At 64.2% G+C, this 56,800-nt stretch carries 57 protein-coding genes and 2 pseudogenes; 33 read left to right on the top strand and 26 right to left on the bottom strand.

All coding sequences use genetic code 11. The features are described 5' to 3' along the window. The first annotated feature begins 7 nt into the window (after positions 1-7). From ACNQR1_RS20960 to ACNQR1_RS20940, 5 genes are all read left to right on the top strand, one after another. A complete protein-coding gene (locus ACNQR1_RS20960; RefSeq protein ID WP_064914151.1) occupies positions 8-1,369 on the top strand; it encodes an LLM class flavin-dependent oxidoreductase in 1,362 nt (453 codons plus the stop codon). Further along, positions 1,366-2,436 (top strand): ABC transporter substrate-binding protein, encoded by a 1,071-nt coding sequence (locus ACNQR1_RS20955; RefSeq protein ID WP_074330961.1) that lies wholly within the window; start codon positions 1,366-1,368, stop codon positions 2,434-2,436. The genes ACNQR1_RS20960 and ACNQR1_RS20955 overlap by 4 nt, the downstream gene beginning before the upstream one ends. Next, a complete protein-coding gene (locus tag ACNQR1_RS20950; RefSeq protein WP_071289705.1) occupies positions 2,433-3,680 on the top strand; it encodes an acyl-CoA dehydrogenase family protein in 1,248 nt (415 codons plus the stop codon). The genes ACNQR1_RS20955 and ACNQR1_RS20950 overlap by 4 nt, the downstream gene beginning before the upstream one ends. Positions 3,681-3,953: 273 nt before the next feature. Beyond that, positions 3,954-4,547, top strand: a complete 594-nt coding sequence (locus tag ACNQR1_RS20945) for a TetR/AcrR family transcriptional regulator (protein ID WP_071289706.1) — start codon at positions 3,954-3,956, stop codon at positions 4,545-4,547. Positions 4,548-4,670: 123 nt separating this feature from the next. Next, complete coding sequence (locus ACNQR1_RS20940) at positions 4,671-5,969, top strand: IS256 family transposase (protein WP_071289707.1); 1,299 nt, start codon at positions 4,671-4,673, stop codon at positions 5,967-5,969. A 49-nt stretch (positions 5,970-6,018) separates the two neighbouring features. Here ACNQR1_RS20940 and ACNQR1_RS20935 read toward each other — a convergent pair whose 3' ends face one another. The 3 genes from ACNQR1_RS20935 to ACNQR1_RS20925 are packed head-to-tail and all read right to left on the bottom strand — an operon-like array spanning position 6,019 to position 8,933. Next, complete coding sequence (locus tag ACNQR1_RS20935; RefSeq protein ID WP_071289708.1) at positions 6,019-7,476, bottom strand: Fis family transcriptional regulator; 1,458 nt, start codon at positions 7,474-7,476, stop codon at positions 6,019-6,021. Then, positions 7,454-7,816 (bottom strand): helix-turn-helix domain-containing protein, encoded by a 363-nt coding sequence (locus ACNQR1_RS20930; RefSeq protein WP_071289709.1) that lies wholly within the window; start codon positions 7,814-7,816, stop codon positions 7,454-7,456. The genes ACNQR1_RS20935 and ACNQR1_RS20930 overlap by 23 nt, the downstream gene beginning before the upstream one ends. Beyond that, positions 7,809-8,933 (bottom strand): tyrosine-type recombinase/integrase, encoded by a 1,125-nt coding sequence (locus tag ACNQR1_RS20925; RefSeq protein WP_071289710.1) that lies wholly within the window; start codon positions 8,931-8,933, stop codon positions 7,809-7,811. The genes ACNQR1_RS20930 and ACNQR1_RS20925 overlap by 8 nt, the downstream gene beginning before the upstream one ends. Before the next feature lie 657 nt (positions 8,934-9,590). On the opposite strand from ACNQR1_RS20925, the gene ACNQR1_RS20920 reads away from it, so the two are divergent. The 3 genes and pseudogenes from ACNQR1_RS20920 to ACNQR1_RS20910 all read left to right on the top strand — a co-directional run. After that, positions 9,591-10,694 (top strand): tyrosine-type recombinase/integrase, encoded by a 1,104-nt coding sequence (locus ACNQR1_RS20920; RefSeq protein ID WP_232004317.1) that lies wholly within the window; start codon positions 9,591-9,593, stop codon positions 10,692-10,694. Continuing rightward, a complete protein-coding gene (locus ACNQR1_RS20915) occupies positions 10,691-11,044 on the top strand; it encodes a helix-turn-helix domain-containing protein (protein WP_043988411.1) in 354 nt (117 codons plus the stop codon). Before ACNQR1_RS20920 ends, ACNQR1_RS20915 begins: the two co-directional genes overlap by 4 nt. Positions 11,045-11,186: 142 nt before the next feature. Beyond that, positions 11,187-12,521, top strand: a pseudogene (locus ACNQR1_RS20910) (hypothetical protein); the annotation flags it as partial. Positions 12,522-13,152: 631 nt separating this feature from the next. Here ACNQR1_RS20910 and ACNQR1_RS20905 read toward each other — a convergent pair. The 4 genes from ACNQR1_RS20905 to ACNQR1_RS20890 all read right to left on the bottom strand — a co-directional run bounded on the left by ACNQR1_RS20905 (position 13,153) and on the right by ACNQR1_RS20890 (position 16,344). Beyond that, positions 13,153-14,373: an MFS transporter gene (locus ACNQR1_RS20905; RefSeq protein ID WP_043988410.1), complete on the bottom strand. Its 1,221-nt coding sequence runs from the start codon at positions 14,371-14,373 to the stop codon at positions 13,153-13,155. A gap of 183 nt (positions 14,374-14,556) precedes the next feature. Then, the gene (locus ACNQR1_RS20900) at positions 14,557-15,219 is read right to left on the bottom strand and encodes a uridine kinase (RefSeq protein ID WP_043988409.1); all 663 of its coding nucleotides are present in this window, start codon (positions 15,217-15,219) and stop codon (positions 14,557-14,559) included. Continuing rightward, a complete protein-coding gene (locus ACNQR1_RS20895) occupies positions 15,219-15,746 on the bottom strand; it encodes a GNAT family N-acetyltransferase (RefSeq protein ID WP_225330065.1) in 528 nt (175 codons plus the stop codon). Before ACNQR1_RS20895 ends, ACNQR1_RS20900 begins: the two co-directional genes overlap by 1 nt. A 121-nt stretch (positions 15,747-15,867) precedes the next feature. Further along, positions 15,868-16,344 (bottom strand): GNAT family N-acetyltransferase, encoded by a 477-nt coding sequence (locus ACNQR1_RS20890; protein ID WP_157835606.1) that lies wholly within the window; start codon positions 16,342-16,344, stop codon positions 15,868-15,870. Positions 16,345-16,691: 347 nt separating this feature from the next. On the opposite strand from ACNQR1_RS20890, the gene ACNQR1_RS20885 reads away from it, so the two are divergent. Further along, on the top strand, positions 16,692-17,606 hold the full coding sequence (locus ACNQR1_RS20885) for a decaprenyl-phosphate phosphoribosyltransferase (protein ID WP_418047738.1): 915 nt from the start codon (positions 16,692-16,694) through the stop codon (positions 17,604-17,606). 19 nt (positions 17,607-17,625) lie between these two features. On the opposite strand, the gene ACNQR1_RS20880 is transcribed toward ACNQR1_RS20885, so the two are convergent. Continuing rightward, positions 17,626-18,429, bottom strand: coding sequence for a ParA family protein (locus tag ACNQR1_RS20880; RefSeq protein ID WP_418047737.1), 804 nt, complete (start codon positions 18,427-18,429; stop codon positions 17,626-17,628). A gap of 239 nt (positions 18,430-18,668) precedes the next feature. Here ACNQR1_RS20880 and ACNQR1_RS20875 point away from each other — a divergent pair, with 239 nt between their 5' ends. Continuing rightward, the gene (locus tag ACNQR1_RS20875) at positions 18,669-19,220 is read left to right on the top strand and encodes a YaeQ family protein (protein ID WP_418047736.1); all 552 of its coding nucleotides are present in this window, start codon (positions 18,669-18,671) and stop codon (positions 19,218-19,220) included. A gap of 66 nt (positions 19,221-19,286) precedes the next feature. Continuing rightward, complete coding sequence (locus ACNQR1_RS20870; protein WP_418047735.1) at positions 19,287-20,336, top strand: FAD-dependent monooxygenase; 1,050 nt, start codon at positions 19,287-19,289, stop codon at positions 20,334-20,336. 80 nt (positions 20,337-20,416) lie between these two features. On the opposite strand, the gene allB is transcribed toward ACNQR1_RS20870, so the two are convergent. Then, positions 20,417-21,784 carry an allantoinase AllB gene (gene allB / locus ACNQR1_RS20865; protein ID WP_418047734.1) on the bottom strand — a complete coding sequence of 456 codons (1,368 nt, stop codon included), beginning with the start codon at positions 21,782-21,784 and terminating at the stop codon, positions 20,417-20,419. 224 nt (positions 21,785-22,008) lie between these two features. On the opposite strand from allB, the gene ACNQR1_RS20860 reads away from it, so the two are divergent. Next, positions 22,009-23,514: an NCS1 family nucleobase:cation symporter-1 gene (locus tag ACNQR1_RS20860; RefSeq protein ID WP_418047733.1), complete on the top strand. Its 1,506-nt coding sequence runs from the start codon at positions 22,009-22,011 to the stop codon at positions 23,512-23,514. Positions 23,515-23,526: 12 nt separating this feature from the next. Next, a complete protein-coding gene (locus ACNQR1_RS20855; RefSeq protein ID WP_418047732.1) occupies positions 23,527-24,249 on the top strand; it encodes an aspartate/glutamate racemase family protein in 723 nt (240 codons plus the stop codon). A gap of 55 nt (positions 24,250-24,304) precedes the next feature. Here ACNQR1_RS20855 and ACNQR1_RS20850 read toward each other — a convergent pair whose 3' ends face one another. Together ACNQR1_RS20850 and ACNQR1_RS20845 are read right to left on the bottom strand one after the other, a co-directional pair. Continuing rightward, on the bottom strand, positions 24,305-25,120 hold the full coding sequence (locus tag ACNQR1_RS20850) for a bifunctional allantoicase/(S)-ureidoglycine aminohydrolase (protein ID WP_418047731.1): 816 nt from the start codon (positions 25,118-25,120) through the stop codon (positions 24,305-24,307). Further along, complete coding sequence (locus ACNQR1_RS20845; RefSeq protein WP_418047730.1) at positions 25,117-26,394, bottom strand: DUF6986 family protein; 1,278 nt, start codon at positions 26,392-26,394, stop codon at positions 25,117-25,119. The genes ACNQR1_RS20850 and ACNQR1_RS20845 overlap by 4 nt, the downstream gene beginning before the upstream one ends. 176 nt (positions 26,395-26,570) lie before the next feature. Between ACNQR1_RS20845 and ACNQR1_RS20840 the strand changes: the two genes are divergently transcribed. Then, the gene (locus ACNQR1_RS20840; protein ID WP_418050437.1) at positions 26,571-27,332 is read left to right on the top strand and encodes an IclR family transcriptional regulator; all 762 of its coding nucleotides are present in this window, start codon (positions 26,571-26,573) and stop codon (positions 27,330-27,332) included. Positions 27,333-27,370: 38 nt separating this feature from the next. Here the strand turns inward: ACNQR1_RS20840 and ACNQR1_RS20835 are convergent, their stop codons facing one another. Beyond that, positions 27,371-28,495: an FAD-dependent oxidoreductase gene (locus tag ACNQR1_RS20835; RefSeq protein ID WP_418047729.1), complete on the bottom strand. Its 1,125-nt coding sequence runs from the start codon at positions 28,493-28,495 to the stop codon at positions 27,371-27,373. Positions 28,496-28,859: 364 nt separating this feature from the next. Between ACNQR1_RS20835 and ACNQR1_RS20830 the strand changes: the two genes are divergently transcribed. The 8 genes from ACNQR1_RS20830 (at position 28,860) to ACNQR1_RS20795 (ending at position 37,766) form a co-directional block, all read left to right on the top strand. Further along, positions 28,860-29,399, top strand: a complete 540-nt coding sequence (locus ACNQR1_RS20830; RefSeq protein WP_418047728.1) for a helix-turn-helix domain-containing protein — start codon at positions 28,860-28,862, stop codon at positions 29,397-29,399. Between the two features lie 109 nt (positions 29,400-29,508). Beyond that, complete coding sequence (locus ACNQR1_RS20825) at positions 29,509-30,051, top strand: VOC family protein (RefSeq protein WP_418047727.1); 543 nt, start codon at positions 29,509-29,511, stop codon at positions 30,049-30,051. 23 nt (positions 30,052-30,074) lie between these two features. Then, positions 30,075-30,557, top strand: coding sequence for a nitroreductase/quinone reductase family protein (locus tag ACNQR1_RS20820; protein ID WP_418047726.1), 483 nt, complete (start codon positions 30,075-30,077; stop codon positions 30,555-30,557). Positions 30,558-30,693: 136 nt separating this feature from the next. After that, the gene (locus tag ACNQR1_RS20815) at positions 30,694-31,851 is read left to right on the top strand and encodes a serine hydrolase domain-containing protein (RefSeq protein ID WP_418047725.1); all 1,158 of its coding nucleotides are present in this window, start codon (positions 30,694-30,696) and stop codon (positions 31,849-31,851) included. Between the two features lie 51 nt (positions 31,852-31,902). Next, positions 31,903-32,289 (top strand): hypothetical protein, encoded by a 387-nt coding sequence (locus tag ACNQR1_RS20810; protein ID WP_418047724.1) that lies wholly within the window; start codon positions 31,903-31,905, stop codon positions 32,287-32,289. Positions 32,290-32,394: 105 nt separating this feature from the next. Further along, a complete protein-coding gene (locus tag ACNQR1_RS20805) occupies positions 32,395-33,204 on the top strand; it encodes an LLM class F420-dependent oxidoreductase (RefSeq protein WP_418047723.1) in 810 nt (269 codons plus the stop codon). 141 nt (positions 33,205-33,345) lie between these two features. Then, on the top strand, positions 33,346-35,031 hold the full coding sequence (locus ACNQR1_RS20800) for a GMC family oxidoreductase (RefSeq protein ID WP_418047722.1): 1,686 nt from the start codon (positions 33,346-33,348) through the stop codon (positions 35,029-35,031). 125 nt (positions 35,032-35,156) lie between these two features. Next, on the top strand, positions 35,157-37,766 hold the full coding sequence (locus ACNQR1_RS20795; RefSeq protein WP_418047721.1) for an excinuclease ABC subunit A: 2,610 nt from the start codon (positions 35,157-35,159) through the stop codon (positions 37,764-37,766). Positions 37,767-37,834: 68 nt separating this feature from the next. On the opposite strand, the gene ACNQR1_RS20790 is transcribed toward ACNQR1_RS20795, so the two are convergent. Next, a complete protein-coding gene (locus tag ACNQR1_RS20790; protein ID WP_418047720.1) occupies positions 37,835-38,440 on the bottom strand; it encodes an LGFP repeat-containing protein in 606 nt (201 codons plus the stop codon). Between the two features lie 175 nt (positions 38,441-38,615). Then, positions 38,616-39,044: a cellulose-binding domain-containing protein gene (locus tag ACNQR1_RS20785; protein ID WP_418047719.1), complete on the bottom strand. Its 429-nt coding sequence runs from the start codon at positions 39,042-39,044 to the stop codon at positions 38,616-38,618. A gap of 182 nt (positions 39,045-39,226) precedes the next feature. On the opposite strand from ACNQR1_RS20785, the gene ACNQR1_RS20780 reads away from it, so the two are divergent. Both ACNQR1_RS20780 and ACNQR1_RS20775 read left to right on the top strand, forming a co-directional pair. Beyond that, complete coding sequence (locus ACNQR1_RS20780; RefSeq protein WP_418047718.1) at positions 39,227-39,376, top strand: hypothetical protein; 150 nt, start codon at positions 39,227-39,229, stop codon at positions 39,374-39,376. After that, on the top strand, positions 39,373-39,876 hold the full coding sequence (locus ACNQR1_RS20775) for a hypothetical protein (protein WP_418047717.1): 504 nt from the start codon (positions 39,373-39,375) through the stop codon (positions 39,874-39,876). Before ACNQR1_RS20780 ends, ACNQR1_RS20775 begins: the two co-directional genes overlap by 4 nt. Positions 39,877-39,901: 25 nt before the next feature. Here ACNQR1_RS20775 and ACNQR1_RS20770 read toward each other — a convergent pair whose 3' ends face one another. The 3 genes from ACNQR1_RS20770 to arr all read right to left on the bottom strand — a co-directional run bounded on the left by ACNQR1_RS20770 (position 39,902) and on the right by arr (position 42,457). Further along, the gene (locus tag ACNQR1_RS20770) at positions 39,902-40,807 is read right to left on the bottom strand and encodes a redoxin domain-containing protein (protein WP_418047716.1); all 906 of its coding nucleotides are present in this window, start codon (positions 40,805-40,807) and stop codon (positions 39,902-39,904) included. Between the two features lie 111 nt (positions 40,808-40,918). Next, the gene (locus ACNQR1_RS20765; RefSeq protein ID WP_418047715.1) at positions 40,919-41,599 is read right to left on the bottom strand and encodes a hypothetical protein; all 681 of its coding nucleotides are present in this window, start codon (positions 41,597-41,599) and stop codon (positions 40,919-40,921) included. 444 nt (positions 41,600-42,043) lie between these two features. Continuing rightward, a complete protein-coding gene (gene arr / locus ACNQR1_RS20760; RefSeq protein WP_418047714.1) occupies positions 42,044-42,457 on the bottom strand; it encodes an NAD(+)--rifampin ADP-ribosyltransferase in 414 nt (137 codons plus the stop codon). Positions 42,458-42,637: 180 nt separating this feature from the next. Here arr and ACNQR1_RS20755 point away from each other — a divergent pair, with 180 nt between their 5' ends. Next, complete coding sequence (locus ACNQR1_RS20755) at positions 42,638-43,093, top strand: DUF1942 domain-containing protein (RefSeq protein WP_418047713.1); 456 nt, start codon at positions 42,638-42,640, stop codon at positions 43,091-43,093. Between the two features lie 18 nt (positions 43,094-43,111). Here the strand turns inward: ACNQR1_RS20755 and ACNQR1_RS20750 are convergent, their stop codons facing one another. The 8 genes from ACNQR1_RS20750 to ACNQR1_RS20715 all read right to left on the bottom strand — a co-directional run bounded on the left by ACNQR1_RS20750 (position 43,112) and on the right by ACNQR1_RS20715 (position 50,305). Further along, positions 43,112-43,699, bottom strand: coding sequence for a DUF664 domain-containing protein (locus ACNQR1_RS20750; RefSeq protein ID WP_418047712.1), 588 nt, complete (start codon positions 43,697-43,699; stop codon positions 43,112-43,114). Positions 43,700-43,805: 106 nt separating this feature from the next. Next, positions 43,806-45,257: an amidase gene (locus ACNQR1_RS20745; protein ID WP_418047711.1), complete on the bottom strand. Its 1,452-nt coding sequence runs from the start codon at positions 45,255-45,257 to the stop codon at positions 43,806-43,808. Positions 45,258-45,351: 94 nt separating this feature from the next. After that, the gene (locus ACNQR1_RS20740; RefSeq protein ID WP_418047710.1) at positions 45,352-46,041 is read right to left on the bottom strand and encodes a cupin domain-containing protein; all 690 of its coding nucleotides are present in this window, start codon (positions 46,039-46,041) and stop codon (positions 45,352-45,354) included. Positions 46,042-46,106: 65 nt separating this feature from the next. Further along, complete coding sequence (locus tag ACNQR1_RS20735; protein WP_418047709.1) at positions 46,107-46,904, bottom strand: ABC transporter permease; 798 nt, start codon at positions 46,902-46,904, stop codon at positions 46,107-46,109. Further along, positions 46,901-48,067 (bottom strand): ABC transporter substrate-binding protein, encoded by a 1,167-nt coding sequence (locus ACNQR1_RS20730; RefSeq protein ID WP_418047708.1) that lies wholly within the window; start codon positions 48,065-48,067, stop codon positions 46,901-46,903. The genes ACNQR1_RS20735 and ACNQR1_RS20730 overlap by 4 nt, the downstream gene beginning before the upstream one ends. Next, the gene (locus tag ACNQR1_RS20725) at positions 48,064-48,780 is read right to left on the bottom strand and encodes an ABC transporter ATP-binding protein (RefSeq protein ID WP_418047707.1); all 717 of its coding nucleotides are present in this window, start codon (positions 48,778-48,780) and stop codon (positions 48,064-48,066) included. The genes ACNQR1_RS20730 and ACNQR1_RS20725 overlap by 4 nt, the downstream gene beginning before the upstream one ends. Beyond that, a complete protein-coding gene (locus tag ACNQR1_RS20720) occupies positions 48,756-49,778 on the bottom strand; it encodes an acyl-CoA dehydrogenase (protein ID WP_418047706.1) in 1,023 nt (340 codons plus the stop codon). Before ACNQR1_RS20720 ends, ACNQR1_RS20725 begins: the two co-directional genes overlap by 25 nt. After that, positions 49,775-50,305, bottom strand: coding sequence for a DUF4242 domain-containing protein (locus tag ACNQR1_RS20715; protein ID WP_418047705.1), 531 nt, complete (start codon positions 50,303-50,305; stop codon positions 49,775-49,777). Before ACNQR1_RS20715 ends, ACNQR1_RS20720 begins: the two co-directional genes overlap by 4 nt. Positions 50,306-50,399: 94 nt before the next feature. On the opposite strand from ACNQR1_RS20715, the gene ACNQR1_RS20710 reads away from it, so the two are divergent. The 7 genes from ACNQR1_RS20710 (at position 50,400) to ACNQR1_RS20680 (ending at position 55,154) form a co-directional block, all read left to right on the top strand. Continuing rightward, positions 50,400-50,999 carry a TetR/AcrR family transcriptional regulator gene (locus tag ACNQR1_RS20710; protein ID WP_418047704.1) on the top strand — a complete coding sequence of 200 codons (600 nt, stop codon included), beginning with the start codon at positions 50,400-50,402 and terminating at the stop codon, positions 50,997-50,999. 129 nt (positions 51,000-51,128) lie between these two features. After that, positions 51,129-51,470 carry an ArsR/SmtB family transcription factor gene (locus ACNQR1_RS20705; RefSeq protein WP_418047703.1) on the top strand — a complete coding sequence of 114 codons (342 nt, stop codon included), beginning with the start codon at positions 51,129-51,131 and terminating at the stop codon, positions 51,468-51,470. Next, on the top strand, positions 51,467-51,937 hold the full coding sequence (locus ACNQR1_RS20700; protein WP_418047702.1) for an SRPBCC domain-containing protein: 471 nt from the start codon (positions 51,467-51,469) through the stop codon (positions 51,935-51,937). Before ACNQR1_RS20705 ends, ACNQR1_RS20700 begins: the two co-directional genes overlap by 4 nt. Positions 51,938-51,960: 23 nt before the next feature. Beyond that, positions 51,961-52,935: a prolyl aminopeptidase gene (pip, locus tag ACNQR1_RS20695; protein ID WP_418047701.1), complete on the top strand. Its 975-nt coding sequence runs from the start codon at positions 51,961-51,963 to the stop codon at positions 52,933-52,935. A gap of 188 nt (positions 52,936-53,123) precedes the next feature. Beyond that, positions 53,124-53,885: an alpha/beta hydrolase gene (locus ACNQR1_RS20690; protein WP_418047700.1), complete on the top strand. Its 762-nt coding sequence runs from the start codon at positions 53,124-53,126 to the stop codon at positions 53,883-53,885. 297 nt (positions 53,886-54,182) lie between these two features. Continuing rightward, on the top strand, positions 54,183-54,689 hold the full coding sequence (locus ACNQR1_RS20685; protein WP_418047699.1) for a DinB family protein: 507 nt from the start codon (positions 54,183-54,185) through the stop codon (positions 54,687-54,689). 33 nt (positions 54,690-54,722) lie between these two features. Next, positions 54,723-55,154 carry a DUF4440 domain-containing protein gene (locus ACNQR1_RS20680; RefSeq protein ID WP_418047698.1) on the top strand — a complete coding sequence of 144 codons (432 nt, stop codon included), beginning with the start codon at positions 54,723-54,725 and terminating at the stop codon, positions 55,152-55,154. Between the two features lie 11 nt (positions 55,155-55,165). Here ACNQR1_RS20680 and ACNQR1_RS20675 read toward each other — a convergent pair. Beyond that, a pseudogene (locus ACNQR1_RS20675) lies at positions 55,166-55,600 on the bottom strand (VOC family protein). A 208-nt stretch (positions 55,601-55,808) separates the two neighbouring features. Here ACNQR1_RS20675 and ACNQR1_RS20670 point away from each other — a divergent pair. Next, positions 55,809-56,720, top strand: coding sequence for an MBL fold metallo-hydrolase (locus ACNQR1_RS20670; protein ID WP_418047697.1), 912 nt, complete (start codon positions 55,809-55,811; stop codon positions 56,718-56,720). Positions 56,721-56,800 lie beyond the last annotated feature (80 nt).

Raw genomic sequence — 56,800 nt, 5'->3', positions numbered from 1 at the left:
GCTGATTATGGCTGAACAACGCCAACTACATTTAGCCGGGTTTTTCTCGGCCGGCAACGTCACTCATGCGCATGGCGCGTGGCGCCATGTCGGTGCGACGAACGGTTTTCTGACTGGCGAGTTCTACAAGCAGATTGCGCGGACCCTGGAGCGGGGCAAGTTTGATCTGTTGTTTCTTCCCGATGGCCTGGCCATCGAAGATAGCTATGGCGATAATTTGGAGACGGGGGTCGGTCTGGGTGGCCAGGGCGCGGTGGCGCTGGAGCCGACCAGCGTGATAGCGACGATGGCTGCGGTGACCCAGCGATTAGGTCTGGGCGCTACGGTTTCGACGACCTACTACCCGCCCTATCATGTGGCTCGGGTGTTTGCCACGCTCGACAATCTGTCTGATGGCCGGATCTCGTGGAATGTGGTCACGTCGCTGAACGACTCCGAGGCACGCAACTTCGGTGTGGATGAGCACCTTGAGCATGACATCCGATACGACCGGGCTGACGAATTCTTGGAGGCCGTCAAGAAGCTATGGAGTTCTTGGTCCGAGGATGCCTTGTTGTTGGACAAGGTTGGCGGTCGGTTCGCTGATCCCAAGAAGGTTCAATACGTCAATCATCGCGGCCGCTGGTTGTCGGTCCGTGGCCCGTTGCAGGTTCCACGGTCCCGTCAGGGTGAACCGGTCATCTTGCAGGCCGGCTTGTCGCCGCGGGGGCGTCGCTTCGCGGGGCGCTGGGCTGAAGCGGTATTCAGCGTCTCGCCCAACCTCGACATCATGCGCGCGGTCTATCAGGACATCAAAGCTCACGTTGCGGCCGCGGGGCGTGACCCGGAGCAAACAAAGGTATTCACCGCGGTGATGCCGGTGCTCGGTGAGACAGAGCAGGTGGCCCGGGAACGTCTGGAATATCTCAATTCGCTGGTGCATCCCGAAGTGGGTTTGTCGACGCTATCCAGCCACAGCGGCTTGAATCTCTCCAAGTATCCGCTGGATACGAAGTTTTCCGACATCGTCGCCGATCTCGGGGATCGTCACGTGCCGACCATGTTGCAGATGTTTTCCGCCGTGGCCGGTGGCGGTGCGGACCTGACGCTGGCCGAACTGGGCCGCCGATACGGCACCAACGTCGGGTTTGTGCCGCAGTGGGCCGGAACTGCCGAACAGATCGCTGATCAATTGATTAGTCACTTTGAGGCCGGGGCCGCTGACGGATTCATCATTTCGCCGGCGTATCTGCCGGGTATTTACGAGGAGTTCGTCGACCAGGTGGTTCCGCTGCTGCAGCAACGTGGTGTGTTCCGTACCGAGTACGAAGGGACAACGCTGCGTGAGCACCTTGGGTTGGCTCACCCTGAAGTCGGGAGCATCCGATGACCACCACCGATGTTGATCATGACGTTCTTGCCTACAGCAACTGCCCGGTTCCCAATGCACTACTGACAGCGCTGGAGTCAAACCTGTTGGCCGGCAACGGGATTTCGCTGAATGTGCTCAGCGGCGCGCAAGCAGGGTTGCATTTCACCTACGATCATCCCGCTTACACCCGCTTTGGTGGCGAAATTCCACCTCTTATCAGTGAGGGCCTGCGGGCGCCGGGACGCACCCGCCTGCTAGGCATCACCCCTCTGGCCGGTCGGCAAGGGATCTATGTCCGTGTTGACAGCCCGGTGACATCACCGGAGCAGCTGCGGGGCCGGCGGGTGGGTGTGTCGGGTGCAGCGATCCGCATCCTCACCGGCGAGTTGGGCGATTATCGGCACTTGGACCCGTGGCGGCAAACACTGATCGCGCTGGGTACCTGGGAGGCGCGGGGACTTTTGCAGACCCTGCACATCGGGGGGATAGGGGTCGACGACGTCGAGTTGGTGCGTATCGAAAGCCCTGGCGTCGACGTGCCCGAAGAGCGGCTGGAAGCAGCGGCCAGTGTCAAAGGCGCTGACCTGTTTCCCGACGTGGCCGGCCACCAGAGGGACATCCTGGATAGCGGCAACGTTGATGCGCTGTTCACCTGGTTGCCCTGGGCGGCGGAGTTAGAAGATCTCAGCGGAGCGCGGGTGCTCGCCGATCTCGGCGATGACCAACGAAGCCGGTATGCCAGTGTCTGGACGGTCAGCGCTCAGCTGGTTGACGAGCGACCCGACCTGGTGCAACGACTCGTCGACGCGGCGGTCCAAGCCAGCCGTTGGGCACAGGCCCATCCCGAGGAAACCGTTGGCATCCATGCCGCCAACCTCGGGGTCGCGCCCTCGGCGATCGGACGCGGTTTCGGCGCTGATTTCGCCCAACATCTGATCCCACGGCTTGACGACTCGGCACTGGCCGTTGTCGACCAAACTCAACAGTTCCTCCTCGACCACAATCTCCTCGACCATCCGGTGGACCTCACGCAGTGGGCGGCACCGCAATTCCTCACTCAATCCACGACTGGAGACCAGCAATGACCCTGACCGATGACACCGCCACGGCACAGAACAATAGGAATGGCGACCCCATCGAGGTGGCGCGCGAGCTGACGCGAAAGTGGCAAGCTACCGTCGTCGAGCGCGACAAGGCTGGTGGTTCGGCGACAGAAGAGCGTGAGGATCTACGCGCCAGTGGGCTGCTCTCGGTGACCGTTCCCCGGCACCTGGGCGGTTGGGGAGCCGACTGGCCTACCGCTCTGGAAGTGGTGCGTGAGATCGCCAAGGTCGATGGATCGCTGGGCCACTTGTTCGGATACCACCTCAGCACCCCAGCCGTTATTGATCTGTGGGGTTCACCCGAGCAAAGTGAACGCCTACTTCGTCAACTGGCCGAAAACAACTGGTGGACCGGGAACGCCTCCAGCGAGAACAACAGCCACATCCTCGAATGGAAGGTAACTGCCACCCCGACCGACGACGGCGGGTACCTTCTCAACGGTATCAAGCACTTCAGCAGTGGAGCCAAGGGCTCAGATCTGCTCTTGGTGTTCGGCGTGATACCGGAGGGTTCCCCACAGCAAGGCGCCATCGTTGCCGCGGCCATTCCCACCACCAGAGAAGGCGTTCAAACAAACGACGACTGGCAGGCGCTAGGGATGCGGCGCACCGACAGCGGCACCACCGAATTCCACAACGTCGTAGTCCGTCCCGACGAGGTGCTGGGCAAACCCAATGCCGTTGTCGAGGCGTTCCTGGCGTCCGGGCGCGGCAGCCTATTCGGCCCGATCGTGCAGTTGGTGTTCGCAACGGTGTATCTGGGGATCGCGCGTGGTGCGCTCGAAACAGCGCGCGAGTACACCCGAACGCAGGCACGCCCCTGGACGCCGGCTGGGGTTACTCAAGCCGTCGAGGATCCGTACACCATTCGCAGCTACGGCGAATTCGGTATCGAACTACAGGCTGGCGATGCTGCAGCACGTGAGGCTGCGCAGCTGCTACAGACCGCGTGGGACAAAGGTGACGCATTAACTCCACAAGAACGCGGCGAACTCACGGTACAGGTAGCCGGAGTCAAAGCCATAGCCACCAAAGCGGGCCTGGACGTGACCAGCCGAATTTTCGAGGTCATCGGTGCCCGGGGAACCCACCCAAACTATGGATTCGACCGGTTCTGGCGCAACATCCGCACCCACACGCTGCACGATCCCGTCTCTTACAAGATCGCTGAAGTCGGAAACTACGTCCTTAACCAGCGCTACCCGATACCCGGTTTCACTTCCTGACTCCAGGACCGCGCTGCCGGGCACGCGTTAATGCCTGAGAACGGTGGGTCCGTCTGACACAATGGTGGCCGACGGACCCACCCGTTCTCAGGGCAACACTGCCATGTTGGGTGAGTACAGGACAACGCGAGTACTGCAAACCTCCAGATGACAATGATCGTCCAAGTCCGGCGCCGTCTCGTCTCTAGCGACCGTTTTCGAAGAATGGGAGCGCGATTTGGTAGGGGGAACGGGGATCCGATCTCACCGAGAAGCGCGCGCACTCGACAACCGATGACCGCGACAACCGACCCGGACGCAGAACCCGCGTGGTCGCCCCGCGAGAGCGAGCTACTGGGGGTGGCATTGGGTGTCCTGCAGGAGCATGGGTACCACGGCTTAACAGTGGAGGCCGTGGCGGTCGCCGCTCATGCCAGTAAAGCTACCGTCTATCGACGCTGGCCCTCGAAATCTGAGCTGATACTGGCGGCCGTCAGCGAAGGCACCCGTCAGAACGCTGTTGCACCCAACACCGGCACCCTGCGCGGCGACTTGTTGTGTCTTGGCCAGATTATCTGCGAACAGGGCCGAGAACATGCCGGAACCATCCGAGCGGTGCTCGTCGAGATGTCCTGCAATCCCGCGCTCAACAACGTTATGCAAGACCGGTTCCTTCATGAACACAGAGCTCTGGTCTGGCACGTCCTGCAGCAGGCGATCCGTCGCGGCGAGATCGGCGCGGCGGCGGTCAACGACGAGCTTTACGATCTGTTGCCGGGCTACCTGATCTTCCGGTGCATCTTTTCCGACCGACCCCCGACCCCTCCCACCATCGAAGCTCTGGTCGACAAAGCGCTGCTCCCGAGACTCATCTCAGCAACTGAATAACTCCCCTCGACATCGGGGTCACGGTCAGGGACTGGGACCGTCAAGTTTTCTGGGTCTGTCCGGGGGACTGTAAATTTTCCGGTGTAACTCCTGAGTAAGAAGGAGACCACTGTGACCGATGTGATGAATGATGAGCAGCCCGTCGAGCTCGATGCGGTGCCGCTGGAGCCGGCGGCGTTGCGGGAGGCGACCAACGACGAGCTGGTGGCGCAGCTGGCCGCGCGGGCCCGCGCGGAGGGGTTGCAGCTGACCGGTGAGGGCGGGTTGCTCTCCCAGTTGACCAAAAGGGTGGTGGAGTCCGCGCTCGAAGGTGAGCTCGATGATCACCTGGGCTACGGCAAGCATGACGCCACCGGGCGTGACGGCGGCAATTCCCGCAACGGCCGTCGCGGCAAGACCGTGTTGACCGAAGCAGGACCCGTCGCGCTGGAGGTGCCTCGCGACCGGGATGGTTCCTTCGAGCCACAGCTGGTCAAGAAGCGTCAGCGGCGCCTGACCGGGCTCGATGATCTGGTGATCTCGTTGTCGGCCCGAGGATTAACCCACGGCGAGATCTGCGCGCACCTGGGCGAGGTGTACGGGGCGAGCGTGTCCAAGCAGACCATCTCGACGATCACCGACCGGGTGATCGAGGGCATGGCGGAATGGCAGTCCCGTCCCTTGGATGCCGTGTACCCGGTGATCTTCATTGACGCTGTGAACGTCAAGATTCGCGACGGCAACGTCGCGAACCGGCCGATCTACCTGGCGCTGGCGGTGACCGTGGAGGGCACCCGCGACATCCTGGGGTTGTGGGCTGGTGAGCACGGCGACGGGGAGGGGGCGAAGTTCTGGGCCCGGGTCTTGTCCGAGATCAAGAATAGGGGTACCCAGGACGTCTGCATGGTGGTCTGCGATGGACTCAAGGGCCTGCCCGCAGCGATCGAAACCGTGTGGCCGCAGGCGATCACCCAAACGTGCGTCGTGCATCTGCTGCGCAATAGCTTCAGCTACGCCTCCAAGCGGCACTGGCCGGCGATCGCCAAGGACCTCAAACCGATCTACACCGCGCCGAGTGAATCGGCCGCGTTGGAGGCGTTCGTGGCGTTCACCGACACTTGGGGTGATCGGTACCCGGCGATCACCAAGCTGTGGGATGGCGCGTGGGCCGAATTCGTGCCGTTCCTGCAGTTCGACAACAGTATTCGCAGCGTGGTCTGCACGACCAATGCCATTGAAAGCATAAATGCCCGGATCCGTAGAGCGGTCAACGCGCGGGGCCACTTTCCCACCGAGGCCGCCGCGCTGAAGTGCGTGTACCTGGCGGTCATGAGCCTCGACCCCACCGGACGTGGCCGCAAACGGTGGACCAACCGCTGGAAAGAAGCGTTGAATGCCTTCGACATCACCTTCGACGGACGCCTGTCCGCCGGACGAAAGTAGAACCACCACAACCAGTTACACCGTTAAGTTGACAGACCCCTGTCCGGTGTCAGTCGAGTCGTGTCGCAATGTATCGGGCGTATGTTGATGCCGATGCTCTCGCGTGGGCTTCGAGTGTCTGCGGGCTGTAGCCGAGTGTTTCGGCCAGGATCGCGATTGGCGTGGTCTGGGTGAGTTCATTGAGTGTGCCAAGGCGTGCTTCGAGGGCAGCGAGAACAGGTCGCAGATGGTTACGAAGGTGCGTCGGAGTGACGTGAGTTCCGGGTCCATACCCGCGAAATACCCAGGGCGAGTTGGGATGTGCAGCAGTTTGACCGTTGTAGTTGACTGCCGCGAGTAGTCGGATGGGCTCATCGAGCGGCGGCGGGATATCGATGGGCATGCCAGCCAGGTTGACGCTCACGGAGTCCGCTGTGATGGTCACCTGCTCCCAGGTCAGGGCAGCGATATCCTCGACGCGCTGAGCGAAAACGATGATCAAGATCGCGGCGAACCGGTCACGGGGATGCAGGGTCTGTTGATGTACGACGTGCTCGATAACGGCGTTCTGCTCGGTGATCGGTAGCCGTGGTGCGGTACCGCGCCGGTGCGGGGTCACCTCGAGATCCGCGGGGATCAGTTTGGTTTTGATGGCCCAACGGACGAATCGCAGAATGTGCTCCCGGGTAGTTGGTCCGGTGGACTGCCACAGGTCAATGTGCGCCTGGGTGACGTTCTCGACATAGGTGTCGTGTTCGGTGGTGAGCCAGTTGCAGAACTCGATCGTCACGGTCGTGGTCTGCTTGGCGCGCAGAAATGCTGAGTCGGTGACGGCGTCCATCGAGCGGAGCCGTCTTTCCAAGCCCCAGCGGATAAAACGGGCAATCACCTTGCGGTGCTCGTCCGTCAGGATGCGCTGTTGCGCGGTCGCCGCCCAGCCCAGGAACCGCGCTAACCGTTCGTCGCGCGCCGGCAGCGACTGATGAGCCACGAGGAGGCCGCGAACATAATTGGTTGTCCGGCCCGCCGGAAGCAGGTCAACAAGCTCATGGGTGAGCGTCGGATGGCACGCAAGTTCGCGCAGGACGCGTTCGACATGGCGTTGGCGGATCCAGGTCAGGCCGCTATTGGGGCGTTGCATTCCGGTGAGCGCATCAATGATGACCTGCAACTGCGAGGCGACCACGCCGGTGTCGGGGTTGGTCAGGAAGCGAGTAGCAGTCTCGCCGAGGACGCAGCGTTGACATTTGCCGCCGCTATAGAGTTCGGCCTCGTCCCCGCAGGCAACGCAGTCGACGTTGAGCGTGATCCCGGTGCATCGGCGGCACGCGGGCCGAGCATCAATGATCCCGGGGAGAACGCCCTGGTGGCCGCAAGCGCAGATCCCGGTGACACGTTTGGCGGCCTGGTAGCAATACCCGCAGACCGATTCGCCCGGCCAGTTCGCGACCACCATGTAGTGCCCGCCGCACCGGTCGCAGGGCACCGGCCACCGCTCGGGGTCGTCAGGTTTGCGCGGGCGGGCCATCGTCGTCCTGGACGATCCGAATCCGTTTGGCGACGGGGTTTCCCGGTTTCAGGCCGAGGTCACTGGGCCGTGGTGCGTTGGCAGTTTTCGCGGCTTGCATCTCGACGTACGGCTCGAACAGGTCGTTGGGCGTGCAGTCGAAGATGTCGCACAGGGCAGCGAACGTCCTTGACGGAATGCGTTGGGGTTCACCGGTAACCAGGCGATAGACCTGGGCGTCGGAGAGGTTGATTCCGCGCGATTTGAGCAGCGGTCGCAGCTCGGTGGACTTCCACAGGTTGTGGGCGGCCATCATCCGGCGCAGATGCCAGTGGAAGCCGATGCGGCGCTGTTCAGCCATCGGGCTGATCTTCCTCCATTCGGATGCGTCGAGCGATCATCTGTTGGATCGTCTTTTGTTTGAAGTCTGACGACACCGAGGTGTACAGCGAGGTGGTCGATGCAAATGAGTGCCCGAGCTGTTCCTGCACGAACAGTGGGTCGTAGCCAGCCTCCAGAAGGTGGGTGGTGAAGGAGTGCCGCAGTGCGTGCAGACTCAATTCTGGTGGCAGCCCGGCTCGTTTGCGAAATGCGGTGAAGGAGCGGCCCAGCGCACCGAGCGTCAATCTGGAACCACGCTCGCTGGGCCACAGCGCGGGGGAGCGGTCCGCGGTGGCGAACAGCTGGCGTCCCTCGCTGCACCAATATTCCAAAAGCTCGACAACCCAAGAGAATTCAGGCGATGTGAGCACCGTCCGCCGACGTGGCCCGGACCCTTTCGTGCCTTTGGCCCAGCGCACGGTCAGCGCGCCGTAGTTTCCAAAGCGGGGTACGTGTGGGTTGGGCCCGAAGTCCGTCAGGTCCAGCATGACCAGTTCGCGGCGGCGCAGCCCATAGGCGTAGCCGACCTTGAATGCGATCGAATCCCGCAGGGCCGTCACCCACCGCTTGGACGCTGTGCGGTGCGCTTCGTCGACAAAATCATCTACGACGTCAAATAGGTGCTGCAACTCGGCCTTGGTGAACGCTCGGCGGCCCGGTGGAACAGCATCATCGGTTGTGTGTTGCGGAGTGTTCCACTCGAAGCATATCTGCGACGGAACATCGCCAAACTGCTTCTCGCAGAATGCAACCCAGCCGTATCTACTGTCGCAGACGTACGAGCAAAACATCGAAATCGTATTGCTGTAGGTCCGCAACGTAGATAGCGCAATCGGTCTTTCCTGCGATCGGAATTCGGCCAGGAATTGGTCCACGTCAATTGGGCGCCACCGCCACGGATACTCGTTGGTGAACTCAACGAACCGGGCAATCAGTCGACCGCGCGTCATGATCGTGTCGACGGCCAAGCCTCGGGCCAGCATCTGCGCCCGCCAGCCATCGACCATCGCATTGAACACGGTCTCATCGGCACGCAGGAGCGAAACATCGTCGGCACGCAGGATGTGGGGAATGAACCCGGGCAGTTCCTCAGCCATGACGATGGTCGAACGATCTCGGCAACCGGCTTGGCGACGACTTGAGTTGCGATCCGAATAGTCTTGCCCTCGAACGCAATTCGTCACTGTGACGCAATAACCCCGGTCCACGCAGTGGCGGGGGCGGTGCCGCAAAACAACTCACACCGACCGGATGCCAGTGGTCGCTCGTTGAAGCTCGCAACGTCGTCACCTAACATCCGAATCAATCATTAAGTGATTGAAACTTACGTCGAGCTGGCCCGTTGCGCAAGACCCAAGGTCGATCAGGGGCGCTGCAGCGGCGACCGACACCCGTCACAACCAGGACAATCGAGCCAGTCGTCCAGGGGTGCAAGTTCTTTCACTAAATGAAACTCGCATGCCTTTTGTACCGATAAGCTACATTATGTCAGGTCAATCACTGCATTTTCATCCGATGAATCACGCAGCAATCGTGTGACTCTCGCCTACCGACCCGGTACCCATGGATGAAACAGCCTGGACACCAGGGGTTTTCGGTGGATGCGAACGAGTATGCATGACCCCCTCTCCGGCTGGCCGCCGCGACACGCATCGGCGAACGTTCGTTTTGCGATGGACCTACCTGCGGCGATGTGGTAATGATTCATTAGATGATTCAATGATGCATCAGATGAGACGTCCTGGGAGGCTGAATTGCCCGTCGACAAGAGCGGTCGCGTGGTTCTGGTCGGGTCAGTTCCGCTGCTGCATCCGGAGGCCCAAACCGTCGAGGACATGCTCGACGGCTGGCGCAACCAGCAACTGTGCCGCAACCTCGACCACGAGACCATCAGCAAGCGCATCGCCCTGGTGCGCCGCTTCATCGACCACTGCAACGAGTACCCCTGGGCCTGGACACCGGCGATGGTTGAAGAGTTCTTCGCCGATCTGCGCGGCATCAAAGGCCGGGCGCAATCGACCGTGCGCGGCTACCAGAACGGCCTACGGTTGTTCTGCTCGTACATCGCTGATCCGGACTACGGCTGGGATCGGGTATGCGAGCAGCGCTTCGGCACTCACCCTGCGCAAGTGTTCTTCGAGTGGAACACCGCTGCCCACGTCCAAGACAACGAGCAGAATCCGCTCAAGCGGCCCTTCACCAAAAAGGAGCTGCAGGACTTCTTCGATCATGCCGACGAGCAAGTGTCCCTGATTGCCAATGCCCGTAAGAAGGGCTGGCTGCCGGCTTACCGCGACTCGGTGATGTTCAAGGTGGCCTACTCCTACGGGCTGCGCTTCAATGAACTGCGACACCTGCAGACCGTCGACTTCTCGCGCAATCCGCACGCCGCCGAATTCGGGCGCTATGGCGCGGTTCTGATCCGGTACGGCAAGGCCAAAAAAGGCTCACCGCCGAAGCGGCGCACCGTGTTCACGGTGTTCGACTGGACACCCGAAGTCATCGCCGACTGGCTCACCCACGGCCAACCGTATATCGACGACAGCATTGACCTGTTCCCCAGCGAGCGCGGCAGCCTGATCGCTGAGACCACCCTGCTGCGCCGCTTCCGGCGCTACTGCGACGAACTGGATCTGCCGGCCGGACTGGATCTGCATTCGTTTCGCCGCTCGCACATCACCCACCTCATAGAGGACGGCTGGGACGCCAAATTCGTCCAAGACCAGGCCGGCCACGATGTCGCCAGCACCACATCCCTCTACACCGGTGTATCCAGCGACTACCGCACCCGCACACTGCGCCGCATGCTCGATCAGACCGTCAAAGATGCGCTCTCCTTCGGGGAAGAATCATCATGAAACGCGAAGTCGACTACACCTGGCGCCTCGCCGAGCTCATGGCCGCGCATGGCATGCACAACAGCACTGACCTGATCCCCCGCCTGGCCGAACGTGGCATTCAGCTCTCCCGACCCCAGGTCTACCGTGTTGTCCACCAACGGCCCGAACGTGTTTCGCTGCAACTGATGGCCGCGCTATGCGACATCCTCGGCTGTGGCGTGGAGGACCTGGTGACCGTCACTGCCACCGACGTCCGACGCCGGAAGACCGCATCCGGGGCAGCCGCTACCCCGCCGCCGAACGTGGTCGAACTCAACAAGTCGGTCCGGCCACGGCGGGCGCGGGTCATCACCGATGGCCCCGATTAATCCCAAGCCACGATCCAGGCGCCGCGGACGCCCACCCGTCACCACCGGTCACTACGAATGCAGCCGCTGCCATCGCAAGGCCAACACACTGCGCGTCTACTGGCCCGGCGATCAGCTGTGCCACAGCTGCTTCTACACTGCGATGCGCACCCACGGCATCTGCCCCAACTGCGGGCACGACGGCGTCCTTCCCGGCCGCCTCAACCGCACCGACCCACGGCCGGTCTGCCTGACCTGCGCCGCCATCCCCGGCGATTACGCCTGCCGCACCTGCGGCCACGAAGGCGAAATCCACCGCCGCGGCGAATGCGCACGATGCGCTCTACGCGACGACCTGTGCAAAATCCTGCTGCACCATCCCGCCGACCCGGCCGCCATGGAAACCCTCCTCGAAGTGCTCTGCGGCGTCGACCGGCCCGAAAGCATCCTCACCTGGAAGCGCAACATCCAGGTACTGCAGCTCCTCGGCGGAATCACCTCCGGCGCAATACCCCTCACCCACGACGGCCTCGACACCGCCGGCCCGGGCCGACACATCGAACACCTACGCAGCATGCTGGTGCACCACCACCTCCTCCCACCACGCGACGAACACCTCGCACGATTCGAACGCTGGCTCGCCACCAAACTCGACGCCATCGACTCCCCGACAGTGCGAGGACCCGTGGAGCAGTTCGCCACCTGGCACCACCTGCGCCGCCTGCGCAGCGAGTCCAAGCCCGGCCAAGGAACCGACGGACCCAAACGCGCAGCACAACAAGAGATCACCGAAACCATCAAATTCCTGACCTGGCTCGAGCAGACCCACGACCGCACCGCTTCAACCTGCAGCCAGCAGGACGTCGATGAATACCTGGCCTCAGGTCCGACCACCCGCCATTCGATCCGGACGTTCTTCGTCTGGGCCAAACGCAGCAAGATCAACACCTCAATCACCATCGAGCACCGACAAGCCAGAACATCCCCGACCATCACCCAAGACCAGCGCCTCGCGTGGCTCAAAGAACTCCTCACCGGCGACTCCGAGAGTCTTCCCTACCGGATCGCTGGAATCCTGCTGCTGCTCTACGCGCAGCCGTTGACGAAGATCGCCGGCCTGCAGACCACCGCTGTCATCCGGGTAGGCGCCGAGACCCGTATCGCGCTGGGCAAAGAACCCACCCCGGTGCCCGAGCCGTTCGCCTCCCAGCTGCACCATCACCTCTACAACCGGCCCAATCAACGCACCACCGGCGGAGCCATCGCCACGCCCTGGCTGTTTCCCAGCAGCCGGGCTGGCCGTCACCTCGACCCGCAATCAATCATGCATCGGCTTCGATGGCTCGGCATCGAGTTGCTGGGCTCACGCAACAGAGCCCTTCGCGAACTCGTATCGCAAATACCGCCACCGGTCGTCGCCGAAATGCTCGGCTACAGCGACCAAGTCACCCAAAAACACGCCGCCGAAGCCGGCAACACCTGGGCGCAGTACGCATCCGCCACCGATCGGAAGCACACTCCGACAACACCACCTGGACGAACCATGACGACCGACTCTCCGCAGGTTTGCCCCACCGACGACAAAGACGAACCGGACACGGATACCTCCGAGCCCACGTTGTTCGACCTCGATCCCCCGGTTCGGCCCTACGACGTCCACATTGAGTCACTAGGAGCCGCGGCGGCCGCATTCGACGACGCCCGCGGCGCGGTCCAGGTGGCCACGAACGCCCTCGGTCAGGCGCGCGCGACAGCTAAAGCAGCCAAAACGCAGCTCACCGACGTAGTGCTCCAGGCGCATCTGGCCGGCGTATCTTGGGCGAAAATAGGTGAGGCCCTGGGTATCTCGCAGCAATCGGCCTATCAACGCTGGGCTCGACGTTTACGCGAGGACGATAACGCGACAATTCACGATGTCGAGGACGGCGATGAATCCGAAATCCCGATCTCCTAGCTGACACCGTAAACGACCTCAAGCCGCACCCAAGCCGCCGATACCCATCGATGACTCCACGAGCCTTCCACGACCCCATCTCTGAGCGCCGATCCAGCAGACAGACCGATCGCACCGAATACAGCGGAATCACCCCACCGAGGCGCGACTTGCATTGGTGTGAGACGTATTCCACCTAGCTGCCGTGTCTTCGAAGCGCTGATGACGCGGCAATGGCCGCTGCGACCGCGAAACCAGCGACAGCGGTAGCGAGCGTGAATTGCTCACCGAAGGCGCCGATGCACAAGCCGCCCAGGACCGCTCCCAAAGCGCCCATCGTCTGATTAATGGAGCGCCTCGTGGCGTTCACGCGCCCGAGCAGCCGGTCCGGTGTAAGCGTCTGCCAGTAGCCCATCTCGTTGGCATTCTCGATGCCGGCTGCGATCCCTTGGAATCCCAACGCAACGAAAATCACTGCATCGCCCAAACTGGATTCAGGGGCGCAGGCCACGAGCAGCCACGTGATCGGGTATGCGGTGCGCGCCAGAATGATCACCCGTCCCACCCCTATTCGGTCACCGGTCGACGGTGCCAACGAGGCCCCGATCAGACTCGCGACACCGAAGACCGTCAATAGCATTCCGAATGCGTAGGGGGTGAACCCCATGGAGCGCAGGGCCAGCAGGGAAAGCGCTGTCATCGCTGCCCCGTTGGCGAGGAACCATATGTGTGTCGACACTGCCAGCGGACCGAGAGTCCGGTGGCGGTAAGTCCATTTCAGGCCTTCGCCGATCTCGTGACGGAGGTGGCGCGAGCGTGGTTCTGGTTGGGGTTCGGGGGCATGGACGCTCGCAATCAGCACAGCCTCGACGAGGTAACTGATCGCGTCGACGACGATGGCCGCGGGAGCGCCCAAGAGGCCCACGAGTCCACCGCCCATCGCCGGGCCGAGGGTTTGGGCGGCAGCGTCGGCCTGATCGAGACGCGCGTTCGCCGCAACCAATTGTCCCGTCGGTACCAGTCGGGGAAGCAATGATTGCGTGGCGGCGAACCCGAATACCGAGAACGCCCCGAACGCCAGCAACGCGACGACCAGCATCCACATCTGCAGACTGCCGGCCAACCACAGAACTGGAACCAGCCCCAGGCTCAGAGCACGCCCCACGCTGGCCCACACCAGCACAGGTTTGCGGCGCCAGTGGTCGACATACACCCCGGCGACAAGTCCAAGGGCCGCGTACGGAACAAACTGTGCGGCGTTGACCACGCCAACCTCGAATGGGCTGGCACCGAGCAACTGGACGACCAAGACGGGCATCGCGACCGCAGAGATCGCCGACCCGATGGAACTGAGTGCCGCAGCCACCCAAAAACGAACAAAAGCCGAGCGAGTACCTTCACCCGCACTATCCCCCACGACACCACTGTCTCACGGCGAACAGGCAGCTCGAGACCAGTCTAAAATACCTTTCGATCGGTAGGACTCGATATCTGGTCGAGAGCCGACACTGCTAACACCTTGCCCGTTCTGTGGACAAGCCACTGGGCCCCGATCACCTCTGAAGGCAGCGGGGGGTGCGCGTGCTCGCAGTTCGTTTGGTTACCCGCGGAGTACTACTGGCGATTCGTGGTTGCTGTTTGCGATCAGGATCGTCGCTCGATCCTGAGGCTTGCATTCTCGGAAGTAGCGGCGCTGCGCTTCAACATAGCGCCGCATGGTGGGATGGTCCGGGTCTGGGTTACTTCCATCTCGCAAGGCCATCCTTCGTGCGGTTTCGATGAAGGGAACATCGAGGAACACGGATAGGTCCCAGCTAGTGGCAAGCTCGTTGCGGTGCAGGAAGATTCCGTCCACCACGAGCACTGTGCCCGGGGCGGCCAGCTGCGGCTCCGGCATGAGAATCGTGTCAGTGGTGACGTCATGGCAGGCGGTGCGGTATCGCCGAGATCCGCCGGGCCGAAACGGGACAAGGACATCGGTATAGAACTGGCGATAGTTGTAGGAGTCTGACCAGAACCCCTCAGGCGAACTACGGCCCAGCCGGTACCGAACCTCGCGGGTGTTGTGAAAGTCGTCGAGTGATACTCGGACGACTGGTCGTTGTCGGTCTCGTAGAAGTTCGGCTAGTGCGTCCGCGAAATGGGTCTTGCCGGCACCGTCGGGCCCGTCGATCGCGATCCTCGGGCAACGCTGACCGTCGAAGACAGGAATCCGCGCCGCGACGAAGTCCAACGCATCCACTCGACCGAAAGCAGCGCTCATCACCGGCGGTCCTGCGTATCACCGGCCAGAAGCGCATGCACGTGCATGTCGTGCCAGCCGTCAGCGTGCAACGCAGCACTCCGCCGGATGCCCTCCACGCGAAACCCGGCCTTCTCCGCAACCCGACAAGAGGCGAGGTTGGCGACCGAATGCTCCAACCCAATCCGCTGGAAACCGACTTCACGGAATGCCCACTGACACAAAGTAGTAAGGGCTTGAGAACAGAGTCCTCGTCCACGCCACGCTGGCGCCATCCAGTACGCCGCTTCAGCTGAACCATCGTGCAAATCCACGCATTTGAGCGAAATACGGCCGGTCAATGAATCGCTGGTGCGGTCAACCAGCGCCCAATTCAACTGAGCCTCTGCAGTCCACCCGTCACGCCACTCGCTAATCCACTGGCGCGCTTCGTCCTCAGAATCGGCGCGCCGCACATGCCAGCGTTGGATCTCGGGGTCATTGAAGGCGTCCACGACCGCGCGAGCGTCAGACAGTCGCCACGGTCGGAGCAACGCAATAGAGCCCACCGACAACGACGGATGAGGAGACAGCGGATATCGCCGGCGGGATCAAAGTCGGCACACATGGCATCATCGCGCAAAATCCGAACCTAGACCAACGAGAACGCGGCATCCACGCGTAGGCCCTTCATCGCAAATCTTTGATCATAGCGATGCCGAGGGGTCCATTGCCTTGGCCCACCACGCGAAATCCCTTGCGCTCGTACAGATGTTTGGCCGGATTGCGAACATGGACATTAGTGCACATTGCTTCTGCATGTGGCGAAAGCTCGGCGAACAGTGCATCCAGAAGCAAGCCGCCGATGCCGGCTCCCCGCGAGCCTGGTGCGACAGCGATGCAGAGTTCCGGCAATGGCGACCCGGCCGCATCAGTGCGCAATGGCGGATTGCTATGGTACGTCCACACCGCACCGATAGCGATCGCGCTGTGATCCTCGGCAAGGATCGGCACGATGCCAACAGGTGGGAGCAATTCGAGCACTTCGCCGTCACCGGGGTCAGGAAGTGGCCAGTCTTCGATAATGCAGGCATGGCGGGCCATCTCGACGACGAAAGCGTGATCGTCAGCGGTCGCCGAGCGGAGTCGCACTCTGGACTGTGCCATCGGCAGATTGTGGCAGAAGTTCCCTGCTGCACGCATATCGATTTTTGACGAGATGGGATGTACGGGCGCGGCGCGAAACAGTCGCCAGCAAACATTCCGTGGACGGTTAACCAAGAGCCCAAAGGGCTTGCCAAGTGTGAGTCCATCACAGCTGCTGCCAGCCGCCCATCCCGAAACTGCCGACCCTATCGATATCAACAATCACCGGATTACGGCTGAATCGAATACTGAGGGTTACCAGTAGGGTCGCCGTTCTCATCCGATGAATCAGCCCTGGCCCAGCCCGCTCCGATCGTCAGGCGCGTCGTAGGACGTGCGCTGGAAGCCCGCGGCAATAATCACCACTTGTGACCGAACAAGCACCGACCCAAGTCGGCCCGCCTCCTAACGTGGCCGTCGGCATCATCAAAGCATTAAGACCTCGGCAATGGATCAAGAACGTCCTGGTGGTGGCTGCACCTCTGGCGACTCTCGGTGGCAACGTCCACTACGACTACGGTGATCTCTTCTTCAAGGTAGGTGTCGCGTTTGTAGCGTTCAGTTTGGCTGCATCCTCGATCTATCTCGTCAATGACGCCCGTGATGTGGAGGCCGACCGCCAGCATCCGACCAAGCGCTTCCGGCCTATCGCCGCCGGGGTGATCTCCCCCTCCCTCGCTTACGGCTTGGCAATCGCGCTCGCCTCGACCACGCTGGCGATCTCGGCGGCGATTGCGCCATCCCTCGCGCTCGTGATCGGCGTCTATCTGGCGATCCAGCTCGGCTACTGCTTCGGCCTCAAACATCAAGCCGTGCTTGATATCTGCATCGTCTCCTCAGCTTACCTGATGAGAGCGATTGCTGGTGGTGCGGCTACCGGAATCCCGCTGTCGCAGTGGTTCTTGTTGGTGATGGCGTTCGCATCGCTGTTCATGGTCGCAGGCAAACGCTATGCCGAGCTGCAGCTCGCTGAACGAACCGGTGCGAAGATCCGCAAATCGTTGGAGGGCTATACCGATACGTACCTGCGGTTTGTGTGGACGATGTCCGCCACCGCAGTCGTCGTGTGCTACGGGCTGTGGGCATTCGAGCGCGATGGGTATTCCGGGTCATGGTTTGCCGTCTCGATGGTCCCGATCACCATCGCAGTCCTGCGCTACGCAGTCGACGTCGACGGTGGCGTTGCCGGCGAGCCCGAGGACATCGTTCTGCAGGACCGCGTATTGCAGGTACTGGGCGTAGCGTGGATCGCGATCATCTGCGTTGCAATCGTTTTGGCTTGATTCGACCGGAGGGCTAACGTCACCGGTCGTTCGGGTTTCGACCCAGCAGGTCGCGTTCCAGGAAGTCTCGGAAGGTTCTCGCGAGATTCGACGCGGTTGGGTCAGGGTAATCACCGAGTCGGTTTCCGAGTTGAAAGGCCTCATTGACAACGGCCCGCCGTGGCACTTCAGCACGGACCTCGTCGCCGAATTCCTTCTCTACCCGTTCCCTGATCGACTGGTCGATGCCGTTTCTGCGGTCGAAACCGGATAAAACCACACCACACCACCTGAGCGGATGTGTTCGTTGGATACGCTCAACTCTGTCACGCGCCTCCCGGGCTTTGCGTACCGCATCAAGGGTCGGGGTGATCGGCGCGTACGCAACATCACCTACATGCATTGCCAGGGCTTCCAGAGAGCCAGTGCGGCCACCGGTGTCGATCAGGACAACCTCATAACGGTCGAAGATGCCGGCAGCCTCAAAGATGGCCCGCAACAATCCGGTGTCCGGTACGCCGAAGCCCGCAACACGGCCTAAGGAAGCACCTGCAGGCAACAAGTCGACGCCGGGCCACCTAGTTTCAATGATCTCCTCATCGATTCGCTTCGCGCCCTTGTCGGGATTCCCCCAGAAACTGATATCGGCATCCTCAAGCACTGACCCCAAGCCGGTCGAATGCTGCGACACTCCAAAGTGGTTGGACAGATTTCGCTCTGGGTCGGCGTCGACCAACAACGTGCAGATCCCGGCCCGCGAGGCCTCCCCCGCCAGCATCATCTGCCATAGCGTTTTCGCTGTACCGCCCTTGCCCGAAAGCACCAGCGCCGACACAGCTACCATTGCGAGCCTCTATGCAATGCCTGACTCACCTCGCTGTATTCCTCCGTCGTGTTCGCGCTGTGGCCCGACACACCGGAGGGGCCTCGTGTCCCTGACACTGCGCCTGCCGATACCGTGATCAACTGACCTTAGCCATCGCCGATGACGACATCGACGCTACGCGCCGACGGCCCGCGCGGCGTGACCACTCAAAGCGGCCCGACTGCTCGGCGAGCACCCACCTGGGTGCACACTATGACGTGGCCCTTTCCGCAACAGTCTTCAAAGTAGAACTTGGCGTCTCCGATGTCGATCACGGCTACTACGCCGATCACACGCTGACCGTGGCCCGTCATCCCAGTGAGACCGATGAGCGGATGGTGGTGCGGTTGTTGGCTTTTGGGCTGCGCGCACACCGACTCAACGACGTCGATGGTGAGTTGGCGTTCGGAGCGGGCCTGTCCACCCCTGGCGTGCCAGACTTGCGGCTCGCCGACTACACCGGCCGGATCCTGGAGTGGATCAACGTCGGCCAGCCCGACGAACGCGTCTTGGGCAAGGCGGCCGGCCAGGCCGACCAGGTGCTGCTGTTCCCGTTTGCCGCCGGCGTGGCCACCTGGTGGCGCGCCGTCGGCCCAAAAGTCGCGGGGCTGCCGAACCTGTCGGTGGTGCAGATACCGCACACACCGGTGCAGCAACTGGCCCACACTGTCGATCGACGAGTCTCGGCGCAGGTGATGGTGATCGAGGGTCAGGTGACGATGACCGTAGGCGGAGTCGACGTCACCTTCACGCCCGAGCCATTGAAGTGAATCGAAGCATCTGCTGCGTCGACCCTCGACATCTACTACACGAGGTCGTAGCTTGAGGTGGTGAGGGTGGGGATCATCGGCGGTGGTTTCGCGGGATTGGCGGCGGCGATTGCATTTCGGCAGGACGGCCACGACGTCTCGGTTTTCGAGAAATCCCCCGGACCGTCCGTTGCGGGTGGCGCCATCTCCCTCGCCCCGAATGCGCTCACGTGTTTGGCGATCCTCGGTGTTCGAAAGCGTGTCGTGACCGACCCGTGGTCGCGCATGCCGGCCACCGTGCGCACTTCGGATGGCGGTGTGCTCATCCGACGGACGCTTGCGCAGCTCACCGGTGGAGATCAGTACGCCGCAGTGGCGCGTAGTCAGCTACTCAGCTGGCTGACCGAAAGGCTTCCCCCGGACTGTCTGCATTACTCCAGCATCGTGACCGGGGTGCGCACGGACGGTGTCGTGGCTGTCGGCGGGAGGGAACGCCGTTTTGATCTGGTCATCGGCGCGGACGGCACACGGGGCATTGTCAGAAAGTCGCTATGGCCGGATGCCCCTCCACCGCGCTCCACCGGCAGCACGGGATGGGCTTGGATCGTCGACCGGCAACTAGGCGCTGGTTTCGGGTCAATCTGGGGTCGTACAACAGATTTCGGGATCTTGCCCCTCTCCGATGGCCGTACCTACATCTATGGCGGAACCCGGGAACACGGAACCGAGCTCCGCGCGTACTGCCGTTGGCCGGCACCACTCCCAACCCTTATCGACGCCGCGGATCCCGACCGCATGATCGCTGTGGAAATTTTCGAAGCCCGGCCACCCCGCCAACTCGTCCGCGGCAAGGTCGCACTCATCGGCGATGCCGCCCACACGATGCGCCCGACGTTCGGTCAAGGTGCAGCACTCGCCATGGAAGACGCCATCACCCTCGCCAACGGTGGCCCTGAAGGCCTGGCCAAACGCCGGGCACGAATACTCACGCTGTACACCGCCTCGAAGGCCGGATCGTATTTCGCAACTCCGGGCCTTCACGCTGCGGAGAAGGCTCGCAATCTGGCTTTACGGCTCACACCCAACGGTCTGTTCGGTCTCATGGCAGGGGCGGTCAGCCACTGGCGACCAGCATGATGGGCATCGACACAACGGGACTCACGGAACACGAGCGTTGAAGGCACTCGTCGCCCAGGGCCTCGCTCCCCTGGGCCGTGCTACACGCCGCCGCGGCGCAGCATCCGACCCTGCGCGGTCTTGAAGTCAATCTTCTTGCCGCGCAACCAGGTACTCGTCACGACGCCGGCGAGTGCGCGTCCGTCGTACGGGCTGATCGGGTTCTTGTGGTGCAGCTTGTGCACGTCGACGACCTGCGCGGACTCGGGCTCGAAGATCGCGAAGTCGGCGTCGTAGCCCAGCGCGATCTTGCCCTTGTTGTTCAGTCCGGCGAGCGCGGCGGGTTTGGCTGCCATCCACTCGAGCACCTGCGTGAGCTTGATCCCGCGACGCTTGGCCTCGGTCCAGATCAACGACAGGCCGAGCTGCAGCGACGCGACCCCGCCCCAGGCAACACCGAAGTCTCCGTTCTCGACGTCCTTCAGGTCGACCGTCGACGGTGAGTGGTCAGAGACGATGCAGTCGATCGTGCCGTCGAGCAGGCCCTGCCACAGAAGTTCGCGATTCGACGCCTCACGGATCGGCGGACAGCACTTGAATGCCGTTGCGCCGTTGGGGATCTCCTCGGCGAGAAGCGTCAGGTAGTGCGGGCACGTCTCGACAGAGATCTTGACGCCGTCGCGCTTCGCGGTGGCGAGCATCGGCAGTGCGTCCGACGACGACAGATGCAGAATATGCGCGCGGGCACCGGTCCACCGCGCGCGCTCGATGACCTCGGCGATCGCCACGTTCTCGGCGCCGCGCGGCCGCGACGCCAGGAAGCGTTCGTACCGGTCCCCCTCGGCCGTCGGGGCATGGTCGATGGCGCGGGAGTCCTCGGCGTGCACGATCATCATGGAGTCGAAGTCGGCCAACACGGCCATGTCCTTCTCCATCTCATCCGCGTCGAGATGCGGGAACTCGTCGACGCCGGAGTGCAGCAGGAAGCACTTGAAGCCGAACACGCCTTCGTCGTGCAGACCGCGCAGATCGTCGGTGTTGCCGGGGATCGCGCCGCCCCAGAAACCGACGTCGATGTGTGTCTTACCCGATGCCGCCGCACGCTTGGCGTTGAGCGCTTCGACGTTGACCGTCGGCGGAATCGAGTTGAGCGGCATGTCGATCAACGTGGTCACACCGCCGGCCGCCGCCGCGCGGGTAGCGGAGTCGAACCCCTCCCACTCGGTGCGCCCCGGCTCGTTGACGTGCACGTGCGTATCGACCAAGCCGGGGATCATGACCTGCTCGTCGGTGAGTTCGACGATCTCCGCGCCGGTGAGTCCACTCCCCAGCGGCTCGATCGCGACGACGCGACCGTCGCGGATACCGATCTCGCGGGCGACGATTCCCGCCGTCGTCAGCGTGCGTTCGCCGCGGACCACCAGGTCGAATTCGGGGTGGTTCAACGTCTCGGGCGCGTCGGCGGTCATCGGCAGCTCTCCATGACTAGCAGCATAATTCCTCATCGTGGAAGTAACACTCCACCCTATGGGCAACTGTAAATGTGAGCGTTGCCACAGTCAATCGGGCCGGGAGGCTTGACAGCCGGTGTCTGCATGCGACTTACTTACTAAACTCGTGGAATATTACTTCCACATAATGGAATACTGCGCCGGCGTCGAGCGCCGTCGCACCGACCGTGACAGGCGCATCCATGAGCACAGAGTCCACCGGGCTCATCGGCGACACCAGTCGTAACGATGCGGCCCCGTTCGCCGACGTCAGCCCGCATCTGTACAACGCCGATCTCGCTCCCACCAAGCGCGAAGGTCGGCGGTGGGGCGCGTACAACATCTTCACCTTGTGGGCGAACGACGTACACAGCCTGGGGAACTATTCGTTCGCCATCGGCCTGTTCGCCCTCGGCCTCGGTGGGTGGCAGATCCTGCTGGTGCTCGGACTCGGCGGCGCCTTCCTCTTCCTGCTGCTGAGCCTGTCGGGGTTCATGGGTGAGAAGACCGGCGTCCCGTTCCCGGTGATGAGCCGCATCTCGTTCGGCACCCGCGGCGCGCAGATCCCGGCCGTCATCCGTGGCGCGGTCGCGATCGCATGGTTCGGCATCCAGACCTACCTCGCGTCGGTGGTGCTGCGCATCTTGATAGTCGCGCTCGCACCGTCGGCGGCGACCCTGGACTCGAACAGCTTCCTGGGGTTGTCGACGCTCGGCTGGATCTCGTTCGTCGGGCTGTGGGTGATCCAGGTGGTCATCGTCAGCTACGGCATGGAGATGATCCGCAAGTACGAGGCGGTCGCGGGTCCGGTCATCCTGATCACGATGGTCGCGCTCGCGATCTGGATGCTCAGCAGCGCCGACTGGTCCATCGCGTGGACCACGCCCGATTCGCTGACCGGCGTCGACATGTGGCTGAAGATCGTTGGCGGCGCCAGCCTGTGGGTCGCGATCTACGGCACGTTCGTCCTCAACTTCTGCGACTTCACCAGGAACGCCACGTCGAAGCGGGCCATCGTGAAAGGCAACTTCTGGGGCATCCCGCTCAACATGCTGGTGTTCGGCAGCATCGTCATCACTCTGGCCGGTGCTCAGTTCCGCATCGACGGGCGCATCATCGAATCGCCCGCCGACATCGTCAAGGAAGTGCCGAACACCCTGCTGCTGGTGCTCGCCGGGCTCGCGCTGCTGATCCTGACCATCGCGGTGAACCTGATGGCGAACTTCGTCGCGCCGATCTATGCGCTCAACAACCTGTTCCCGAAGCACCTCAACTTCCGTCGCGCAGCACTCATCTCGGCCGTCATCGGCCTGGTGATCCTGCCGTGGAACCTGTACAACTCCCCTGCCGTCATCAACTACTTCCTCGGCGGCCTCGGCGCCATTCTCGGGCCGCTGTTCGGCATCATCATGGCCGACTACTGGCTGGTGCGTCGTTCCAAGATCAACGTTCCCGCCCTGTTCTCGATCGATGCGCTCGGTGAATACCACTACGCGAAGGGCGTCAACGTGCGTGCCGTGATCGCCCTCGTCATCACTGCGGTGGTGGCACTCCTGCTCGCGTTCGTTCCGGCGTTCAGAGTCGTCTCGGAGTTCTCCTGGTTCATCGGCGCAGGACTCGGTGCGATCGTGTACTTGGCGGTCGCAGACCGCCGAGGCCCGTTCAACGATGTCTCCGGCGAGCCCATCGCCGTGGCGAGCACGCACTAGACAGGGACCGCCATGAGAATCCTCATCGCCAACGTCAACACGACGGTCTCGATGACCGATGCGATCGCCGAGTCCGCGCGCGGTGTCGCGTCTCCGGGCACCGAGATCGTCGGCATCACACCGCGCTTCGGCGCGGACTCGTGTGAAGGAAACTTCGAGAGCTATCTCGCGGCCATCGCGGTCATGGACGCGATCACGTCGTACCCCGAGCCGTTCGACGCGGTGATTCAGGCCGGCTATGGCGAGCACGGTCGGGAAGGTCTGCAGGAGTTGCTCGACGTCCCGGTGGTCGACATCACCGAGGCGGCCGCGTCGACGGCGATGTATCTGGGACACAAGTACTCGGTCGTCACCACGCTCGACCGCACCGTCCCGCTGATCGAAGACCGTCTCAAGCTCGCGGGACTGGATGCACGATGCGCGTCGGTGCGGGCGTCCGGCCTCGGGGTGCTCGAACTCGAATCAGATCCGGATCGGGCGGTCGAGGCGATCGTCCGCCAATCGCGAGAGGCGGTCGAGAACGATCACGCCGAAGTGATCTGTCTGGGCTGCGGCGGTATGGCCGAACTCGAGGCAAAGGTGAGGGCCGCGACCGGCGTCCCGATCGTCGACGGAGTTCGCTCGGCGGTCACCATCGCCGAAGGGCTGGTCCGGATGGGCCTGTCCACGTCGAAGGTGCGTACTTACGCGACTCCGCGCGAGAAGAAGGTCATCGGCTGGCCATTCCAGTTGTAGGCCAACGACATAGAAGTGACCGGGCGCCTCGGAAGAGGCGCCCGGTTCTTCGCGATCAGAGCATGATCTGGCGGTTGACGTCCTTGTACAGCAGGTAACGGAAGTTGGACGGTCCGCCCGCGTAGCACGCCTGCGGGCAGAAGGCACGCAGCGACAGGAAGTCGCCTTCCTGGACTTCCACCCAGTCTCCGTTGAGGTGATAGACGGCCTTGCCCTCGAGCATCAGGAGGCCGTGTTCCATCACGTGGGTCTCGGCGAACGGAATGGTCGCGCCCGGCTCGAAGGTGACGATGTTGACGTGCATGTCGTAGGCGAGGTCCTGCGGGTCGAGCATGCGTGTCGTGCGCCATTTGCCGTCGGTTCCGGGCATCGCTGACGGTTCGATGTCCTGCTCGTTGCCGAACTTCACCGACACCGTGTGGCCCTCGATGGCCTCGTAGCGCTTGCGGATCCACACGAACGTCGCGTCGACGTCGCCGTTGTTGTGTGCCGACCAGTCGGTGCCCGCCGGAAGGTACGCGAAGCCGCCCTCGGTGAGTGTCTGCGACTGGCCTGCCGCATCCACAGTGAGCGCACCGGACGTGACGAACAGGAAGCTCTGCACCTCGGGTTGCGGCTCGGGTCGCTGCGCCCCGCCGCCCGGCTTGAGCTCGACGATCGCCTGGTAATACGTCGTCGCACCACCGGCGACCGGCCGGTTGATGATCCATGCGCGCGTATCGGTCCACTCCGGGAACACCGAGGTGACGATGTCCGAGAGCACTCCGCGCGGGATCACCGTGTAGGCCTCGGTGACGATGGCGCGATCGGTCAGCAGATCGGTCTGCGGGGGCAGGCCGCCGCGGGGCGTGTAGTAGGACGCAGTGGTCACTGATTGCTCCTGGTTGTGCGGCCGAGCGCGATGTCGCGCACGGTGGACATGGACAGATCGGTGGCTGTCTCGATCTCGTCGACGGTCAGGGCGCCACACACGCTGCCGCGATGGATCACGTTGGCGAGCGCGCGGGCGGTGGCCGGCTCGTCCATGACGGTCGAGTCGAGCCGGTGGACATAGTTGCGCAGGCGGGTCGCGGCCGGCGCGAAGGCGCCACGGTAGAACGCGTAGGTCGCCAGGTATCGGGTGACCAGTTGCGCGGGGTGCATGTCCCAGCCCTGGTAGATGCCACGTTCCAGGTGGCGCCGGACGAGGCGCGCGTGCAGCTTCCACGCCATGGCGACGTTGTCGGGGTCACCGACCGGGAGGACGTTGGTCGAGCCGTCGGACATGTGGACGCCGGTGCCTGCGACGGCGAGCTGCATGACGTTTTTGGCGTGGTCTGCCGCCGGATGCTCCATCGACTGGTAGGCGGCGGCGATACCGAGGGACGCCGAGTAGTCGTAGGTTCCGTAGTGCAGCGAGCTGACGCGGCCCTGGCCGGCGTGGATGAACTGGGCCACGGGGGCGCGGCCGTCGGCGCCGAGGATCGCCTGCGGCGTTTCGACCTGTACTTCGAAGCGGATACGGCCGGCCGGCAGTCCGTTCGCAGCTTCGAGTGCGCTCGCGACCGCGACCATCGCCTCGACCTGGTCAACGGACGTCACCTTGGGCAGGGTGAGGGTGAGGCCGTCGGGCAGGCCGCCGGATTCGACGAGCCCGCTGACGAACATGTCGAGCGTGCGCAGTCCACGCGCACGGGTGCCTGCCTCGAAGCACTTGAAGCGGGTGCCGACGAACGGCGTCGAGGTGCCCGCGTCGAGCGCGATCCGCAGCGCGGCGATCGCCTCTGCCACATCGGCGTCCTCGGTCGCGTCGTCGAAGGTGCCGTAACCATCCTCGAAGTCGATCCGGAGGTCTTCGATCGGCTCGGTGGTCAGCTTGTTCTCGACCAGGGCCGCAAGGGTTTCGGGTTCACAGTCGGTTCCGCTGCTCGCACCGACGAGTGCGGCCACGGCGTCCAGCCCGCCTGCGTCCTTCGCAGCTGCGAGAGCCGTGGATCCCCAGTCGGCGGGCATCGTCGCCGTATACCGGTTGCCCGGGATGTAGACGGTGTGGACCGGCTGCCGACGGCCGTCGTCGCCGGGGTACCGGGTCGCCAGTTGCGCATCGGCGGCCGAGAGGCGGCGGTCGACGTCGGCCAGCACCGCATCGTCGAGGCGTCGTGTCACAGATGTGCCTCCCCTGTTTGGAAGTTCTTCACGACCAGAATTCCACATTGTGGAGTTTAACGCGAGTGTAATCGGCGCGCGATGTGCGTTTCCTCCTCGAAACACTTTTTCCATATTGCGGAAATTATCTTGTGCATGTTGGATGGAACGAAAATCATCGACCGGGAGTGGACTGTATGGCTGAGAAGTCGGGTGGCGTGCAGTCGGTGGAACGGGCGTTCGAGTTGATGGAACTGATCGGACGTGCGGGCGGCGAGTGCTCGCTGACGGAGTTGTCGGCGGAGTCTCCATTGCCACCGCCGACGATTCACCGTCTCCTGCGCACGCTGGTCAGAATCGGCTACGTGCGCCAGCTGCCCAATCGCCGCTACGCCCTGGGGCCGAGATTGATACGGCTTGGTGAAGTTGCGAACCGCCAGTTGGGCGCGGTCGCCGCTCCGGTACTGCAATCGTTGGCCGACGAACTGTCGGAGACGGCGAGTCTCGCGGTGCTTGACGGTGACATGGTGATCTACACCGGGCAGGTTGTGCCCTCCAAGCTGATGCAGACGAACAGTGAGGTCGGCAAGCGCATCGGTCTGCACACGTCCGGCGTGGGCAAGGCCGTCTTGGGTGAGCTCGATGATGCCCGCATTCTGAAACTGGTCACGCAGTCCGGACTTTCCGCACCCACCGAGAACAGTGCGTCGACCCTCTCCGCGATGTTCGCGAACGTCGAACGCGTGCGCGCCGACGGCTATGCGATCGACGACGAGGAGTTCGAGATCGGTGTTCGCTCCGTCGCGATGGCGGTGCCCGGCGCTCCGACCCCGATGGCAATCGGCATCTCCGGGCCCTCGGCTCATTTCAGCGAGGACTTGATCGCTCGAGCCGTTCCCGCACTGAAGAAGGCGACCGGCGTGATCTCGGAAGCCCTGATCGGGGCGAGAGAGCAGTAAACGTCGGCCTACCGCTACTCACGCAAGGGCATCGACGCCTAGCCCAGACGGTCGCGGAACATGCCGACGACGCTATGCGGGGCGTCGTCACCGAAAAAGCGACCTTGATTGTCAGCACTCTGCGCGGCGATCTCAGCACTGCGCGCAAACAGCTCGCTCTCATAGGCTTTTAGCGCGCGATCGATGTGGATCGGTTCGGCGAGAATCTGTTTGGCGAGTTCAGCGGCGTCGAACATCGCCAGGTTCGCCCCCTGCCCGGTGAACGGCGACATCAGGTGCGCGGCATCGCCGAGCAAGGTCACACCCGGCACGGGCTTCCATCGATGATGGATGGGCAGGGCATAGATCGGACGCAAGACGGGACTCGCCAAATTCTCCACCACCAGATCGGTCAGTGCGGGAGCCCAACCGTGGAAGCGGCGGGCCACCAAATCGCGTACGGCTGCATCGTCTGCGCAGTCGAATGAAGCAACCCACTCCTGCGGCTCGTTGAGCGCCAGATATCCGCTCAGCGTGCCGTCCGCATTGTGGTGGGCCACGATCGCCCGTCCCGATGCGACGGCCATGAGTGTGCCGGCGCCGATAACTGCTTTGCTGCTGGGCGACAACTGGTGGCCACTGGCCGAACCGAGGGTGACAAAGCAGGTGCCGGTGTAAACGGGTTCCACGCCAGAGACCACCCGTCGCACCCGCGACCAGGCGCCGTCGGCGCCGACGACCAACTGCGCTGCTAACGATGATCCGTTGTCGAAGACGACTTCGGGCTGGCCGCTGGGAGTGGCCACCACCCGGGCCGCCTTGTGTCCCCAGCGGATCATGCCGGCAGGCAGTGCGTCGATCAGCATGGCCCGCAGCTCGCCGCGGTCCACTTCAGGCCGAGTGCCGACCATGCTTCCCGGCAGGTCGAGCAACACCTCGCCTCGTGAATCCACAATGCGTTTCGCGTCCTCGCCAGGACGGATAAGTGCATGAAAGGAGTTGTAGAGAACCGCTTCTCGCAGGGCCGCCTGCCCGGTGCGCTCCTCGATATCGAGCAGGCCGCCCTGCCCACGTGTCGTTGGTGACGCCTCTGCTTCGTACACCACTGCCGGTACGCCGTGACGGTTCAGCGTGCAGGCGAGGACGAGGCCCCCGACACCCGCGCCGATGATGACAATGGACATGGACGCTCAGCGCTCCTCTGCTGCGGGCCCGACGACGAGTCAGGCTCCTGGCTGGAAGACGCTGGGCAGCTGAACGCAAACTCAGCAACCGTGCAGACGACCGCGTGCGCGGTCGCTTTTCGCGACAGCCGGAAGATAGTCCGTACGAGCAGTTCCGTGCAAGTAGCCAAACCGGACCTGATCCGGGCACCAATAGTGGCCGGAGGTGCCGGGCAGTATGTTTCCTCGGGTGTGGGAGGAACGTGCGGGCCGATCACCGTGGGTACGCACCGTCTGGCGCGCGAACGTGGAGAGTCCCGAACGCTATTCGGTAATCGGATCCGAGTATTGGGGTTTGTCGTTCATCCGTCGCCGGGACGGAGAGTTGGCCGCGGAGCTGGATGGTCCGAGCCTGCGCAATCGGGTCGTCGACGGGCATTTGGGTGAGCGCTACTGGGGGGTTGAACTCGCCGCCTATGTGGCAATCCCAGGCGTGCCCAAGCGGGCGATCCTCGGCGAGACGGTGACCTTGTCCGTATCGGGCGACCACGTCCTCCTCGGGGATCACCGATGGCCGGTGCCAACCTGGCCCGATCTTGAAGACTGGGTCGATTACCTGGCTTTGAACCACGGGCTACTGGTCGACGAGGAGGTCCGCAAGGCACTGAACGGGGATCGGATCGGCGCCTCGGAACGGACTTGGCAACGCCGCTACCGTCGCACGGTCGGGCTGACCGCTCAGCAGATCGATCAACTTCACCGCGCGCAGCACGGCTACTTCCTGTTGCAGACCGGACACTCGCCTGCGGAAGCGGCGGCCGGGGCCGGATTCGCCGATCAGCCGCATCTGACGCGCTCTCTGCGGTTGATCCGTGGTCAGACGCCGGCCGCGATCATTGCCGCCCAAAGGCGTAGGCAGCACTGACGCGCCTGCAGACGACACCGCGACAGTGTCTGGCATCGAAGAGTTGTCGTTCTGGTTCAAGAACTGGCCTGCGGTCTCGCGATCAAATAGTGGTGACGAGAGGAAACTCATGACTGCTGTCCCTGCCGCACCGGCCGGCTTCTCAACGATCAACCCGTTCATCGTCACGCGTGACGCCGAGGGGCTGATCCGTTTTCTGACCGATGTCTTCGACGCCGTCGAGCATCCCGACGCCCGCACTGTCGACGACGACGGGCTCCTCCTGCATGCCGAGCTTCAGATCGGTGGCAGCACTGTGATGTTCGCCGAACGGAAGCCCGGCTGGCCGTTCACCCCGGCACTCCTGCAAGTCTATGTCGACAATGTCGAGGTCGTGCTGGACCGTGCGGCCACCGGCAGTGCCGAGATCATCACCCGCCCAACCGAGTTCTTCGTTGATGTCTTCTCCCGTTTCCTCGACCCCTGGCACAACCTGTGGTGGGTGTACCAGCTCGGGACCGCCCCGGACAACAACTGGGGCGAGAGCGCCACCGGCACTGACTGGTCCGACAACACGGACGATTCGGCGGCGTGGGAGCCAACTCCCGAACTCACCTACATCCACGACACACTGCTTCAGGTACTCCCCAAAGTCCTTGACCCCCACAACTGATCAACCAGCAGAGGGGTCCAATCATGACGAACGAAGACATCAGCTATGACGACGCCGACGCTCCTTGGAACCAGGAAGCCGGCCAAGATCCATCGAACTGGAACGACGACGTGATTGCCGAGTTCCGCGCGAACGCGGGCCAGGTCGGCGGTGACTACACCGGGCACCCGCTGATCCTGTTGACTACGACCGGTGCCCGTAGCGGTGCGCTCCGAGTAGTGCCTCTGGCGCCCAACTATCGCGGCGACAGGCTCTACCTCAGCTCGTTCCGGGAAGATCGGGATCCGGCTTGGTTCCACAACATCCGAACGAACCCGGCTGTCACTGTCGAGATCGGGACCGAGACGCGTCAGGGAACGGCGACGATCCTGGGGGGTGCCGAGTACGACGAGTTCGCCGAGTGGGTTCGGCAAAACAACCAACTGCTGGCCGAATTCCAGGCGACGATCGACAGGCCGGTGCCGCTGGTGGCGATCCGCTTCGCGCAACCCCGATCTACGGGATGAGAAGCAGCTCGCCCCCGCCACATCTGGAGCAATGCACTGCTGCGTGGCGGGAGGGACACGGCCGAATCGAATAGGGCGGGATACCGGTTCCAAGAACCGCACCCGACCAATACTAGAACGTGTTCTAATTCGGGGTATGTCCAGTTCGGCGACGGGGCACGCTGACCCCGCGTTTGCGGAAGTAAAGGCCGTCTTTGAAGCGGGTTTGGCCGACGGCGACGACCTCGGCGCCGCGGTGGCGGTCGTCGTCGACGGACGTGCCGTTGTAGATCTGTGGGGCGGCATCGCCGACCGGCGGACCGGACGCCCATGGACGCGCGACACCGCTTGTCCGACCTTCTCCTGCACCAAGGGTGTGACGGCGACCGCAGCCCTCATGGTCGCCCAGCAATACGGCCACGGCGCCGACGAACCGGTGAGCGCCTGGTGGCCGGAATTCGCACAACACGGCAAGCACGAGACCACACTGAGCGACCTGATGGCCCACCGGGCCGGGTTGCCCGTCTTGGAGCGCCCGGTTTCGGTGACCCAAGCCGCGGATCCCGCGGCGATGGCCGACCTGTTGGCAGGCCAGTGCCCGCTCTGGCAGCCCGGGACCGAACATGGTTATCACGCTTTGACTTTCGGCTGGCTGGTCGGCGAATTCGTGCGCCGCCACAGCGATATGACAGTCGGCGAGTTCACCCGGCGCCACTTGGGCGACGGGCTGCACATCGGCACTTCCGGTGCGCAGGTGCGCGAGGTTGCCCGAATCAGTTCACCACCGCCCGAGCAACGTGTCTGGAGCACCGAGCACGCGCCGCCGATATCGGACGACACCGTCGCCGAGATGGTGACCGCGATGGCCGATCCAGAATCGCTGTTCATCCGAGCATCGTCGAATCCCGTTGCTTCCTATAATGATCCAGAAGTACTGGCGGCCGGCTGGCCCGCAGCCGGCCTCGTCACCACCGCTCGAGATCTGGCCAGATTCTATGGCGACCTGATCGGCGGAACCCTGGTCGCCCCGGGTCTCCTGCGGGACGCGATCACAGAACGCGTACGCGGCCACGACCGGGTGCTGCGCTTGGAGAGTGCATTCGGGCTGGGCTACATGCTGCCGTCGCAGAACTTCGTGGTGCCCGAACCCGCACAACGGACTGCTTTCGGTCACCCGGGAGCCGGTGGCTCGGTGGGACTGGCAGATCTCGAACACAAGGTCGCTTTCGCCTTCGTGCCCAATCTGCGCCGCGACTGGCTGGCCGGCGATCGCCGCGCCTATCGGCTCATCGCCGCGGTGTACGACGCGTTGTGACACAGAGGCGCTTCCTTGAAGCGCTCCCCGCCTTCCGGAAGGGTTGCGGGCATGAATCGCAATGTGCTCATTCTCGTCTTTGCCGCTCTCCGGTTCACCACCGGCATCGCCGCATGGTTGGCTCCGAACACGACAGGTCGACTCATCGGACTCAGCGCCGGCCGCGACCAGCCGCTCACGGCTCAACTCTTCGGCTCGCGTGAGCTGACGTTGGCAGTCGCGATCACCGATACCGCTTCCCCACGACTGCAGGCTCGGGCGTTGCAGCTCGGACTGCTCACCGACCTCTTGGACGTCATCGCTGCCGTGCGTGGGATCCGAGCCCGAACCCTCTCGGCCACCGGCGCTGTCGTCGCCGGAGGCGGCGCCGCACTTTTCGCGGGCCTGGGAGTCGCGGCGCTCACTAGTCGAGAGCAATCGGCCGTGCGTTCTACCTAGTACTCGGCCGACCGGTTCCGGCAATACGCCCTCTCCTCCGGAATAAAGTGAGTACCTCGTCAACTTGGCTCAGGAGTCGCCCTTCCCCGACTCAGGAGCATCCACATGACCCGTCCCGTTCGCGTCGCCGTGCAGATCCAGCCCGGCGGTGCGCCCGACTACCGCACGTGGCGCGACGCCGTCCTGGCCGCCGATGACCTCGGTGCCGACGTGATCTTCGGTTATGACCACTTCCACCGCCCGGCGGTGGAGGCCATCGTCGACGGCAAGCCCATCCTGCTCGACGAGCAGCCCGACGTTGCCAACTTCGAGGGCTGGACCGCGCTCGCGTCGTGGGGTGAGATCACCTCGCATGCCGAGATCGGGCTCCTCGTCACCGGCGTGGGCTACCGCAACCCCGACCTGCTCGCCGACATGGCGCGCACCGTCGACCACATCAGCGGCGGCCGGCTCATCCTCGGCCTCGGCGCCGGATGGTACGAAAAGGATTACACCACCTACGGTTACGACTTCGGCACCTTCAGCTCCCGCTTCGATCTGTTCGACGAAAGTCTGATCCGCATCGAGAACCGGCTGGCCACACTGATCCCGCCGCCCGTGCGCAAGCTGCCGATCCTCATCGGCGGCACCGGGCCCAAGCGCTCGCTGCCCGCCGTTGCCCGGCACGCCGACATCTGGCACGCGTTCCAAGAGCTCGACGCGTTCCGCAGGTCCAGCGACCGCGTCGACGAGCTGGCAGCGACGTTCGGCCGCAACGGCACCGATATCGAACGCTCGACGTTGTGGCAGGACGCCGACAGCGCCGATGCCTTCCGCGAAGCCGGGGTCACGTTGTTCCAGACCGAACTCACCGCCGACAACGGATACGACGTCACCTCCCTTAAGCAGGTGCTCACCTGGCGTGACAACGGATGACCGACTAGCGCTATCCACCGGAATCCGGCCTGCTCCCCCGTCGCATCTCCTGGTGCTGACACGGGATCGATTACGCAGTGATCGAATACGTCATCACGCACACTGGGTGACGCACCCGACCCGTGGAGGAACGATTCCGGAATGAGCCCCGCCGCCGAGTTCGACTTCATCATCGTGGGAGCCGGCAGTGCGGGCTGCCTGCTGGCCAATCGGCTCAGCGCCAACCCGGACCACCGCGTGCTCCTGATCGAGGCCGGCGGAAAAGACGATTGGTTCTGGATCAAGGTGCCGGTGGGCTATCTGTACACGATCGCCAATCCCCGCACCGACTGGTGCTTCACGACAGAGGCCGACCCCGGTCTGGCCGGGCGCAGCATCATCTACGCGCGGGGCCGCGTGATCGGCGGCTGCTCGTCGATCAACGCCATGATCCACATGCGCGGCCAGGCCTCCGATTACGACCTGTGGGCGCAGGCCACCGGAGACGAACGCTGGCTTTGGGGTAGCCCAGACAGTCCCGGCGAGACACTGACGATCTACAAGGAGTTGGAAGATTACTTCGGCGGAGCCGACGACTGGCACGGTGCCGGTGGCGAGATCCGCGTCGAACGGCCGCGGGTGCGCTGGAAGATCTTGGACGCCTGGCAGGAAGCCGCTTCCCAAGTGGGCATTGCTCCGATCGACGAGTTCAACCGGGGTGACAACGCCGGAAGCGCGTACTTTCACGTCAACCAACGGCGCGGCCGGCGCTGGTCGATGGCCGATGCTTTCCTGCATCCGGTCTCCCACCGACCCAATCTCACCGTCTACACCCAGACACCGGCCTTGCGACTGCTGATGGATGACCAGGTCCACGACGACCAGCGGCGCGGTGCTTGGACCACCGCCCAGCACCGCGCTACCGGTGTACAGCTGCTGAAAGACGGCCAGATCATCGACGTCCATGCCCGCCGCGAGGTGATCCTGAGCGCTGGATCGATCGGCTCCCCGCATCTCATGCAGGTCTCGGGTCTGGGCCCAGCCCAGCTGCTCGCCCAGCATCACGTACCAGTGGCTGTCGATCTACCCGGAGTGGGTGAAAACCTCCAGGACCACCTGCAGCTTCGAACGATCTACCGGGTCCGAGGCGCCCGAACCGTGAACACGCTGTACCGGAATTGGATCACCCGTGGGGGCATGGGACTTCAGTATCTGCTGTTGCGATCAGGCCCCCTGACCATGCCGCCCTCCACTCTGGGTGCGTTCGCCAAAAGCGACCCCGCGCTGACCAGTCCCGACTTGGAGTGGCACGTACAGCCCTTGTCGTTGCCCAAGTTCGGCGACCCTCTGCACCCTTTCGCGGCCATCACGCCCTCGGTCTGCAATCTGCGCCCCAGCTCACGTGGCCACGTGCGCATGGCCGACGCAGATCCGCTGACCAACCCCAAGATCCTCTGCAATTACCTGTCCACCGACTCAGATCGCGAAGCCGCGGTGCGCGGCCTCCGGATGACGCGGCAGATCATGGCGGCCCCCGCCCTGGCCCGCTACCGCCCGCAAGAGTTGCTCCCCGGCCCGCAATTGGTGAGCGACGAAGACCTGCAGAGCGCGGCCCGTGAACTCGGTACCACGATCTTTCATCCGGTCGGCACCTGCGCGATGGGAGCCTTTGACACACACGGTGTTCCGCGGTCGGAAGGCACCGTGCTCGACACCGACTGCCGCGTGTACCGCGTCGCCGGCCTTCGGGTCGCCGATGCTTCGGCGATGCCCACCATCACATCCGGCAACACCAACGCGCCGGTCATGCTCATCGCAGAACGCGCCGCGCGGGCGATCCTGGGATAGGTCGGTGACGTAGGAGGCCGGCAGGTGGAACCTGATGACGACGCTTCTGGCCGCCGAAATTGCTTGGTCGCTCAACAAGATGGGCATTCGACATGGAGGTGGTCAGAACAGAAAGGACGTGTGTGATGGGCTCCCACGACAAGGTCCGGGTTCGTGGCGCACGCGAGCACAATCTGCGGAACGTCAATGTAGATGTGCCGCGCGACGCCCTCGTTGCGTTCACCGGCGTGTCGGGATCGGGCAAGTCCTCCCTGGCCTTCGGGACCCTGTTCGCCGAATCCCAGCGTCGCTATCTGGAATCCGTTGCGCCATATGCCCGACGTCTGATCGACCAGGTGGGCGTTCCGGATGTCGATTCGATCGAAGGCATGCCTCCCGCCGTCGCGCTTCGACAGCAGCGCGGTGCGACCAGTACACGGTCATCGGTCGGGAGCGTCACCACGCTCTCCAGCCTCATCCGCATGCTTTACTCACGGGCGGGTAATTATCCGGCGAACCAGCCGATGCTCTTCGCGGAAGACTTCTCCCCCAACACGCCTCAGGGTGCCTGTCCCACCTGTCATGGCATGGGCCGTGTGTACGAGGTGACCGAAGCTCTGATGGTGCCGGACCCGACGTTGACGATCCGTGAGCGCGCCATCGCCTCGTGGCCACCAGCCTGGTACGGCCAGAACCTACGGGACATCCTGGTCTCGCTCGGATACGACGTCGACACCCCGTGGGAAAAGCTGCCGCGCAAAGATCGTGACTGGATCCTGTTCACCGAAGATCGCCCGACGGTGCCGGTATACGCCGGCCTCACTCCGAAAGAAACCCGCCGCGCCATCAAAGACGACTGGGAACCCAGCTATCAAGGCACGTTCATCGGTGCTCGCCGATACGTTCTCGACACGTTCGCGACCAGCAAGAGCGCGGGCGTCAAGAAGCGCGTATCGCAGTTCGTCGGAAGCGGCCTGTGCCCGGCGTGCCACGGAAAGCGACTGAAACCCGAGGCACTGTCGGTGACGTTCGAGGGCTTGGACATCGCCGCACTGTCCCGGCTCACACTGGACCAACTCGCGGTGCTCTGCCGTACGGTGCTCAGCCCGCAATGGGCGCCGACCACTTCCGGTTCGGTACTGGACAAAAAGGCCCGCAAGTCGGCCGTGAAGGCCCGGGTCGCCGCGGGAGGGGCAGCGCATACCGCCGCGCCCGATGTCCGGCAGACACCTAACATGTCGTCCGAAAAGCGTGCCGCAGCACAGCGATTGGTGGCCGATCTGCAGGAGCGGCTGCAACCGCTCATCGATCTGGGTCTGGGATACCTGTCCCTGGCCCGCAGCACGCCGACGCTCTCGGGCGGGGAGTTGCAACGCGTCCGGCTCGCGACGCAGCTCTCGTCTCAACTGTTCGGGGTCGTCTACGTCCTGGATGAGCCGTCGGCCGGCCTGCATCCACGCGACCGCAACGCGTTGCGTGACATCTTGCAGGGCCTCAAGCGCAGCGGCAACAGCGTCTTCGTGGTCGAGCACTCGCTCGATGTCATCGCCGCCGCGGACTGGCTGGTCGATATCGGGCCGGGCGCCGGCGTGGATGGCGGTGAGATCCTCTACAGCGGCCCGTCCGCTGGTCTGGCCGATGTCGCTGAATCCGTCACGCGCCGTTACCTCTTCGGTAAGGACGCACCGACCGATCCGCGCACGCCGCGGGAGCGACACGACTGGCTGGAACTTGCCGGCGTGCGGCGTAACAACCTGCACGACATCTCCGTGTCGGTCCCCTTGCGCTGTCTCACCGCCGTGACGGGCGTGTCCGGATCGGGGAAGTCGAGCCTCGTCGCGCATGCGCTCGCCGAGATCGTCGGTGACCACCTGGGTCGCCCCGTCCGCTTCGACGACTCGGGTGACGACGACTTACTCGCCGAGGCCGCGCCTGCTGCCTCAGGTGGAGTTGTCGGCGACGCCCACGGCGTACGCAGAGTGGTGTGCATCGACCAGAAACCGATCGGTCGCACCCCACGATCCAATGTCGCCACCTACACCGGGGTGTTCGATCACATCCGCCGGCGCTTCGCCGAGACACCGGAGGCACAACAACACGGGTACAAACCCGGACGATTCTCCTTCAACGTCGCCGGCGGACGCTGCCCGACTTGCGAAGGCGAAGGGTGGGTGATGGTCGAATTGTTGTTCCTGCCCAGCGTCTACAGCCCATGCCCGGATTGCCACGGCACCCGGTACAACGCCGAGACTCTCGCCATCCGATGGCGTGGACGCAACATCGCTGAGGTGCTGGAACTCAGCACCTCAGCGGCCCGAGAGTTCTTCGACGGTGAGGCAGACATCCTTCGAGCACTGGAGGCCCTCTGCGATGTCGGGCTCGGCTATCTCCAGCTCGGACAACCGGCCACCGAGCTGTCGGGCGGCGAGGCTCAGCGCGTCAAGCTCGCCGGCGAGCTGCAACGCGCGCACCGTGGGGACACGCTCTATCTGATGGACGAGCCTACGGCGGGACTACACCCCGCCGACACCGACCGGCTGCTCGCGCACCTGCACCGCCTTGTCGATGCCGGCAACACCGTGGTTGCCGCCGAGCTGGACATGCGAGTAGTTGCACAGGCGGACTACGTCATCGACATGGGCCCCGGCGCCGGTGCAGCGGGTGGCCGCATCGTCGCTACGGGCACCCCCAGGGAGATTGCGGATTGCACCGACAGCGCCACCGCCCCCTATTTGGCCGCTGAGTTCACGCACTGACCAATCTCTTTGGCAGAGAACGTGATGACCGTGGCAACCCACGAGTGCGCCCCGCTATTGACCGCCCACTACAGCCCCGACGGCACGACCTTGCCGTTGATCGTCACCTTGACCTCACTGGTCTTCGTGTTGTACGCGATCTGACCGTGCTCGAACGTCTCCACGAGCAGATCCCCGTCGGCGGTCTCGTCGCTGGTGGGTGCACCCAGCGGACCCACCGAGCCGTTGTCGCCGGTGACCGCAGGCACGCCGTCCGGGTTGCGTGGCACATTCCAGGCCTCCCGGATCTTGCCCCGGGTGATATAGGCCGGCGTGCCCGTCTCCTTGTTCTTGGCGGTGATCACCCCGCCCTGGAACTGCTGGAACAGCACACCGCTTTCCCGTGCTCCTGCATTGCGGTCACCCGTCAGTGGCTTGCCGAGCGCCTGCTTCTGCTCCTCGGTCGCCGACGAGTACTTGGCGGCGATCGGGCCGGTCAACGTCACCTCGACGTCTCTCTCCCCGATGAGCTTCACTTCTGCCGGCGCCGCCGGGGCTACCGGCGTGGAAGTGGCGATCAACCCGACCTGAGGCGGCGCCGAGCTATCGACGCTCTGGCCATTGCTGCAGCCCACGGTGATCAGAGCGACGGCAGACAGGCCGGCGAGTGCGGTGTGGCGTGCGATCGTCCTCATGCGGTTCCCCTCACGTCTTTCATGTGGTGTGGGTCAAGTTACGGCTGAACCCTCGCCCGGCCGGGACTATAACGGAACCTCGTGAGTGGCGCAGGCGATCCATGGCCCGGTCGGCCCTTGCGCACTGCAATCGATCGGCTTCGCAACGGTGCGAGCTTCGCCGCCTCAATCGCCTCTAGGTGCAGGGATATTGCCTGTTCAGTACACAATTCGACGGTGGTGAGTAGACACCGGTCAGAACGCCTCTCAAACCACCGGTGGCGGAACCGCCCGGCGCGATGATCCGATTCCAGTTCGCGGGACCGACAACGTAGTGCGTACCGTATTGCGCGAACGTGCTGCTCCACGTATGCGAGATGGATTCGCCCGCCGGCAAGTCGAATTCGAGCCGCCAATCCGTCATCGGCACCGCGCTCGCATTGACGATCGTGAAGTGGGCGATGAAACCGGTCTGCCACGTCGATGACACCGACAACCTCGCCGCGGCCGCAGCCGCATTCGCTACCGGAATGGCCGCGAGCCCGGAGGCAGCAACGATCACTGCCGCCATCGTGATGTGAAGCGCTGTGCTCCAGCGCTTCACGTATTTGCCCAGTCCAGCCACAGCAGTCGACGCTAAGGCCGAGCAATCGATATCGGGCCTCGCATCGCGGGCGCGCTGCAGGACCTTTGCTCAACTGAAACCATCGCGAAATCTTTGCCACGGACGACGCGCTCGTGGCTTGCCGAAGGCGGAATCGCAAGAAAGCCCCGGCCCCTGTCGAGGCGGCGGCAACACTGATGGACGTGACGATCGCCGAGGACGTCAAAGCCGAACGGGCGGGACTCGCGGAATCCCTTTTCAACGTGGGCCCGTCGGCTCCCACTGGGTGTGGTGACTGGACTGCACTGGAGCTCGCGGCCCACCTGGTGGGTGAGGAGCGCAACGGGGTGTGACGACATTCATCGCTCGCTCCCTGGTGGCACACGGTGTTTCGGTGCCGGCCCCGCCCGCATTGGTCGACACCGCACTGCGGTTGGAGCGCCGCCACGGGTTTGCCGCACTGGTCAACCGGCTACGGCGGCCTGTGCCGCGGTTGCTGCTCCGCCCTCTGGTGGCGCCGCTGACCCTCTTCGAGTACTGGACGCATCACGACGACCTCATCCGGTTCGACGACGGGGTCCACCCGGTGCCTGCGGCCCTGGTCGAGGTGATTCCCCTCGTACTGCGGTATCAGCTCAAGAAGCTGCCCAACGGTGTCCGGGTGACGGTCGGCACCCACGACAACCGCCACCAATGGTCGGTCGGGCCGACCTCGGGTCCCGAGGTAACCCTCCTCGGCGCTCCCCCGGACTTGGTGCGGTGGCTGTCAGGACGTGCGGCGACGGGCGACATCACCATGACCGGAGCCGATATCCCCGTGCACGCACTCCGCGCGTTCACGGGTCAGGTGTGACTGCCGGAGGGCTCCAGCCCCCACGTCAGAGGGCCCGAAGGCCGCGCAAGGTTCTCTCGATCAGTTCACGTCGTTCGTCGATCGACGTCGAGTCAGCGAGGGAAGCGTGCACCCGCAAGTGACCCTGTGTCACCAAGTCGTCGACCAGGAACCGCGTCGCACCGAGCGGCAAGGACAGACGAGCGGCGATCTCTGCGACCGTGCTGCCGTGCGCGCAGGAGGTCAGGATCTGGCCCCGCACATCGTCTTTCGGCCACCGCGGCGAATTCCTCGTGACATCGAGCGCTTGCACCGGAGCCTCGAGTGCCAGTTCGACACCTGAGTCGATCCGGCCCTCCCCCTCTGACGCTCGAGACGTGTCGGCGTGGTTCTCCCGGGTACCTGGTGAACGAGGCCGCACCCTGCGGTTCTCCAAGAACCGCAGGGCGTGGTCGGCGTGTACCGATGCGCGCAGTTCGTTGGAGACGACCTTGAGAATGGTCCGGTCGGTGTCGATGACGAAGGTGGCCCGTCTGACCGGCAACAGCCGGGCCAGCAGGCCACGGCGCCGAGCGTGCCGGCCGCGCCGGGCCTCCCCACCGGCCACGACGGATCCACGCAACTTGGCGAACCTGCCTCGGCGCATCCCGAACAGCTCGGTTACGACGCCGTCCGGATCCGAGAGCAATGGATAGTCGAACGAGCGTTGTTGGGCGAAGTGGGCCTGTTTGTCGACGGTGTCCAGGCTGATGCCCACCCGTTGGGCGCCGACCTCGGCGAACTCCTTGCTCAGGTCCCGAAAATGGCAGGCCTGGGCTGTACAGATCGGTGAGGACGCCAGCGGGTAGAAGAACAGCACAACCGGCCCACCGGAAAGGAGCGCGGACAGTGATCGAGGTCTACCGGTGTGATCACGCAGAGTGAAATCAGGCGCCCTCTCGCCCGCAATCATCGGCAAAGACTAGCGCGGGGACCTCTGCGTGGCACGCGACTCGAAGAATTCGGCCCCACCGCGATCGCGGCGTCCGTGTGCGAATGGGCCGCTGCCCTGGGATATCCGCGGTCAGGTCACCGGTTGCAACGGCGTGCCGGCCGCCTTGCTGTACAGGTCTGCTGCAGCGTTCATCGCAGCCTTGATGGTGTTGTAGTAGTGGGTTCCGACCCCGCCGCCGCGGAATCTGAGTAGTTGAGGGTTCTGCGCGAGCGTGGCCGCCAAAACGGCGTCGTTGGTGATGCCGTATTTCTTGAATGCCTCGGTGAACCGCGCGATGAACCGGGCGATCGACTTGTTGGGATCTTGGCGGTCGGCCACGGTGCCGAAACTGGCCTTCTCCTGGAACAGACCGATGACCTCATCAGCCGCGCCCCCGGGGCCTCCGTAGGCCTGCACGCCCCCGGATGCAGTCGGACGGAAACTGGACTCGATTTTCGCCGTGGCGATGATGGTCTTGATCTGGTCTTCGCTCAACCTGGCGGCCCGACCCTGGCTCAAGATGGCCTTGACGATGTCCTGCGCGTTGGAGTCTTTGGTCACGACCACCGGCGTGGGGATGACTGCTGCCGCCGTTTTGGTCGGCGCGTCGCCCGCAGGCCGTTGCTCGACTGCGACCGCCGGATGCTGGTGCATCGGCGAAGTGAGCAGGGTCGCACCGCCTAGGCCGGTAGCGACGAGAAGGGTGGTGATGGCCTTCTTCACGTGCTTCGGTTTTCCGAACGTCGCCATCGGTCGATCGGCTTGGGGCATGGGATTGCTCTTCTCTGTGGGGGGGATCTGAACTTGTGGGTCCGTGTGTCGGACACACGGACGCCCCCCTCAACTGGCGCCGACCTGACCAGATGTGCACCAGTAAGCGTTTGCCGTTTGTATTACAGCCGCGACGACGCAAGAGTCAGCCGTCGCACACGCAAACACACCGACCGCAACGATTCCCCCATTTGCGGTGATGTGGTGTGCGTCACTCTGCCTGGTACTACTGCAGTGCGATAGTTAGCCAGGGACTGTATTGGAACATCCCGGATATTGCAAAACCCGAGCGCAGGATCGACCATGAGCGGCCTGCGCGGCCACCAACGACGGTTGTCGTCCTGTTTGCCAGAGCCCGGCCGTCCCGTCGCCGAATTCCCGACGAGCGGTCGTAAAATGCCTGGCGGACTTACGCTTTCGCCGCACACCAGCGGACTGGTGTCGTCAGTTGATGATCTCGCCGCGTTCGTCGGCGCGGATCGAGTCCAGTCGGGCCTTCCACATCTGCAGTGCTTCCGGTGTCAGCCGCGTCCAGTCGGCGATTTCACGCACCACAAGAAGCGGCGCCTCGCTCCGAAACGACCGCGTGGGGTTGCCCGGAAACTTCTTGTCCGTGACGTTCGGATCGTTCTCGAAAGGCCCTGTGGGAACGACCTCGTAGACGTGTGGTGTCGACCCGTCCAGCGCCGCAACCTCTGCCGCGAGTCCAGCCCCGTCGCGCAACGCAGTGAAGTAGATGTGATTCATGACGACCTCGGGCCGGTAGTTCGAATTGAATCCAGCCGTAAGTCGGTCACCCGGGCGCAATTCGGCTTTCGTGCCGTGAAAGAACGGTCCCTCATCAAGCACCTCGTCCACGAGCCGATTTTACGATCCACCCGCGCCCGGAAGAGCGCGCCGGGCACCCGCGAAAGGGCTCGTCGGCGCGCTCAGCCCTCGGCCGGCCGAGCAGGTTTGAGATCCCCGACGATGGCTAACCAGGCACTGAACCGAAGTCGTCATTCCTGGGCAACAGGACCATGGCGAAAGGAGCTTGACGTGCAGTTCTCGAAGATCACCATGAAAACAATGGCAGCGGCGGCCGGCATCGCGGCGGCTGGAGCCTTGGCTGCCCCACCGGCGTTCGCCGACCCGGAATCACTGCAGTTTGGCGAAACGGCAGAAGTTCCCAGTGGAGGCGGAGCCATCGACTACACCGTGAGTAACTTGCAACCCAGCGGCCACAATGACGGCGTGTGGTACTCCGACGTCACAGCGCGAGCTGTGAGCGGCTCCCCCACCCCGAACATTGCCGATTTCAATGCCAGGGCTGTCAACAGTTCGACTTACGCAAATATGAAGGGGAACCAAACCGACGGCCTGCCCAACCAACCCATCGCACCGGGCATGCAGACAACCGGTCGGGTCTACTTCGATGTAAAAGGCGGCACCGCGCCTGACAGCGTTGTATACCGGGATGCCGGGGGTACCGACAAGGTGGTCTGGAAGGGCTGACCGGCAGCGAAGGTGGTCCTAGCCGGGCCGGGGCCCGGCATGGACCGCCGGTGTCGGCTGCCACCCTGCGGGCGGATCTTCGCCGGCCACGCCATCCACGCTCTCGCGGAGCAGGTCTGCATGGCCGGTGTGACGCCCGTATTCCTCGATCATGTCGCACACGCTGCGCCGCAGGCTGGCTCGCCGACCATCCGGCCATGCGAGGTTCACGAGTTGGTCCAAACCGTCTGCGGCGATTGCAGTTCGGAGTTTGTCCCTGGATCGTGCCACGGTGCCGTCCCACAATGCATAGAGCTGTTCCGGGGTGTCGTCGGCTGCCGAATTGAAGTCCCAGTCCGGATCGGAATCCCAATCCGCAGCCTCCCACGGTGAGCCGATCGGCGACCCGTCGAGCATGGGACCGAAGCGCTCGGCCTCGGCCCGCGCAAGGTGCTTGGTCAACCCGCCGAGCGTGAGCGAAGACGCACCGACTCGAGCCTGCAATCCCGACGAATCCAGGCCGCCCACCTTCCACCGGAAGGTGGCCCGCAGGCGCTCGAGTGCACCGATGAGGTGCTCCGCCTCTGTACCCGCCAGCGGCGGCTCCCACGGAGGATCGTCGACCATCGCCCCACAATATCGATCCGGATTGACCACTGCGCGGGCGTAGAGAATCTCTTCGTCAAGAATTCGGCTGTTGCACTTCAGCTTTCCGTCGTACCGATACGACGCCCTACTTGGGTGCGTGGAATCCGCCAATCTCCTGTTCGAGCAGTTCGGCCAGCCGAAGCGGGGTGCGGTCCTCGAACATCGGGCCGATGAGCTGCACTCCCACCGGCATGCCCTCGGTGGACCGCCCCGCAGGAATGGCGGTAGCCGGCAGTCCGGGCATGGTCGCCAGACCGGCCCAGACGAGCTGGTCGAAGTACGCGTATTCCGCGCCGTCGATGTCGATCCGCCGTCCCAACAGATCCGGGTCATGGTCATGCGGGAATGCGGAAGTCGGCGTGATCGGACACACCACGGCGTCGAAATCGCCGAAGAACCGTCGCCAAGCGTGCCGGTGGAGCTCGCGACGGTTGTTCACCTCGATCCAATCGCGATGGCTCAACACCATTCCGCGCAGCCGTGCCGCATCGAGACTCCGGTCGTCTGCGCTCAGCCCGGCGGCGCGGGCTCGCAGCTGCTCGTACTCGTCGACCGGGAATCGCGCTGCGGAGCCGGAAAACAGCAACTGGGTGTACAGCAACGCGGCCTCGGCCAGATCGGGCAGCAGCGAACTGTGCCTCTCGACCCGGGCACCACTGGAGACCAGGGCATCGGCCACCCGGTTTATGCCGGCGCGTACCGCGGCCGCGGTGGCGATGAACGGATGCTGGTCGAGGACCAGGACACGGAAGCCATCGAGCCGTTGGTGGCGTGGGGGCGGCAGCGTCACCGTGTGTGCCACCCCGAGAGTCAGCGGATCCGGTCCGGCCATCACGTCGAGCAGGAGGGTGAGATCACGGGCAGTGCGCGCCATCGGACCGACGACCGCGAGGTCCGGCTCGGTCGGCAACGCCGGCACAGTCGGCGGGGTCATACCGCGCACCGCGGTCAGCCCGAGGGTTGGCTTGTGCGCATAGACGCCACAGAAATGTGCTGGGGTCCGCAGCGACCCGGCGAGGTCGGAGCCGATGGACAGTGCGCCGAATCCGGAGGCCAGGGCGGCGGCCGAGCCACCGGAAGATCCACCCGACGTGCGGCGGCAATCCCATGGATTGTTGGTGGTGCCGTAGATCTCGTTGAAGCTCTGCACATCTTGCAGCCCCAGCGGCACGTTGGTCTTGCCGAGCACCACCGCGCCGGCGGCCTTGAGACGAGAAACCTGCACCGCGTCCTCGTGCGGCACGAAATCCCGGTAGGCCGGTATGCCCCAGGTCGTGGGCAGCCCGGCCATGTCGTAGGACTCCTTGACCGTCACCGGAATGCCCAGCAGTGGCCGATCCTCACCCCGCGCACGCGCCTGGTCGGCACGTCGCGCAGCCTCCCGCGCCCGATCGAAATCAGGCACACAGATCGCGTTGATCACCGGGTCATCCCGCTCGATCCCGGCGATCGCCGCCTCGGTCAATTCGACCGAGGACACCTCACCAGCGTGCAACGCGAACGTCATCGCTTGAGCCGACCGAAAGTTCCATTCCATGAATCCGACGCTAACGACCCATCACAGAAGCCATAAAATCCCGCTTACCGCAACGGAAAGTTTTGCGACGGTGCGGAACCGTGGCAGGGGCCGACTACGGGGATCGGAGGATCACGACAGCGTTGTCGATCTTCTTGAACGAACTGAATGTCTCTGCGGGAACGCCGAATACAGCGGACAGCACGCGCGGAGGAAGCCTGCTGAGGGATTCGCCTATCCCGATGTTGTCCTTGTCCTCGGGCGCACTCGTGTTCTGGATGATGATGATCGTCAAGTCGTCGGGACCGCGGTTCTCGAAGTAATGAAATGAACCCTGGGGTGCGAAAACGAGGTCGTTGACATGCTGATCGAAGGCCTCGTGGTTGCCGTTCCCGTCGATGACGACCCAGGTCGCCACGCCGCTGGTGACGATGTTGAGTTCCCACGCGCTGGGGTGCCAGTGCGGTTCCCGGATACCTCCGGGCTGCAACGTGAGCATCAGGAGGCTGGCCTCCTGACCTTTGAGGATCGGAAAGTTGTCCTCGTTGGCTTGTTGGAACCAGCCCCCGTCGTGCGTGCTCTTGGGCGAAGCGCCGAGATGGAACAGGTGTGATTGCGACGTGATCGTCTCGGCGGGTAGGCGGGGGTCGCCAAATCGCGCAGCGTCATCAGACATTGGGTTTTCCTTGTCAGGGCCGTCGCCGGTGCCGGCGGAGATGATCAGGCGGTCAACGCCCACACCGGTTGCGGCTGCGGCGCCGGCCAGGCCCGCTCCGCCCAAGATTTTGCGACGATTTACCGTCACGCTGGGAGATTACCGTTGACCTCGACGAGCCGGGAGCGAGTTGGCCGAAGTGGTGCGCAAGCGCCTCAGGTGCGACGCGCCGGGTTCAGCAGCCACCGTGCTGCGGCATCGAGCACAAACCCCAACAAGCCGATGACGACGATGACCGCCACTACCTGGTCATAGGCCAACTGATCGCGAGCGTTGAGTATCTGATAGCCGAGACCCGAGCGCACTCCGAGCATCTCGGCGGGCACGAGCACGATCCATGCGACGCCGAGCGCCAATCGAATCCCGGTCTGCACGTGCGTGCGGATCGCAGGCAGGATCACCGCGATCAACAGCTCCCACCGCGTGGCATGGAATGAACGCGCCACGTTGAGCAATCCCGGGTCGACGGCGCGCACGCCCGCGGCCGTGTTCAACAACACCGGCCAGACCGCGGCGACGGCGATGAGGAAGATCACCGGCTGATCGCCGATACCGAACAGTGCCAGCGCAATCGGCGTCCAGGACAGCGGCGAGATCATCCGTAGAAAGGCGATGATCGGCCCGCCGGCGCGTTCGGCGATCCCGGACAACCCGATCAACAGGCCCAGCGGTATCCCGATGACGGCCGCGACGGCCAACCCGATCACCAATCGCCACAAGCTGACACCGAGATCGCCCAGCAGCACACCCCGGTCGATGAGCCCGACCAGCGCCGGCGCCACCCGTTGCGGCGCGGTCTGGCGCAGTAGGGACTCCGGCCCGCTGAGCACAGATGTCGCCAGCCACCACAGCGCGATGGTGACGAGAACGGCGAGAGCCGGTGGTATGAAACGCCTCCCCCAACGTGGAATGCCCTCGGCTGCAGAGACTTTGTCAACACTTGCGATGGTCATTGCGGTTGCACCTGTTCGGTTCGAGTGAGGTCCGCTGTCAGCCCGAAGGCACTGGGCCCACCATGAGAAGCCAGCGATCGGCGGACGAACCGATCCTCCACGAGGTCGCCGTGTACCGCAGCCGGGTCGAGCCGGTCCAAGAACCGGCGGTCGCCGTCGACGACGGTGTCGTGCATGGCCTCGGCGAGGCGACGGGTGAAGCTCGGATACGGGAAGGGCTGGAAACCCAGGCGTTGGGGCTGCCAGTCCGGATGCGCCAGCGGATAGGGCGGTTTCGGATAGGTCAGGGCCAGCGCGATCGCCGGCGTGGGTTGCGGCAGATACTTGCCACCCGTCAGCGCGGCCGCCGCACCGGCCCGGTCGGCATCGATGCGCAGCTGCGCTCCCACCACCGCGTCGGCCACCGCCTGCACGGCCTGCGGCCGGGACGCGATGACGTCTTCCCGGGTGACCAGCGCGCAGCAGGCGTGATCGCGCCAGACATCACCCAGGAAGGTGTGGATATGGCCGATCTTTTTGATCTGCGCCGCGGCGTTGAACGGGTCAGCCACCACGTACCCGCCCAGCGTTCCGTTCGCCAATGCGGGCACCATGTCCGACGGGCTCATCACGATCAGTTCAACGGTCCGGTCTGCGCGGGAAGCCCCGCGCCGCAGCACTGGTCGCAGGCCGTGCGCCCGGAGCAGCTCCTGGAGCACGATGTTGTGGATCGACCACCAGAACGGGATGGCCACCTGCGTGCCGGCCAGATCGCTCAGGTCGCGGATGCCAGGTGCGACCGTCAGTGCCGAACCGTTGGTGTGATTCCAGCCCAGTACGCGGACCCCGGCCCCCAGCGTGTAGCGCAGCTGGATGGCCATCGGCATCAGCAGGTGCACGATGTCGACCTGGCGCGTGATGAACGCCTCGGCCAGTGCCGCCCAGCTGCGGAACAGCACCGGCCGCGATGAGCTCACCACCCGCGCGGGGTACAGCCCGGCGCTGTGGGCGACCAGGAGCGGTGCGGCATCGGTGATGGGCAGATAACCCACCCGCAGGGCACCCTCAGCACCAGGAGGGCTGATGACCGCGCTGTGCGCCAGCCCGCCGATACCGAAGAGACCTCCGGCCGCGGTCAATCCGGCCGCTCCTGTCAGCAGGGAACGTCGGGTCAGCGCCGTCACCGCACCTCCACCGCGGTATCGGTGCGGTACTGGTCGAGAATCTCACTGCGGGTAGGGGTTCCGTCGCTGCCGACCGTCCAGTCCGCGCGGATGCGGCCCCCGTCGAGCAGCACGATGCGCTGCGCCAGCGACAGCGCCTCGTCCACGTCGTGGGTGACGAGCACGACGGTGACGTCGAGAGCCTGGGCCAGCTCGCGCAGCCACCCCACCAGATCCGTACGGGTGGCCGGGTCGAGTGCGCTGAACGGCTCGTCGAGAAGCAGCAGCTGTGGCCCGGTGGCGACCGCGCGCAGGATCGCCACCCGCTGGGCCTGCCCGCCCGACAACTCGTCGGGGTAACGCGAGGCCAGGTGATCCAGCCCGAACCTGGTGACGAGCTTCGCAGCGTCGTCGGCGTCGAACCCACCCCGTTGCGCCGCGAACCGTCGAGCGAAAGCCACGTTTCCGGTGACGGTCAGCCACGGCATGAGTAAGGGCTGCTGAAACACCACCCCGGTCCGCGGCCGGGTGCCGTCCCCTGACCAGGTGAGGGTGCCGGCGCTCAGAGTGTCCAGCCCGGCGCAGATCCGCAGCAGAGTGGACTTGCCGCTGCCGCTCGGACCCAGCAGGGCGAGGAATTCACCCGTGCGGATCTGCAGGTCGATATCGGTCAGTGCAGGCGTCTCGCCGAAGTATTTGGCGCCGTTCGCTATTCGTAGCGCGTGAGTTCCCACCGCAGTTGTCCTTCCGAGGGTGATTGCACGGGCAGGAAAGCGGTCTCCCGGAACCGCCGGTTGGCAGCACTGCCAAGGGTGTACGCGGCGCCGCCGGTCAGCGAGAGCTCCAGGCGAGTGACATCGACGGCCAAGCCCGCCGCGTCCAGTCGCAGCCGGATCAGCTGGCCGACCGTCGCCGCATCCGGGTCAGCCGCCCAGCGGTACAGTCGCGATCTGACGCTGGTCGCGCGGATGGCCGCATCGTCGATTTCGGCGCCCCACCGGGCCAGCGGGCCCGTGTGCGCCTGGGTGGCCGCGGCGAGCGCCGCACGAGTGACGCCGGCGCAGAATGCGGTCTGCAACAACAGGAATGCGGGGCGGATTCCGGCGACGAACGCATCCAGGTTCGGAGCCACCACCAGGTGCGGCGAAACCCGAACGCGATCCAGCTCCAGTGAGGTGGAGGCCGTGGCCCCGAGTGCCGTCAGCGGCGGCGCCGGGTTGACCGTCACGCCCTCGGCGAAGGCGTCTACCGCGACGACCAGGGTGCGCTCGCCGACACGCACCGGCAGGACGATCAGTGCCCCGGGAAACACGTTGGAAGCCCAGCGAATCGGGCCGCTGATCACCAGATCGGCTCCATCGGGTGAGCCGGTGACCGCGACGTGGCCCAGGCCGGCGACCTGTTTGAGACCGGCCGCCATCGCGGTGACGCCGATCCGATCTGCCGTGGCGAGGGCATCGATCTGCTCGCCGAATCCGCCCTCCGGCGCAGCGTGCAGGTATCGAATGCTCATGTGGTGCGCCCAGGTGGAGAATCCGACGGCCAGGCTGTGCACCGACACCTCGTCCACGACGCGAACGATGTCCGGCAGCTCGAGGTCTAGCAGCCCCTCCCGGCCGAGCTCGGCCAGATCGGTGCGGACATCACTGCGTAGCTCGTCGAGATCCGCGGCACGGGCCGCCACGAAGCCCGCCACCCGGTCGAGCGCGGATTCTGCGAGCGTCGTGATCACGAGAGGGGCCCGTCTAATCCGTGCAGCCGGTCGATCGGGGTGCTGACCGCATCGCGGGCCCGGCGCACCGCGGCCTCATCCGGCGCGTCGTAGAAACACAGGCATTTGTCCATGTCTTCGCGGACATAGGTGCGCAGGAACTGGACTTCGGGCACGTCGGCGTACTTGGGAGCGTTGGCCTTCTTGCGGGCCAGGTAGGACTCCATGTCCAGTTCGGCAGGGAGATCCCACTCGACCAGATAACCGGCCTGCGGACGGGCCGCCTTGAGCACCGCCAGATCGGCACCGATGAGCCGGACCTGGTGCGGGCCCGCGACGGCGGCGACGGCCAGCTGTGCGGCATCCAGAGTTGCGGCGTCGCCGGCGAATTCAGCGATGGCGAAGATCCGCGCGCGCTGCGCGGTCACCTGAGCCTCGATCAACTCGCCACCACCGGCCGCGATCTCGGCATCGAGCGTCTTGAGCAACTGCCCCACCGCGGCGGCTTCGGTGGCGTCGGGGGTGATTTCGTACAGGTACAGAGTCACGTTGGGATCCTCGGCATCGCAGGGGTGGAACGACACCGACATTCACATAGACAGACCGGTCTGTCTATGTCGCTTCCGGGGTTAGGGTGACGTCATGAGCACGCTCCAGGCAACCACCGCAGCGACGGCCGCGCCCGCAACGGGCACTGCCCCACCCGCGCAGCGATTGCTCGCCACTGCGGCTGAACTGTTCGCCAACCAGGGGATTCGCGCCGTCGGCATCGACCAGATCCTGCGCGAGGCCGGCGTCGCCAAAGCCAGCCTCTACAGCACCTACGGCTCCAAGGACGCCTTGGTGATCGCCTACCTCGCCGATTTGGATCACGCTGATCGCAACCGCTGGGAACGTGCAGTCGCCGACATCGAGGATCCGGTGGATCGAATCCTGATGTTCTTCGAACTCGCTTCAGTGGCCGCCACGCGGCGGGACTATCGCGGATGTCTCTACGCCAACGCCGCCACCGAATACCCCGGGGTGGAGCTCGAACCTGTACGGGCGCACCGTGAGTGGTTGCGGGACAGGTTGGCCACGCTGCTGGATCAGGCCGGAGTCAGCTCCCCCGCCGTGCTGGCCCGGCGCATTCAGCTGCTCTACGACGGCGCCCTTCTGGGTTCCAAGCTGGACCGCTCGACCGAGCCGATCGTCGCCGCTCGGGCACTCACCGAGGAGCTGATCGGCCTGCCGCGGCACTGATACCCCGCTGAACGGGCGTGCATCGGCACACCCCACCCGTCCGGACGTATTTCGGCCAAGGTTGCGTATCCCCGAGGCTTTGATACTTAGCCCTTGCGCTAACTATTGGAAACCTGGATACTTAGCCTTGTGGCACAGTATTCGGCCGAACTCGACGAGGTCTTCCTGGCTCTCGCAGATCCGACCAGGCGGACGGTGATCCGCCAGCTCGGGCGCGGACCGGCCAGCGTCGGCGACCTGGCCCGAGGGGCCACGATGACCCTCCCCTCGTTCATGAAGCACGTGCGGATGCTCGAGTCGACCGGACTGATCCGCACGGCGAAGGTCGGCCGCGTACGCACCTGCAAGCTCAACCGCGAACGGCTCATGGTCGTCGACGACTGGCTCGCTCAGCAGCGGCACATCTGGGAGGAACGCACCGACCGGCTGGAGCAATTCGTCACCAATCCCAAGAAGGAGAATCCGACATGAACCCCGATCTCGACCTCAGTATCGAACGGATCATTCACGCACCCCGCAAGGCCGTGTGGGAGGCATGGACCGATCCCGCCAGCCTGGCGCAGTGGTGGATTCCGGCGCCGACGTTGTGCCGCGTCGAGCGTTTGGAAGTCCGTCCAGCAGGCGCGTTCGTGACGCGGATGAGTGACGACGGTCGGGAATTCATACCGCATCTGGATGCATGCTTCCTGCTGGTGGACGAGTTCGAGCGGTTGGTGTTCACCAACGCCGTCGACAGTGGCTGGCGCCCCGCGGATCCCGCTCCGGTCGCCATGACAGCCGAAGTCACCATGTACGACCACGCGGACGGCACCGACTACCGCATCATCGCGCGGCACGCTGACCCGGCCGCCAGGAACCGCCATGCCGAGCTGGGCTTCGCCGAGGGTTGGGGCACTGTCGCCGATCAGCTCGCGCGGTTCGCGCAGACCACACGGTGACACTGCGCAGTACCGTCAGCACTGTGGCTGTTGAATCGTTGCCCGAGGCCAAGGTTCGTGACGAGGGTCTGCTGGACGTCGGTGACGGCAACCGGGTGTATTGGCAATGCAGGGGCAATCCTGACGGTCGACCGGTCCTGATCGTTCATGGCGGACCAGGATCGGGACGTTCGCGCAACGCCCACAAATCCTTCGACCCCGAACAGTTCCACGTCATCTCGTTCGACCAGCGAGGCTGTGGCGACAGCGTGCCCAGCGCTGCCGAACCCACTACCGACATGCGGCACAACACCACCGAACACCTGCTGGCGGACATGGAACTCCTGCGTGAACATCTGGGCATCGACCGGTGGCTGCTCTACGGCGGGTCCTGGGCGTCGACGCTGATCCTTGCCTACGCCGAGCGCCACCCCGAACGCGTCACCGGCATCGTCCTGGTCGGAGTAACGATGAGCCGGCCACGCGAGATCGACTGGCTCTACCACGGTCTCCGTCTGCTGCTGCCTGTGGAATGGGAACGCTTCCGCTCCGGCGTGCCTGCAGAAGACCGCGACAGCAACCTCGTCGAGGCGTATCGGCGGATGATGGAAAGCCCTGATCTCGCCACGCGGGAACGGGCGGCCCAGAATTGGTGCTCCTGGGAAGATGCCGTGATTGCACACGAAAACCTCGGTAAGCCAGGGCAATACAGTGACAAGCCCGACGCTGCGAAGCTGGCGTTTGTCCGGATCTGTACGCATTACTTCGCCCACAACGCGTGGCTCGACGACGGACAGCTTCTGCGTGATGCCGATCGCCTCGCCGGGATTCCGGGAGTACTGATCCACGGACGTCTCGACCTGTCGGGGCCGTTGCTCACCGCGTGGGAACTCGCTCAGGCTTGGCCCGCGGCGACGCTGAAGATCATCGACGACTCCGGCCACACCGGCAGTCCTGCCATGGCAGAGGCGATCGCCGAGGCAATCGCGGGGCTGGCCGCAGCCGGTACGCCGCGTTAAGGGGAAAAGCGTTGGACTGGTCGGCGTTCGCGTTGATACCGTTCCCCGGAACCGTGAGATCACGCGAGGAGGTGAGACCCATGTACGCAGCAACCATGCGGGTGCTCCCCACTCGTGTTCACGGTTGAGCGATCGACGAAGGTGTCGCCGGGAGCGCCTGAACAAGGCCAATCCCGAAAGGCAACACCATGCAATTCACTTCGCAGACAACCTCGAACGGTGTCACAGAACGCACCTTCACCCTGGACGGCGTCACCGGCGTGCTCTGGTCACCGGATTCCGATTCTCGGGCCGCTCCCCTGATCCTCGCCGGTCACCCCGGCGGCTTGGACAAGAAAGCCCCGAGGCACGTAGCCCGCGCCCACTCCGCCGTGACCGCTGACGGTTTCCATGTCGTCTCCATCGACTTGCCCGGACACGGTGACCGGCCGCGAAGCTCACAAGACCAGCGCCGGGTCGCCGATTTTCGCCAGGCGCGCGAGGAACGCAGTCCCTCGTTCGGCCGGATCCTCGCCGAGTATTGCCACTCGGTCGCAGAGCGCGCTGTTCCGGAGTGGCAGTCGACCATCGACGCCCTGCAGGCCCTGCCCGAAATCGGTGCGCATGCGCCAATCGGCTACTCCGGGGCGTCGCTGTCCGGTGCGGTCGGGATAACGCTGGCGGCGGTCGAACCTCGGATCACCGCTGCGGTCTTCGGCTGGGTGTCGGCGCATGATGCTCTGCTCGAAGCAGCCGAACTGGTGACCATGCCTGTCGAGTACCTGCTCCCGTTGAACGACGAGGAGATCCCGCGCGACTTCGGTCTCGAGCTGTTCGACGCGTTCGCCTCGGAAGACAAAGTGATACATGCCTTCCCGGGCGGGCATCACCAGGTGCCCACCGATGGCCGGATCGACACCCGGTTCTTCCCTCGGCACCTCGGGCGGGCTTCCGGCACATCGACAGCGTGACGTCAAAGGGGTGTCGGCGGCCAGTCCGCCTCGGGTCGCCGACACCCCCGGAACGTTGCCAGAACGCCACCGGGCCCACATACTGACCTCGGCAGCAGTCCGTTCCGACCGGCTGGAATCTGCCGTATCGATGCATCCTCGCTCGGCCCGCAATCGCGCGGCGAGCGCCCCCGGTCGTCGCGCGGCGCCGGGTTCCTTTTCCGCATGGACAAAATGCCGTGCCGGCAGTGTGCGCCGTTGCGCCTGCCGATGCGGACCGTGCCGATCGCGACAATCAGCAGAGTGGAGTGAAATCACATGATTACCAACCGTATTACCGATGGCGAAGAGCGAGCGATCATCGAGAACATGCTCGACCGCAACCGCGAAGCGCTCGTCGAAACCGTCCGGGGTCTGTCCGAAGCGGACGCCCGTCGACGACTCGTCACGTCGTTGACGACGCCGATCTCGCTGATCAAGCATGCCGCCGCCGCGGAACGGATCTGGTTCCAACGGTTCTGGGCGGGACTGGACGAATCTGAATGCGACGGATACTCGAAGCGTGACGAGGGCACCTTCGCTGTCACACGCGACGAGTCGGTGGCTGACGTGATCGCCGAATTCGAACGCGCGAGCCGGCGATCACGTGAGATCGCCTCCCGATTCGACCTCGACGACACCAAGGACAATCCCCGCGAAGGGACAGTCAGCATGCGGTGGACCCTGCTCGCCATGATCGAGGAGTTCGCCCGTCACGCGGGCCACGGGGACATCCTTCGAGAACAGATCGATCGGCCCGGCGCCCGCACCGGTCAAACGCCTTGACCTCAAGTGCACTTCGGATTCTACGGTTGAGCGATGACGACGCAACGCCCATCTCTCAATGACCCGGCCGTCGACGGCAGTCAGGCGGTACGTGATCTGATCGACCATCTTCAGCGCGGTGGTGAAACGGGAGACGCTGACGTTTACGACGGGATGTTCGCAGCGGACATCCTATGGGGAACGCCGAAAGGCATGGTGCTCAAGGACTATTCGACTCTCAACCCGATCCATCGACAGATGATGAGCGGTCCCCCGGTTGCACCGGCATCACGGTTCGAACTCGCACAGGTCATCTCGCCGGCACCGGGGGTGGTGGTTGCCCAGATTCGCCGGAGCGCGCTCGACGGCGGTTTCAGCGAGATGGCGATGTACGTCCTGGTTCAGCAGGGCGAGCGATGGTGGGTCGCCGCAGCACAGAACACCCCGGTCGTCGACACGCTGCCACCGATAACGGCGACACGTTGAGCCGGCGTCGTTCAGTCGAGACAGAATTCGTTGCCCTCGACGTCCTGCATCACGACGCACGACTCGTTGATGCCATCGGCAGGCAGTAGTCGCACCCGTACCGCGCCCAGCTGAACCAGTCATGCGCACTCGGCCTCGAGTGCCTGCAGGCGCTCCTGACCAACCAGCCCGCTGCCCACGCGCACGTCAAGATGCACCCTGTTCTTGACGACCTTGCCCTCCGGGACGCGCTGGAAGAACAGCCTCGGGCCTGCGCCGGTGGGATCGATGCAGGCGAACATCGAACCCTGGCGCTCCAGCGGAAGGGTTCGATCGAAATCCGACCACGTGTCGAACCCCGGCGGTGGCGGCGGCACGACGTACCCGAGAACCTCGCACCAGAAGCGCGCGACACGCTCTGGATCTGTGCAGTCGAAAGTCACTTGGAACTGTTTGACCGAGGCCATCGGTCGACCATATCGGCGGGTGCTTGGTGCCTGCCGGTAATTGCGCAAGCACCCCGACCTGTCCGACACGTCGGCTTAGGTGACCCTGTCGGTGCCCGACCCGCGTTCTCGTCCGATCGCCGGATGAATCTCACCTCTCGAGGGCGTTCCCCGGGAAAGACAGGTCATTTCACCATGTCTTCCGGTACAGCCCTCAGGAGGAGAACGCATGAGTTTGGACAACATTTCACGCCTCGGAAGTCCGGTCGACGAGTTGGTGCCGTCACGTTATGCGGTGCAAGTCGGCGACATCGAGGTGCTGGTGATCAGCGACGGCGTGCTGCCGATCACCGCCTCGACGTTGGCCACCAACGTCGAGCCGGCCGAGCTGGCGGGCTGGCTGGGCGACAACTTCCTGCCGCCCGAGGTCGTCGACTGGCCGTTGAACGTGGTGGTGGTGCGTAGCGGCGATCGGACCATCCTCGTCGACGCCGGGCTGGGGCTGGAGTTCCCGGACTTCCCGCGCGCCGGCAACACGGTCCAGCGGCTCGAGGCCGCCGGTGTCGATCTCGGCTCCGTGACCGATGTGGTCCTGACCCACATGCACATGGACCACGTCGGCGGGTTGATCACCCAGGGCCTCAAGGAACGGCTGCGCCCGGACCTTCGGGTCCACGCCGCGACGGCAGAGGCCGAGTTCTGGGAATCGCCCGATTTCTCTCGCACCGTCATGCCCCAGCCGATCCCCGATGTGCTCCGCCGGGTCGCCAAGCAGTTCCTGGACGAATACCGTGGTCAGCTCCAGACGTTCGAGACGGAGTACGAGGTGGCACCGGGAGTCCTCATCTCCCGTACCGGTGGTCACACCCCCGGACACAGCGTGGTCCGCCTGGAATCCCGCGGCGACAAGCTCACGTTCGCCGGTGACGCAGTGTTCGCACCCGGGTTCGACAACCCCGAGTGGCAGAACGGGTTCGAGCATGACCCCGAGGAGTCTGCGCGCGTTCGCGTCCAGCTCCTGCGCGAGCTGGCAGCGACCGGAGAATCGCTGGTGGCCACACACCTGCCGTTCCCGTCGGTCTGCCACGTGGCGACCGCAGGTGACGTCTTCCGGTGTGTGCCGGCCACCTGGGACTACTGACCGCTCGTCGTGGTTGGCCGGCGCGCTCCTCGGAGTTCGCCGGCCCTCCCGCGTCCCATCCGCCCTTGGGGCAGGATCAA

Origin of the sequence: Mycobacterium sp. 48b, from assembly GCF_048282725.1 — a bacterium.
Lineage (GTDB): Bacteria > Actinomycetota > Actinomycetes > Mycobacteriales > Mycobacteriaceae > Mycobacterium.
Note: the sequence above shows the minus strand (reverse complement) of the source record. Positions and strands in the feature narration are given on the sequence as shown.

Bases quoted from the DNA above. Each gene is read 5' to 3' on its own strand.
- ACNQR1_RS20960 (WP_064914151.1), top strand. From the start codon at position 8: ATGGCTGAACAACGCCAACTACATTTAGCCGGGTTTTTCTCGGCCGGC.
- ACNQR1_RS20955 (WP_074330961.1), top strand. From the start codon at position 1,366: ATGACCACCACCGATGTTGATCATGACGTTCTTGCCTACAGCAACTGC.
- ACNQR1_RS20950 (WP_071289705.1), top strand. From the start codon at position 2,433: ATGACCCTGACCGATGACACCGCCACGGCACAGAACAATAGGAATGGC.
- ACNQR1_RS20945 (WP_071289706.1), top strand. From the start codon at position 3,954: ATGACCGCGACAACCGACCCGGACGCAGAACCCGCGTGGTCGCCCCGC.
- ACNQR1_RS20940 (WP_071289707.1), top strand. From the start codon at position 4,671: ATGAATGATGAGCAGCCCGTCGAGCTCGATGCGGTGCCGCTGGAGCCG.
- ACNQR1_RS20935 (WP_071289708.1), bottom strand. From the start codon at position 7,476: ATGGCCCGCCCGCGCAAACCTGACGACCCCGAGCGGTGGCCGGTGCCC.
- ACNQR1_RS20930 (WP_071289709.1), bottom strand. From the start codon at position 7,816: ATGGCTGAACAGCGCCGCATCGGCTTCCACTGGCATCTGCGCCGGATG.
- ACNQR1_RS20925 (WP_071289710.1), bottom strand. From the start codon at position 8,933: ATGGCTGAGGAACTGCCCGGGTTCATTCCCCACATCCTGCGTGCCGAC.
- ACNQR1_RS20915 (WP_043988411.1), top strand. From the start codon at position 10,691: ATGAAACGCGAAGTCGACTACACCTGGCGCCTCGCCGAGCTCATGGCC.
- ACNQR1_RS20900 (WP_043988409.1), bottom strand. From the start codon at position 15,219: ATGAGCGCTGCTTTCGGTCGAGTGGATGCGTTGGACTTCGTCGCGGCG.
- ACNQR1_RS20890 (WP_157835606.1), bottom strand. From the start codon at position 16,344: ATGGCACAGTCCAGAGTGCGACTCCGCTCGGCGACCGCTGACGATCAC.
- ACNQR1_RS20880 (WP_418047737.1), bottom strand. From the start codon at position 18,429: ATGGTAGCTGTGTCGGCGCTGGTGCTTTCGGGCAAGGGCGGTACAGCG.
- allB (WP_418047734.1), bottom strand. From the start codon at position 21,784: ATGACCGCCGACGCGCCCGAGACGTTGAACCACCCCGAATTCGACCTG.
- ACNQR1_RS20860 (WP_418047733.1), top strand. From the start codon at position 22,009: ATGAGCACAGAGTCCACCGGGCTCATCGGCGACACCAGTCGTAACGAT.
- ACNQR1_RS20855 (WP_418047732.1), top strand. From the start codon at position 23,527: ATGAGAATCCTCATCGCCAACGTCAACACGACGGTCTCGATGACCGAT.
- ACNQR1_RS20840 (WP_418050437.1), top strand. From the start codon at position 26,571: ATGGCTGAGAAGTCGGGTGGCGTGCAGTCGGTGGAACGGGCGTTCGAG.
- ACNQR1_RS20835 (WP_418047729.1), bottom strand. From the start codon at position 28,495: ATGTCCATTGTCATCATCGGCGCGGGTGTCGGGGGCCTCGTCCTCGCC.
- ACNQR1_RS20825 (WP_418047727.1), top strand. From the start codon at position 29,509: ATGACTGCTGTCCCTGCCGCACCGGCCGGCTTCTCAACGATCAACCCG.
- ACNQR1_RS20820 (WP_418047726.1), top strand. From the start codon at position 30,075: ATGACGAACGAAGACATCAGCTATGACGACGCCGACGCTCCTTGGAAC.
- ACNQR1_RS20815 (WP_418047725.1), top strand. From the start codon at position 30,694: ATGTCCAGTTCGGCGACGGGGCACGCTGACCCCGCGTTTGCGGAAGTA.
- ACNQR1_RS20810 (WP_418047724.1), top strand. From the start codon at position 31,903: ATGAATCGCAATGTGCTCATTCTCGTCTTTGCCGCTCTCCGGTTCACC.
- ACNQR1_RS20805 (WP_418047723.1), top strand. From the start codon at position 32,395: ATGACCCGTCCCGTTCGCGTCGCCGTGCAGATCCAGCCCGGCGGTGCG.
- ACNQR1_RS20800 (WP_418047722.1), top strand. From the start codon at position 33,346: ATGAGCCCCGCCGCCGAGTTCGACTTCATCATCGTGGGAGCCGGCAGT.
- ACNQR1_RS20795 (WP_418047721.1), top strand. From the start codon at position 35,157: ATGGGCTCCCACGACAAGGTCCGGGTTCGTGGCGCACGCGAGCACAAT.
- ACNQR1_RS20790 (WP_418047720.1), bottom strand. From the start codon at position 38,440: ATGAGGACGATCGCACGCCACACCGCACTCGCCGGCCTGTCTGCCGTC.
- ACNQR1_RS20770 (WP_418047716.1), bottom strand. From the start codon at position 40,807: ATGATTGCGGGCGAGAGGGCGCCTGATTTCACTCTGCGTGATCACACC.
- ACNQR1_RS20765 (WP_418047715.1), bottom strand. From the start codon at position 41,599: ATGCCCCAAGCCGATCGACCGATGGCGACGTTCGGAAAACCGAAGCAC.
- ACNQR1_RS20750 (WP_418047712.1), bottom strand. From the start codon at position 43,699: ATGGTCGACGATCCTCCGTGGGAGCCGCCGCTGGCGGGTACAGAGGCG.
- ACNQR1_RS20745 (WP_418047711.1), bottom strand. From the start codon at position 45,257: ATGGAATGGAACTTTCGGTCGGCTCAAGCGATGACGTTCGCGTTGCAC.
- ACNQR1_RS20735 (WP_418047709.1), bottom strand. From the start codon at position 46,904: ATGACCATCGCAAGTGTTGACAAAGTCTCTGCAGCCGAGGGCATTCCA.
- ACNQR1_RS20710 (WP_418047704.1), top strand. From the start codon at position 50,400: ATGAGCACGCTCCAGGCAACCACCGCAGCGACGGCCGCGCCCGCAACG.
- ACNQR1_RS20700 (WP_418047702.1), top strand. From the start codon at position 51,467: ATGAACCCCGATCTCGACCTCAGTATCGAACGGATCATTCACGCACCC.
- ACNQR1_RS20690 (WP_418047700.1), top strand. From the start codon at position 53,124: ATGCAATTCACTTCGCAGACAACCTCGAACGGTGTCACAGAACGCACC.
- ACNQR1_RS20685 (WP_418047699.1), top strand. From the start codon at position 54,183: ATGATTACCAACCGTATTACCGATGGCGAAGAGCGAGCGATCATCGAG.
- ACNQR1_RS20680 (WP_418047698.1), top strand. From the start codon at position 54,723: ATGACGACGCAACGCCCATCTCTCAATGACCCGGCCGTCGACGGCAGT.
- ACNQR1_RS20670 (WP_418047697.1), top strand. From the start codon at position 55,809: ATGAGTTTGGACAACATTTCACGCCTCGGAAGTCCGGTCGACGAGTTG.